The 50,299-nt window shown below is 61.6% G+C and carries 47 protein-coding genes and 2 tRNA genes; 13 read left to right on the plus strand and 36 right to left on the minus strand.

The features are described from left to right. Window positions 1-71: 71 nt before the first annotated feature. Window positions 72-464 (minus strand): DUF1090 domain-containing protein, encoded by a 393-nt coding sequence (locus tag AAHB08_RS16095; RefSeq protein WP_342059488.1) that lies wholly within the window; start codon window positions 462-464, stop codon window positions 72-74. A gap of 159 nt (window positions 465-623) precedes the next feature. Between AAHB08_RS16095 and AAHB08_RS16100 the strand changes: the two genes are divergently transcribed. Beyond that, window positions 624-977 (plus strand): DsrE/DsrF/TusD sulfur relay family protein, encoded by a 354-nt coding sequence (locus AAHB08_RS16100; RefSeq protein WP_265435509.1) that lies wholly within the window; start codon window positions 624-626, stop codon window positions 975-977. Between the two features lie 3 nt (window positions 978-980). On the opposite strand, the gene AAHB08_RS16105 is transcribed toward AAHB08_RS16100, so the two are convergent. The 16 genes from AAHB08_RS16105 to rlmE form a co-directional block, all read right to left on the minus strand. Next, the gene (locus AAHB08_RS16105; protein ID WP_265435510.1) at window positions 981-2,192 is read right to left on the minus strand and encodes an MDR family MFS transporter; all 1,212 of its coding nucleotides are present in this window, start codon (window positions 2,190-2,192) and stop codon (window positions 981-983) included. A 147-nt stretch (window positions 2,193-2,339) separates the two neighbouring features. Further along, window positions 2,340-4,481: a polyribonucleotide nucleotidyltransferase gene (pnp, locus tag AAHB08_RS16110; RefSeq protein ID WP_139437353.1), complete on the minus strand. Its 2,142-nt coding sequence runs from the start codon at window positions 4,479-4,481 to the stop codon at window positions 2,340-2,342. Between the two features lie 180 nt (window positions 4,482-4,661). Next, complete coding sequence (gene rpsO / locus AAHB08_RS16115; RefSeq protein WP_005317514.1) at window positions 4,662-4,931, minus strand: 30S ribosomal protein S15; 270 nt, start codon at window positions 4,929-4,931, stop codon at window positions 4,662-4,664. Window positions 4,932-5,091: 160 nt separating this feature from the next. After that, on the minus strand, window positions 5,092-6,051 hold the full coding sequence (gene truB, locus AAHB08_RS16120; protein ID WP_042648796.1) for a tRNA pseudouridine(55) synthase TruB: 960 nt from the start codon (window positions 6,049-6,051) through the stop codon (window positions 5,092-5,094). A gap of 1 nt (window position 6,052) precedes the next feature. After that, a complete protein-coding gene (gene rbfA / locus AAHB08_RS16125) occupies window positions 6,053-6,487 on the minus strand; it encodes a 30S ribosome-binding factor RbfA (RefSeq protein ID WP_005326642.1) in 435 nt (144 codons plus the stop codon). A gap of 55 nt (window positions 6,488-6,542) precedes the next feature. Continuing rightward, entirely contained in the window at window positions 6,543-9,236 is a 2,694-nt protein-coding gene (gene infB / locus AAHB08_RS16130; RefSeq protein ID WP_139437351.1) for a translation initiation factor IF-2, read from the minus strand. Window positions 9,237-9,256: 20 nt separating this feature from the next. Then, entirely contained in the window at window positions 9,257-10,759 is a 1,503-nt protein-coding gene (gene nusA, locus AAHB08_RS16135; RefSeq protein ID WP_042648795.1) for a transcription termination factor NusA, read from the minus strand. A gap of 14 nt (window positions 10,760-10,773) precedes the next feature. Then, complete coding sequence (rimP, locus tag AAHB08_RS16140) at window positions 10,774-11,232, minus strand: ribosome maturation factor RimP (protein ID WP_025326064.1); 459 nt, start codon at window positions 11,230-11,232, stop codon at window positions 10,774-10,776. A gap of 166 nt (window positions 11,233-11,398) precedes the next feature. Next, window positions 11,399-11,475, minus strand: a tRNA-Met gene (locus tag AAHB08_RS16145). 91 nt (window positions 11,476-11,566) lie between these two features. Beyond that, window positions 11,567-11,651: transfer RNA gene (locus AAHB08_RS16150), tRNA-Leu, on the minus strand. A 9-nt stretch (window positions 11,652-11,660) separates the two neighbouring features. Further along, a complete protein-coding gene (secG, locus tag AAHB08_RS16155; protein ID WP_025326063.1) occupies window positions 11,661-11,987 on the minus strand; it encodes a preprotein translocase subunit SecG in 327 nt (108 codons plus the stop codon). Then, window positions 11,988-12,752 (minus strand): triose-phosphate isomerase, encoded by a 765-nt coding sequence (tpiA, locus tag AAHB08_RS16160; RefSeq protein ID WP_342059489.1) that lies wholly within the window; start codon window positions 12,750-12,752, stop codon window positions 11,988-11,990. Window positions 12,753-12,883: 131 nt separating this feature from the next. Continuing rightward, window positions 12,884-14,218 carry a phosphoglucosamine mutase gene (gene glmM / locus AAHB08_RS16165; protein WP_106887617.1) on the minus strand — a complete coding sequence of 445 codons (1,335 nt, stop codon included), beginning with the start codon at window positions 14,216-14,218 and terminating at the stop codon, window positions 12,884-12,886. Between the two features lie 17 nt (window positions 14,219-14,235). Next, window positions 14,236-15,081 (minus strand): dihydropteroate synthase, encoded by an 846-nt coding sequence (folP, locus tag AAHB08_RS16170; RefSeq protein ID WP_342059490.1) that lies wholly within the window; start codon window positions 15,079-15,081, stop codon window positions 14,236-14,238. 84 nt (window positions 15,082-15,165) lie between these two features. Continuing rightward, on the minus strand, window positions 15,166-17,118 hold the full coding sequence (gene ftsH, locus AAHB08_RS16175) for an ATP-dependent zinc metalloprotease FtsH (RefSeq protein WP_202046530.1): 1,953 nt from the start codon (window positions 17,116-17,118) through the stop codon (window positions 15,166-15,168). Window positions 17,119-17,163: 45 nt separating this feature from the next. After that, on the minus strand, window positions 17,164-17,793 hold the full coding sequence (rlmE, locus tag AAHB08_RS16180; protein ID WP_025326058.1) for a 23S rRNA (uridine(2552)-2'-O)-methyltransferase RlmE: 630 nt from the start codon (window positions 17,791-17,793) through the stop codon (window positions 17,164-17,166). 97 nt (window positions 17,794-17,890) lie between these two features. Here rlmE and yhbY point away from each other — a divergent pair, with 97 nt between their 5' ends. Together yhbY and AAHB08_RS16190 are read left to right on the plus strand one after the other, a co-directional pair. After that, entirely contained in the window at window positions 17,891-18,187 is a 297-nt protein-coding gene (yhbY, locus tag AAHB08_RS16185) for a ribosome assembly RNA-binding protein YhbY (protein ID WP_342059491.1), read from the plus strand. Between the two features lie 105 nt (window positions 18,188-18,292). Further along, on the plus strand, window positions 18,293-18,886 hold the full coding sequence (locus AAHB08_RS16190; protein ID WP_342059492.1) for a PilZ domain-containing protein: 594 nt from the start codon (window positions 18,293-18,295) through the stop codon (window positions 18,884-18,886). A 49-nt stretch (window positions 18,887-18,935) separates the two neighbouring features. On the opposite strand, the gene greA is transcribed toward AAHB08_RS16190, so the two are convergent. The 3 genes from greA to pomA form a co-directional block, all read right to left on the minus strand. Next, window positions 18,936-19,412 carry a transcription elongation factor GreA gene (greA, locus tag AAHB08_RS16195; protein ID WP_139437343.1) on the minus strand — a complete coding sequence of 159 codons (477 nt, stop codon included), beginning with the start codon at window positions 19,410-19,412 and terminating at the stop codon, window positions 18,936-18,938. Window positions 19,413-19,557: 145 nt separating this feature from the next. Continuing rightward, on the minus strand, window positions 19,558-20,451 hold the full coding sequence (locus tag AAHB08_RS16200; RefSeq protein ID WP_342059493.1) for a flagellar motor protein MotB: 894 nt from the start codon (window positions 20,449-20,451) through the stop codon (window positions 19,558-19,560). Window positions 20,452-20,459: 8 nt separating this feature from the next. Then, window positions 20,460-21,218 (minus strand): flagellar motor protein PomA, encoded by a 759-nt coding sequence (pomA, locus tag AAHB08_RS16205; RefSeq protein ID WP_342059494.1) that lies wholly within the window; start codon window positions 21,216-21,218, stop codon window positions 20,460-20,462. A gap of 234 nt (window positions 21,219-21,452) precedes the next feature. Here pomA and xseB point away from each other — a divergent pair, with 234 nt between their 5' ends. From xseB to dxs, 3 genes are read left to right on the plus strand one after another with little or no spacing between them, the layout of a single operon-like run. Continuing rightward, on the plus strand, window positions 21,453-21,704 hold the full coding sequence (xseB, locus tag AAHB08_RS16210) for an exodeoxyribonuclease VII small subunit (protein WP_025326041.1): 252 nt from the start codon (window positions 21,453-21,455) through the stop codon (window positions 21,702-21,704). Further along, window positions 21,705-22,595 carry a (2E,6E)-farnesyl diphosphate synthase gene (gene ispA / locus AAHB08_RS16215; protein ID WP_202046532.1) on the plus strand — a complete coding sequence of 297 codons (891 nt, stop codon included), beginning with the start codon at window positions 21,705-21,707 and terminating at the stop codon, window positions 22,593-22,595. 21 nt (window positions 22,596-22,616) lie between these two features. Continuing rightward, the gene (dxs, locus tag AAHB08_RS16220; RefSeq protein WP_342059495.1) at window positions 22,617-24,482 is read left to right on the plus strand and encodes a 1-deoxy-D-xylulose-5-phosphate synthase; all 1,866 of its coding nucleotides are present in this window, start codon (window positions 22,617-22,619) and stop codon (window positions 24,480-24,482) included. A 227-nt stretch (window positions 24,483-24,709) separates the two neighbouring features. Here the strand turns inward: dxs and AAHB08_RS16225 are convergent, their stop codons facing one another. The 14 genes from AAHB08_RS16225 to glyA all read right to left on the minus strand — a co-directional run bounded on the left by AAHB08_RS16225 (window position 24,710) and on the right by glyA (window position 38,981). Further along, window positions 24,710-25,651, minus strand: coding sequence for an ABC transporter permease (locus AAHB08_RS16225; RefSeq protein ID WP_025326038.1), 942 nt, complete (start codon window positions 25,649-25,651; stop codon window positions 24,710-24,712). Window positions 25,652-25,654: 3 nt separating this feature from the next. Further along, entirely contained in the window at window positions 25,655-26,629 is a 975-nt protein-coding gene (locus tag AAHB08_RS16230) for an ABC transporter permease (RefSeq protein WP_202046534.1), read from the minus strand. 95 nt (window positions 26,630-26,724) lie between these two features. Continuing rightward, window positions 26,725-28,281, minus strand: coding sequence for an ABC transporter substrate-binding protein (locus tag AAHB08_RS16235; protein ID WP_106887629.1), 1,557 nt, complete (start codon window positions 28,279-28,281; stop codon window positions 26,725-26,727). Window positions 28,282-28,339: 58 nt separating this feature from the next. After that, window positions 28,340-30,064, minus strand: coding sequence for a dipeptide ABC transporter ATP-binding protein (locus tag AAHB08_RS16240; RefSeq protein WP_139437331.1), 1,725 nt, complete (start codon window positions 30,062-30,064; stop codon window positions 28,340-28,342). Between the two features lie 673 nt (window positions 30,065-30,737). Further along, window positions 30,738-31,226, minus strand: coding sequence for a phosphatidylglycerophosphatase A family protein (locus AAHB08_RS16245; RefSeq protein WP_342059496.1), 489 nt, complete (start codon window positions 31,224-31,226; stop codon window positions 30,738-30,740). After that, the gene (gene thiL, locus AAHB08_RS16250; RefSeq protein ID WP_342059497.1) at window positions 31,223-32,182 is read right to left on the minus strand and encodes a thiamine-phosphate kinase; all 960 of its coding nucleotides are present in this window, start codon (window positions 32,180-32,182) and stop codon (window positions 31,223-31,225) included. The genes AAHB08_RS16245 and thiL overlap by 4 nt, the downstream gene beginning before the upstream one ends. 57 nt (window positions 32,183-32,239) lie before the next feature. After that, a complete protein-coding gene (gene nusB / locus AAHB08_RS16255) occupies window positions 32,240-32,653 on the minus strand; it encodes a transcription antitermination factor NusB (protein ID WP_139437325.1) in 414 nt (137 codons plus the stop codon). A gap of 14 nt (window positions 32,654-32,667) precedes the next feature. Then, on the minus strand, window positions 32,668-33,138 hold the full coding sequence (gene ribH / locus AAHB08_RS16260; protein WP_139437323.1) for a 6,7-dimethyl-8-ribityllumazine synthase: 471 nt from the start codon (window positions 33,136-33,138) through the stop codon (window positions 32,668-32,670). Between the two features lie 210 nt (window positions 33,139-33,348). Continuing rightward, a complete protein-coding gene (gene ribBA / locus AAHB08_RS16265; RefSeq protein ID WP_342059498.1) occupies window positions 33,349-34,458 on the minus strand; it encodes a bifunctional 3,4-dihydroxy-2-butanone-4-phosphate synthase/GTP cyclohydrolase II in 1,110 nt (369 codons plus the stop codon). 142 nt (window positions 34,459-34,600) lie between these two features. Then, the gene (locus tag AAHB08_RS16270) at window positions 34,601-35,254 is read right to left on the minus strand and encodes a riboflavin synthase (RefSeq protein WP_342059499.1); all 654 of its coding nucleotides are present in this window, start codon (window positions 35,252-35,254) and stop codon (window positions 34,601-34,603) included. Window positions 35,255-35,309: 55 nt separating this feature from the next. After that, window positions 35,310-36,419, minus strand: coding sequence for a bifunctional diaminohydroxyphosphoribosylaminopyrimidine deaminase/5-amino-6-(5-phosphoribosylamino)uracil reductase RibD (ribD, locus tag AAHB08_RS16275; protein ID WP_342059500.1), 1,110 nt, complete (start codon window positions 36,417-36,419; stop codon window positions 35,310-35,312). 175 nt (window positions 36,420-36,594) lie between these two features. Beyond that, window positions 36,595-37,044 (minus strand): transcriptional regulator NrdR, encoded by a 450-nt coding sequence (gene nrdR / locus AAHB08_RS16280; RefSeq protein ID WP_025326027.1) that lies wholly within the window; start codon window positions 37,042-37,044, stop codon window positions 36,595-36,597. A 146-nt stretch (window positions 37,045-37,190) separates the two neighbouring features. After that, entirely contained in the window at window positions 37,191-37,619 is a 429-nt protein-coding gene (locus tag AAHB08_RS16285) for a hypothetical protein (protein ID WP_342059501.1), read from the minus strand. A gap of 108 nt (window positions 37,620-37,727) precedes the next feature. Further along, window positions 37,728-38,981, minus strand: coding sequence for a serine hydroxymethyltransferase (glyA, locus tag AAHB08_RS16290; RefSeq protein ID WP_342059502.1), 1,254 nt, complete (start codon window positions 38,979-38,981; stop codon window positions 37,728-37,730). Between the two features lie 430 nt (window positions 38,982-39,411). Here glyA and AAHB08_RS16295 point away from each other — a divergent pair, with 430 nt between their 5' ends. Then, complete coding sequence (locus AAHB08_RS16295) at window positions 39,412-39,738, plus strand: hypothetical protein (protein ID WP_139437313.1); 327 nt, start codon at window positions 39,412-39,414, stop codon at window positions 39,736-39,738. A 3-nt stretch (window positions 39,739-39,741) separates the two neighbouring features. Here AAHB08_RS16295 and torS read toward each other — a convergent pair whose 3' ends face one another. Continuing rightward, window positions 39,742-42,570 (minus strand): TMAO reductase system sensor histidine kinase/response regulator TorS, encoded by a 2,829-nt coding sequence (gene torS, locus AAHB08_RS16300; protein ID WP_342059503.1) that lies wholly within the window; start codon window positions 42,568-42,570, stop codon window positions 39,742-39,744. A gap of 70 nt (window positions 42,571-42,640) precedes the next feature. Here torS and torT point away from each other — a divergent pair, with 70 nt between their 5' ends. After that, window positions 42,641-43,693 carry a TMAO reductase system periplasmic protein TorT gene (gene torT / locus AAHB08_RS16305; protein ID WP_342059504.1) on the plus strand — a complete coding sequence of 351 codons (1,053 nt, stop codon included), beginning with the start codon at window positions 42,641-42,643 and terminating at the stop codon, window positions 43,691-43,693. A gap of 14 nt (window positions 43,694-43,707) precedes the next feature. Here the strand turns inward: torT and torR are convergent, their stop codons facing one another. Continuing rightward, window positions 43,708-44,421 (minus strand): two-component system response regulator TorR, encoded by a 714-nt coding sequence (gene torR / locus AAHB08_RS16310; protein WP_342059505.1) that lies wholly within the window; start codon window positions 44,419-44,421, stop codon window positions 43,708-43,710. Between the two features lie 151 nt (window positions 44,422-44,572). Between torR and torC the strand changes: the two genes are divergently transcribed. The 5 genes from torC to AAHB08_RS16335 all read left to right on the plus strand — a co-directional run. Further along, window positions 44,573-45,736: a pentaheme c-type cytochrome TorC gene (torC, locus tag AAHB08_RS16315; RefSeq protein ID WP_342059506.1), complete on the plus strand. Its 1,164-nt coding sequence runs from the start codon at window positions 44,573-44,575 to the stop codon at window positions 45,734-45,736. A 40-nt stretch (window positions 45,737-45,776) separates the two neighbouring features. Next, complete coding sequence (gene torA / locus AAHB08_RS16320; protein WP_342059507.1) at window positions 45,777-48,269, plus strand: trimethylamine-N-oxide reductase TorA; 2,493 nt, start codon at window positions 45,777-45,779, stop codon at window positions 48,267-48,269. Window positions 48,270-48,368: 99 nt separating this feature from the next. After that, window positions 48,369-49,037, plus strand: coding sequence for a molecular chaperone TorD (gene torD, locus AAHB08_RS16325; protein ID WP_139437301.1), 669 nt, complete (start codon window positions 48,369-48,371; stop codon window positions 49,035-49,037). A 7-nt stretch (window positions 49,038-49,044) separates the two neighbouring features. Further along, window positions 49,045-49,413 (plus strand): hypothetical protein, encoded by a 369-nt coding sequence (locus AAHB08_RS16330; protein WP_043129151.1) that lies wholly within the window; start codon window positions 49,045-49,047, stop codon window positions 49,411-49,413. A gap of 106 nt (window positions 49,414-49,519) precedes the next feature. Beyond that, window positions 49,520-50,299, plus strand: a 780-nt coding sequence (locus AAHB08_RS16335) for a diguanylate cyclase domain-containing protein (RefSeq protein WP_342059508.1), incomplete at its 3' end; no start/stop codon positions are given.

A 50,299-nucleotide genomic window follows, 5' to 3' on the forward strand; every position in this document is an offset into this window, starting at 1 on the left:
CTGACCAGCGGGTCATCCAGAAATAGAAAAAGCCGGGCATGCCCGGCTTTTTCTATTGCGCTACAGCCCACTCAGGGCTTGACCAGCGTCTGCAGCGCCTCAAGCTCGCGCTGGGCTTCCAGCAGCTCGGCCTGGGATGCCTCCAGCTTGGCCTGCTTCTTGGCGATCTTGTCCGGCTTGCCAGAGACCCGGGCGCTCTGCAGATCCGCCAGACGCTCCTCCACCTCTTGCTTCTGCTTGGCCACCTTTCGCTGCTGCTCCTCGAGGAGCCCGGCATCGGTGCAATGGGTCTCGATGTTGCGCAGGGCCTGCTCCAGGCCCGCCACCTGCTGCGCGTTATCGTGCGCCCGAGCGAAGCTCAACTGCTCGGTCACTGCCTGATGCCTGGCCTTGCAGCCGACGTTTTCACTGCCATAGGCCTGTCCGGCCAACAGCAATAATCCTATTCCGGCGATCTTCCACATAACGACCTCTTTGCTCTGTCATACTGGATGGCCGCCTATGAAACCTGACTCATACCCCGAGGTCAAGGCACAGGGAAAGGGCTACGACAGAGTTTGCACTGGGTCATGCCGCCGCCATGCCGGCGACGCTACAATGCCCCTTTCAACCCGGAGAGTCCCATGAAGCAACAGATCGTCATCATCGCCAACGGTGCCCCCTATGGCAGCGAAACCCTGTTCAATGCCCTGCGCCTGGGGATAGCCCTCAACGAGCAGGAAGACATCGACCTGAAACTCTTCCTGATGTCAGACGCGGTCAGCGCCGCCCTGGCGGGCCAATCCCCCGCCGAGGGTTACAACCTGCGCCAGATGCTGGAGATCCTGCTGGCACAGGGCACCCGGATCCGGCTGTGCAAGAGCTGCACGGACGCGCGGGGCATCACGGCCCTTCCCCTCATCGAGGGCATAGAGGTAGGCACCCTGCCCCTGCTGGCCCAGTGGACACTGGCGGCCGACAAGGTGCTGACCTTCTAGGGATCAGGGCTCGGCCCGGACCAGCGCAGGGCGTGAGGTCCGGGTACTCAGGCCATAGAGCATCAGGATCGCCAGGCAGAGCAGCGCCATGCAGCCATAGAGCCAGCTGCCCCCCCAGTTGGCCAGGATCCAGCCCCCCAGCAGGGCGCCGATGGCGATCCCGAGCCCGGACATGGAGGCCGCCCCGAAGTAGCTGCCCTTGAGGTGCTCCGGCGCCATCTGATCGACCAGCACATTGAGCAGCGGGAACAGGATGCACTCGCCGACGCTGAGCAGGATCACCGCCACTATCCAGTGCCACCAGATGGCGGTATCCCCAAGCGCGAACTGCAGCTGGGCGCTGAGGAAGAAGGCGACCCCGAGCTGCAGTCGGCGCTTGATAGACCAGTTGGCGGTCAGGTGCAGCAGCGGGAACTGCAGGATCACTATGGTCAGCGCATTGGTGCTCACCAGCCAGCCGATGAGGCGCTCCACCTCAGGGGTGCCCGCCCGGGTCAGGTACTGGATGAGCGGTGACTCGAACTGGGCATAGACCAGCATCAGCAACATGTTGGCCATCGTCAGCAGCAGGAAGCCCCTGTCCTGCCAGAGCACCCGCAGCACGGCGCGCATGCCCGGGCCGGCGGCATGGCTTGGCTGACAGGCGGCCAGTCGAAAACCGACGAAGAAGATGAAGCCGAGCAGCAGATAGCTGGCACTGAGCAGCAGGAAGGTCTCCTGCCGTGCGCTCAGGCCGTAGCTGACCCCGAGCAGGGGACCGATGGCCGCCCCCAGGTTGAGCAGAAAGTAACGCAGGTGCAGCGCCAGCTCGCGGGCCTTGGGCTCGGCCAGGCTGTCGGCCATCAGCGCCTTGCCAGGGGAATCGATGAGCCCGTAGGAGAGTCCGCTGCCGATCACCCCGAGAGCCAGCCAGATCACCTGATGGGAGAGGCCGAGCAGGGCGACGCTCAGGGCGGACACCAGGCAGCCGAACAGCAGTATGTTGCGCCGCCCCCACTTGTCCGACAGCCAGCCGCCATAGAAGCTGACCAGGGTGGAGAGAGCCGCCGTGGCCCCCAGGATGAGGCCGATCAGGGTCGCCGACAGCCCGTAGTCGCGATAGAGCAGGATGGAGAGAAAGGGCCAGACCATGAAGAAGGTGGTGCGCACCATGAAGGTGCCCAGGATGACGATCCAGACCAGAGGGGGAAACTGCCTGAGATAGGCCCATGACATGCTGCACTTCCTTTTGACAACGTGACGGCGAGTCGTCCCTTATAGCAATTGGCGCCAAAAGGAACAAGGCATCTTCTCTCTGGTCTCCACAGACAGACAGGCACAAAAAAGCCGACCCTGAGGTCGGCTCTTCACAGAACGGGTGCCTTATTCGGCAGCCGGCTCTTCGGCAACGGCCACGTCGGCAACCGGGGCGACGGCTTCGGTCGGTGCATTCGCTTCCTTGATGGAGAGACGCACGCGGCCTTGACGGTCCACTTCCAGTACCTTCACCTTCACCACGTCGCCGATCTTCAGGAAGTCGGCCACGTTCTGCACGCGGGCATCGGTGATCTGGGAGATGTGCACCAGACCGTCTTTACCCGGCAGTATGTTGACGAAGGCGCCGAAATCGGCCAGACGCACAACCTTGCCTTCATAGATGCGGTTCACTTCGATCTCGGCGGTGATAGCCTCGATGCGACGGATGGCTTCCATGGCGGCTTCGTTGGCAACGGCAGAGATGCGGACGGTGCCGTCATCATCCAACTCGATGTTGGTACCGGTCTCTTCGGTCAGGGCACGGATCACGGAACCGCCCTTGCCGATGACATCCTTGATCTTCTCAGGATTGATCTTGATGGTGTGGATGCGCGGGGCGAAATCGGAGATTTCGGCACGGGGAGCCTGGATGGCTTCGTCCATGACCTTCAGGATGTGCAGGCGAGCGCCACGAGCTTGCTTGAGGGCAATCTCCATGATCTCTTTGGTGATGCCTTCGATCTTGATGTCCATCTGCAGCGCGGTGATACCCTGGGTAGTACCGGCCACCTTGAAGTCCATGTCGCCCAGGTGATCTTCGTCACCCAGGATGTCGGACAGCACCACGAAACCTTCTTCTTCCTTCACCAGACCCATGGCGATACCGGCAACGGAGGCCTTGATCGGCACACCCGCGTCCATCAGCGCCAGGGAGGAACCACAGACGGAGGCCATGGAGGAGGAACCGTTGGATTCGGTGATTTCAGAGACCACGCGCACCACGTACGGGAACTCGGCGGCGCTCGGCATCACGGCAGCAACGCCGCGCTTGGCCAGACGACCGTGACCGATTTCACGACGCTTGGGGCTGCCCATCATGCCGGTCTCGCCGACGCAGTACGGCGGGAAGTTGTAGTGCAGCATGAAGCGGTCGGCACGGTGGCCAGACAGCTCGTCGATGTTCTGGGCGTCACGCTCGGTACCCAGGGTCGCAACCACGATGGCCTGAGTCTCGCCACGGGTGAACAGGGCGGAGCCGTGAGCGCGCGGCAGGATGCCGGTGCCGACGGACAGGGCGCGGATCATTTCCGGATCGCGACCATCGATGCGCGGCTCGCCACGGACCACACGGCCACGGACGATGCGGCTTTCCAGGCTGTGGAACTCTTCGCCGATCTTCTTGGCATCTTCTTCCACGCCGGAGGCGATGACCTGCTCGACCACGCGCGCCTTGATGGCACCGATGGCGGCGTAACGCACGGCCTTCTCGGTGATGCGGTAGGCTTCACCCAGTTCGGCGGTGGCCAGCTCGGCAACCTTGGCTTTCAGCGCTTCGTTGACGGCAGGCGGGGTCCAGTCCCAGGGCTGGGTACCCACGTCGGCGGCAAATTCGTTGATGGCGTTGATCACCACCTGCATCTGCTCGTGGCCATAGACCACGGCGCCCAGCATCACCTCTTCGGACAGGATGGCCGCTTCGGATTCCACCATCAGCACGGCGTTGGCGGTACCGGCAACCACCAGGTCCAGATCGCTCTGGGGCAGTTCGGTGGTGGTCGGGTTCAGCACGTACTGACCGTTCATGTAACCCACGCGGGCAGCAGCAATCGGGCCGCCGAACGGGATACCGGAGATAGCCAGGGCAGCAGAGGCACCGATCATGGCAACGATGTCGGGGGACACGGCCGGGTTCACGGACATGACGGTGGCAACCACCTGAACCTCATTGAGGAAGCCTTCCGGGAACAGCGGACGAATAGGACGGTCGATCAGGCGGGAGATGAGGGTCTCACCTTCGCTCGGACGGCCTTCACGACGGAAGAAACCACCCGGGATACGACCAGCAGCATAGGTACGCTCCTGGTAGTTGACGGTCAGCGGGAAGAAATCACGGCCGTGATCGGCCTCTTTCTTGCCGACGACGGTCACAAATACGCAGGTATCGTCCATGCTGACCATGACGGCCGCAGTGGCTTGACGGGCCATCACACCGGTTTCCAGGGTGACGGTGTGTTGACCGTACTGGAATGACTTTACAATAGGATTCACGTGAATTTCCTTTTTACAATTTGGCGCTTTAAATTCGCGTGCAAGTATACTTGATTCGCATCAAAAGGTAAGCGGTGGCACGCATTCTGTGAGGCAGGCAACGGTTTGCCGCGCGATAAAAATGATCCATAAAAAAGGGGAACCTCACGGTTCCCCTTTTTCGCGAAATCTGATGGTCGATTAACGACGCAGACCCAGCTTGGCGATCAGAGCAGCGTAACGCTGAACGTCTTTACGCTTCAGGTAGTCCAGCAGCTTGCGACGCTGGGAAACCATGCGCAGCAGACCGCGACGACCGTGGTGATCCTTGGCGTGCTCCTTGAAGTGACCTTGCAGATGGTTGATCTGGGCAGTCAGCAGGGCAACCTGCACTTCGGGGGAACCGGTGTCGTTGGCGCAACGAGCGTTGTCAGCAACGATGGAAGCTTTGATCTCAGCATTTAGAGACATGGTATTACTCCAGTAGAGTGTTTAAAGGTTCACAGCCAATCTCTAATTCAGCCGTGAAATGAGGGCGGTATCATAATCGCAGCCGCCCCTTTTCGCAACGATAAAGAGGAGCGAGCTGCACGCGCCCTGGCCGGTGAGCCAGGGCGATACCGCCAGAGGATCACTCCTCGTCGCGATCGTCGTGATAACGCACCAGCCGCTTGGGGGCGACCCGTCCTTCGTCGTCGATCTCGCCGACGCCGATGAACTCGCGCTCAGGACCCACCGTCATGCGGACCTGGCCGCTTTGCGGCGCACCCGCCACCTGCACGGCCTGGCCTTGGTTCACATAGGCGGCCACGGCCGTCAGCATGTTCACCTCGGGCAGGGACGCCACTGCGGTATCCATCGGCAGCAGCAGGGGATCCAGCTGCTCCCGCGGCGGAATGCTCTCGGCCTTGGCCTGCTCGAAGATGCACTCGAGCTGCTCCAGGGTCAGCATCCGATCATACGGATAGCTGGCCACCTGGGTGCGACGCAGTTGGGTGACGTGGGCGCCACAGCCCAGCACTTCGCCAAGATCGTCCACCAGAGAGCGGATGTAGGTGCCCTTGCTGCAGTGCACCTCGAGGCGCACCTCATCCCCTTCGAAACTCAGCAGTTTGAGCTCGAATACGGTGATGGGACGGGCTTCCCGCTCGATCTCGATGCCTTCACGGGCGTACTCGTAGAGCGGACGACCGTTGTGCTTGAGGGCGGAGTACATGGACGGCACCTGCATGATGGGGCCGCGGAACTGGTCCAGCGCCTCGATCAGGGTACCCACGGCCACGTTCACCGGACGGGTGGAGACCACCTCGCCGTCGGAGTCGCTGGTGTTGGTGCGCTCGCCCAGCTTGGCGGTCACCTCATAGCGCTTGTCCGCCTCCAGCAGATACTGGGAGAACTTGGTGGCCTCGCCCAGGCAGATCGGCAACATGCCGGTCGCCAGGGGATCCAGGGCGCCGGTGTGGCCGGCCTTGGCCGCGTTGTAGATCCGCTTGACCTTCTGCAACACATCGTTGGAAGTCAGACCGGTCGGCTTGTCCAGCAGCAGGATGCCGTGTACGTCACGGCCCTTGAAACGACGTCTTCGAGACATCTCAGGCTTTGTCCTCAGTAGTATCATCCGGTGCGGCTTCGTCTTCTTCACGACCGGCTTCGGTCATGCGACGCTTGTCTTCACGCACAGTGTTGGTCACCAGGTTGGAGAGGCGCATCCCCTCGACCAGGGTCTGGTCGTAGTAGAAACGCAGCTCCGGCACCACCCGCAGACGCATAGCGCTGCCAAGCAGGCTGCGAATGTAACCGGCCGCCTCGGTCAGGCCCTTGAGCCCTTCCGCGATGCGCTCGGCGTCATTCTCCAGCTGCAGGAAGGTGACGTAAATCTTGGCATAGTTGAGGTCCTTGGACACTTCCACGTCGGAGACGGTCACCATGCCGATGCGCGGGTCTTTCACCTCGCGCTGCAGGATCAGCGCGATTTCACGCTGGATCTGCTGCCCGACCCGACGGGTCCGGCTGAATTCTCTGGCCATATTCTATCCTGCGATAAAAGGGGGCCGCAGCCCCCTATTTGTTCTAACGCTCGGCTTACAGAGTCCGCTGAATTTCAATGGTCTCGTAAACTTCGATCTGGTCGCCTTCACGCACGTCGTTGTAGTTCTTGACCGCGATACCACACTCGTAACCGTTGCGGACCTCGTTGACGTCATCCTTGAAGCGACGCAGGGATTCCAGCTCGCCTTCATAGATAACCACGTTGTCACGCAGAACGCGAATACGGTTGGAACGCTTGACCACACCTTCGGTGACCATACAGCCGGCAACGGCGCCGAACTTCGGTGACTTGAAGACGCTACGGACTTCAGCCAGACCGATGATCTCCTGACGATACTCAGGGGCCAGCTTGCCGCTCATGGCTTGCTTCACTTCGTCGATCAGGTCATAGATGACGGAGTAGTAACGCAGATCCAGGCTCTCGGATTCGATGACCTTGCGCGCAGAAGCGTCGGCACGGACGTTGAAGCCCACCAGGATGGCGCTGGAAGCAGCCGCCAGGGTAGCGTCGGTTTCGGTGATACCACCGACCCCGGAACCCACGATCTTGACCTTGACTTCGTCGGTGGAGAGCTTGACCAGCGCATCGCAGATCGCTTCCACAGAACCCTGTACGTCGGCCTTGATCACCACGTTCACTTCGGACACTTCGCCCTCGGTCATGTTGGCGAACATGTTTTCCAGCTTGGCCTTCTGCTGGCGAGCCAGCTTGACTTCGCGGAACTTGCCCTGACGATAGAGTGCCACTTCACGGGCCTTCTTCTCGTCACGCACGACGGTGGCTTCGTCACCGGCAGAGGGAACACCGGACAGACCCAGGATTTCCACCGGCAGGGACGGACCCGCTTCCTTGATCTCGCGACCCAGTTCGTCACGCATGGCGCGAACACGGCCGTACTCGAGGCCACAGAGCACGATGTCACCCTGACGCAGGGTACCTTCTTGTACCAGTACGGTGGCAACCGGGCCACGACCCTTGTCCAGGAAGGATTCGATCACGACGCCGTTGGCCATGCCATCGACGACCGCTTTCAGCTCCAGCACTTCGGACTGGATCAGGATGGCTTCCAGCAGCTCGTCGATGCCTTCGCCGGATTTGGCGGAGACGTGGACGAACTGGCAATCGCCACCCCAGTCTTCGGACATGACGTTGTAACGGGCCAGCTCGGTCTTGACGCGATCCGGATCCGCTTCAGGCTTGTCGATCTTGTTGACCGCCACCACCAGGGGCACTTCTGCCGCCTTGGCGTGCTGGATGGCTTCGATGGTCTGCGGCATGACGCCGTCATCGGCAGCAACCACCAGAACCACGATGTCGGTCGCCTTGGCACCACGAGCACGCATGGAGGTAAACGCGGCGTGACCCGGGGTATCCAGGAAGGTGATCATGCCACTGTCGGTTTCGACGTGGTAGGCACCGATATGCTGGGTGATGCCACCGGCTTCGCCTGCGGCGACCTTGGCTTTACGGATGTAGTCCAGCAGCGAGGTCTTGCCGTGGTCGACGTGACCCATGATGGTCACGACCGGTGCACGCGGCTTGGCTTCGGAGGTCTCGTCACGATCGGACAGTACCGCCTCTTCCAGCTCGTTCTCGCGGCGCAGCACCACCTTGTGACCCATCTCCTCGGCGACCAGCTGAGCGGTCTCCTGATCGATCACCTGGTTGATGGTGGCCATGGCACCCATCTTCATCATCACCTTGATGACTTCGACGCCCTTGACGGCCATCTTGTTGGCCAGCTCGGCCACAGTGATGGTCTCGCCGATGACGACATCACGGTTCACCACGGCAGCCGGCTTGTTGAAGCCGTGCTTCATGGCGTTCGGCATGGCCATCTTGCCACGCTTGCCCTTGCGGGCGCGGGGGTTGCGGGAGTCACGGTCGTCTTCGCGGCGAGTGGCCTTTTTCGGGGCCTTGGCAGCGGCAGCCGTGCGACGGCTGGTCTCTTCCTTACGATCCAACTCATCTTCAGCCGCTTGCGCGTGCTTGTTGGTGGTCAGATGGTAATCGCTGCTCTCTTTGGCGCGAGCGGCCTCTTCCTCGGCCCAACGGGCCGCATTCTGTTCCGCCATGACACGAGCCTCTTCGGCTTTCTTCGCGGCGAGTTCTTCAGCTTTTTGCAAAGCTGTCTGTTCCTGTTGGCGCTTCAGTTCTTCTGCTTCGCGCTTGGCCATCTTTTCTGCCTCTTGCTGAGCTGTGCTAGCGGCTACTTTGGCGGGCTGTGGAGCCTGTCGAGCCTTTGATTGTGCCTCGATCCGCGCCTTTTCCTCAGCTTCACGACGAGCCTGCTCAGCCTCACGGCGAGCCTTCTCTTCAGCGTCGAGACGGGCCTTGTTTTCGGCCTCGTGACGAGCTTTTTCTTCTGCTTCCAAACGCGCTTTTTCCTCGGCTTCCGCCTGACGCTGTTCATCTTCCAGCGCCGAGCGTTTTACATAGGTGCGAGTCTTGCGCACTTCAACCTGCACTTCCTTGTTCTTGCCGCCAGTCCCTTGAACACTCAGGGTGCTCTTGGTCTTGCGCTGCAAAGTCATGCGGGCTGGTGCGGTGATCTCGTCACCTCCATGCTGTTTTTTCAAGTGAGCCAGCAGAGTCTGTTTCTCAGACTCGCTGACGAGGTCGTCGGCCTTGCTCTTGCTGATACCGGCATCGACAAACTGCTGGAGAAGACGATCAACCGGCGTGTCGATGTCAGTGGCAAGTTGTTTGACTGATACTTCTGCCATTCATTTTCCTCCGTTTGACCTTATTCAGACTGCTCTTCTCCGAACCAACAGATATTGCGAGCAGCCATAATCAGCTCACCGGCTTTCTCAGCGGTCAGCTCTTCAATGTCGGCAAGGTCGTCGATACCTTGCTCTGCCAAATCTTCCAGGGTGCCGACGCCGCGAGCGGCCAGGGCGTACGCCATGTCACGGCCAAGGCCGTTCAGATTGAGCAGTTCCTCGGAAGGCTCTACGCCGTCGAAGGATTCTTCTTTGGCCAGGGCCTTGGTGGTCAGGACATCCTTGGCACGCTTGCGCAGCTCTTCCACCATGTCTTCGTCCAGACCGTCGATGGCCAGCAGCTCATTGACGGGTACGAAGGCGATCTCTTCCAGAGTGGAGAAACCTTCTTCCATCAGCAGACCGGCGAAATCGTCGTCGATGTCCAGCGCTGTGGTGAACAGGGTCAGGATGCGGTCGTTCTCGGCCTGGTGCTTGGCACGCATGTCCTCGACGGTCATGACGTTCAGCTCCCAACCGGTCAGCTGGGAGGCCAGACGTACGTTCTGACCGTTGCGACCGATGGCCTGGGCCAGGTTGGCGGCTTCCACGGCGATGTCCATGGTGTGGTTGTCTTCATCGACGATGATGGAGGCCACATCGGCAGGCGCCATGGCATTGATCACGTATTGCGCAGGGTTGTCATCGTACAGCACGATGTCGGCACGCTCACCGCTCAGCTCGGCGGAGACCGCCTGAACACGGGCGCCGCGCATGCCGATACAGGCACCGATCGGGTCGATACGACGATCGTTGGTCTTGACCGCGATCTTGGCGCGGGAACCCGGATCACGGGCGGCGCCCATGATTTCGATCATCTCTTCGCCGATTTCCGGCACTTCGATGCGGAACAGCTCTTTCAGGAAGTCCGGGCTGGAGCGGCTGACGAACAGCTGGGAACCACGGGCTTCCGGGCGGACTGCATAGAGCAGGCCACGGATGCGGTCACCGGGACGGAAGGTCTCACGGGGCAGCATGTCGTCGCGGAAGATCACGGCCTCGGCATTGCTGCCCAGATCCAGGATGACGTTGTCGCGGTTGCTCTTCTTGACCACGCCGCTGATGATGGTGCCTTCCTTGTCCTTGAACTGGTCAACGACTTGGGAACGCTCGGCCTCGCGCACTTTCTGCACGATGACCTGCTTGGCGGTCTGGGTGGTGATGCGGTCGAAGGTGACAGAATCAATCTGGTCTTCAACATAGTCGCCGATCTGGATATCCGGCTGCTCGATCTGAGCGGCTTCGAGGGTGATTTCCCCGTACGGGTTCTCCATGGAAGCCTGATCGGCCACCACGACCCAACGGCGATAGGTGTCGTAGTCACCGGTCTTGCGATCGATCTCGACCCGAACTTCAATCTCGCCTTCGTATTTTTTCTTGGTCGCAGTCGCCAGCGCAGTCTCCAGAGCCTGGAAAATCTTCTCGCGGGGGACAGCCTTCTCGTTGGACACAGCGTCAACGACCAGCAAAATCTCTTTATTCATATCCGATAGCCTCGTTAACCAAAGTTCGGCACTATGTTCGCTTTTTGGATATTGGTGAAAGCCAACACCTCGTCCTTACCATCTACTGTCAGGGTGATCATGTCCCCCTGCACAGCTTTGATTACGCCTTTGAACTTGCGGCGGTTGTTTGTTGCCATCCGAAGCGAAACCGCCGCCTCCTGGCCAACGTATTTTTCGAACTGGGCAACCTTGAACAGCGGACGATCCAGGCCCGGGGAGGACACCTCGAGGTAATACTCCTCGGTGATGGGATCTTCGACGTCCATGATGGCGCCAACCTGGCGGCTCACCTCGGCACAGTCTTCCACCGTCACGCCTTGCTCCGAGTCGATGAAGACGCGCAAGGTCGAGTGCTTACCCGCACGGATAAACTCGACACCCCAAAGTTCAAAACCCAAGGCAACGACCGGAGCCTCGAGCAGATCGGTCAAACGTTGTTCCAACGTAGCCAAAGTCACCCTCCGAAAAACAAAAAAAGGGCATATAGCCCAGATAGAGATCGATTCAGAGTAAATCGCACATAACAAAAAGCCCCGATGTCAAATCGGGGCTTGGCGCTTTACCCTGATTGTCGCCTCGCAGCGACCGCCTTCCTGAGCGTAGGAAATGCGTGAAATTTGGTTGCGGGGGCCGGATTTGAACCGACGACCTTCGGGTTATGAGCCCGACGAGCTACCATGCTGCTCCACCCCGCGTCCGAAATCGTGCGAGATTATAGCCACTTCATTCTCATCACACAAGACTGACTGGCTATAACTTCCCGGTTACCCGGGTTCACTGCTTAATTGGTGCCGTGGGCGGGACTCGAACCCGCACACCCTAGAGCACTACCCCCTCAAGATAGCGTGTCTACCAATTCCACCACCACGGCAAAAACTCTTTACTCGGGAACGTCAGTGTCTTTCTTCACTGGCGCTTTGGTCTGCTCAACTTGCTGAGTCTGTTGCAGATTTTCCCATTCGCTACCCTGTTTTACCTTGTTGCTTGACATTGAGCCAAGCACCAGGCTGATCAAAAAGAACAGAGTGGCCAAAATTGCAGTTGTGCGGGTCAGGAAACTGCCTGAACCACCGGAGCCGAATACGGTATTCGATGCCCCTGCGCCGAAGGAGGCGCCCATATCAGCCCCTTTACCTTGCTGAATCATCACCAGACCGATCAGAGCCAGTGACACCAGCAGATAAACGACTAAAAGAATCTCGTACATTTAACTTGCACCCTTTGCCGCTTCAACAATTCCTAAAAACGCATCGCTGTCGAGGCTTGCTCCACCTATCAGTCCGCCATCAATATCGGGCTGTGCAAACAAATCTCTCGCGTTGGTCGGCGTCACGCTCCCACCATAGATGATTCTGACTTTCTCACCTATTACCGGAGTATCCTCCGCCAAGCGACCACGTATAAAGGAATGAACCTCTTGTGCCTGCTCGGGTGTGGCGCATTTACCTGTACCTACAGCCCAAATCGGCTCGTAGGCGATGATAGCATTATCGAAAGCCATCGCGCCATTTTTCTCTATGACGATATCCAGCTCTTCGGCGATCACCTCGAAGGTTCTTCTCGCCTGTCTCGCCGCACCTGACTCCCCCAGACAAAGGATGGGAATCAAACCTGCCGCTCTGACTGCCGCAAACTTCTCTGCGACGATAAAGCTGGTCTCACCAAAGATACGCCTGCGCTCGGAGTGACCGACCAGTACGTATCGGCACCCTGCCTCGACCAGCATCTCACACGAGACTTCACCCGTATAAGCGCCCTGTCTGTGCTGGCTCACATTCTGAGCCCCCAACCTTATCACCTTCTGCTCATCGAGCAGTCGTGCGGTAAAGTCGAGATGCACATGGGAAGTACAGAGAACAACATCTACATCATCACCAACACCCTTCAGGCATTGACTCGTAAACTGCTCTAACTGCGGCCTACTACCGTGTAACTTCCAGTTGGCGGCTACAAACGGCTTGCGATGTCCCATCGGCAACTCCCTTGCGAAAGCGGGGCTGATAATATCCAGAGGATGATCAGCTGACAAGTGCTATTTTCAAATTTTCGAATTGTTTGAACAAGATACAACCAGGGCGATTAAAAAATCGCCCTGGTTGCTCATTAAAACGCCGATTCGACCTGTTGGGCGATGCGTTGTGCCATGTCACGCACCTGTTGCTCATGCTCCCCTTCCACCATGACCCGGATCAGGGGTTCGGTGCCGGATTTGCGCAGCAGGACACGGCCACGGCCGCCCAGTTCCTGTTCCACCTTGGCCACTTCCTGCTGCACGGCTTCGGCCGCCAGCGGATCCTTGCCCTCGGCAAAACGTACGTTCACCAGTACCTGGGGGAACTTGCTCATGCCGGAGCGCAGCTTGGCCAGCGGCATCTCCGCAGAGCACACCGCCGTCAGCACCTGCAGGGCGGCGACTATGCCATCCCCTGTGGTGGTCTGATCCAGGCAGATGATGTGACCCGAGTTCTCGCCACCGATGCGCCAGCCCTTCTCGTTCATCATCTCGAGCACGTAGCGGTCACCCACCTTGGCACGGGCAAACGGAATACCGAGCGTCTGCAATGCCAGCTCCAGGCCCATGTTGGCCATCAGGGTACCGACCACGCCGCCCTTGAGGCGGCCGTTGCGCAGGGCATCGCGGGCGATGATGTAGAGGATCTCGTCCCCGTCGATGATGTAGCCAGTGCTGTCTACCATCACCAGGCGATCGCCGTCACCGTCGAAGGCAACACCGAGATCGGCCTTGCACTCCAGCACCTTGGCGGCCAGCGCCTCTGGTGCGGTGGAGCCTACCCCATCGTTGATGTTGAGGCCATCCGGGCTGCAACCGATGGCAATCACCTCGGCGCCCAGCTCGCGGAACACCGAGGGGGCTATGTGATAGGTGGCGCCATGGCCGCAATCTACCACCATCTTCACCCCTTCCAGGCTCAGATGGGTGGGGAAGGTGCTCTTGCAGAACTCAATGTAACGGCCGGCGGCATCGTCGATGCGCTGCGCCTTGCCAAGTTCGGCGGACTCCACGCACTTGAGCTCGTGATCCAGTTCGGCCTCGATGGCCAGCTCCACCTCATCAGGCAGCTTGGTGCCGTCGGCGGAGAAGAACTTGATGCCGTTGTCGTAATAGGGGTTGTGGGAGGCGCTGATGACGATGCCGGCCTCGGCACGGAAGGTGCGAGTCAGGTAAGCCACCGCCGGCGTCGGCATGGGGCCCATCAGTATGGCCTTGAGGCCCGCAGCGGAGAGGCCCGCTTCCAGCGCCGATTCCAGCATGTAGCCGGAGATCCGGGTGTCCTTGCCTATCAGCACCTTCTTGGTACCTTTCTTGGAGAGCACCTTGCCGGCGGCCCAGCCCAGCTTCATCACGAAATCCGGGGTGATCGGGTATTCACCCACCTTGCCGCGCACACCGTCTGTGCCGAAGTACTTTCTGGTCATTGTCTGTTCTCGTTATTTTATTTGGATACGAAATCTTGTCCCGTCATGGTCATCCAGCCTACACGCAGCGCGTCCATGGTGGCTCGCACGTCGTGCACCCGGATGATCCTGGCGCCATGTTGCAACCCGATCAGGGCGCAGGCCAGGCTGCCGGCCAGCCGCTCATCAACGGGGCGGCCAAGCAGATTGCCTATCATAGACTTTCGCGACATCCCCACCAAGAGCGGCAGACCGTAATCCAGCAACTTCTGCTGCCCGGCCAGCAACTGATAGTTGTGTGCTACCGTCTTGCCAAAGCCGTAACCCGGATCCAGCAGCAGGTGCCGGCGCGGGATCCCGGCATCCAGACAAGCGGCTATTCGCTCGTCGAAGAAGGCCCTCACCTCCCCCAACAAGTCCTCATAATGAGGTTCCGCCTGCATGGTTCTCGGCTGCCCCTGCATGTGCATCAGGCACACGGGCACGTCAGCCTCTGCCGCGGCAGCCAGGGCGCCGGGCTCGAGCAGGGCCCGCACGTCATTGATGAGGTGGCCCCCTGCCGCGCAGCCCGCCCTCATCACGGCAGCCTTGGAGGTGTCGAGGGAAATCATCACATCCAGCTCCTGCACCATCCGCTCGACCACGGGGATGACCCTGTCCAGCTCCTCCTGCTCGCTCACGTCGGGGGCGCCGGGGCGGGTCGACTCGCCGCCGATGTCGATGAGGGTGGCCCCCTCCTCCATCATCTGGCGGGCATGGGTCAGGGCCAGTTCAAGCTGCTTGAAGCGGCCACCATCGGAGAAGGAGTCCGGCGTCACGTTGAGGATCCCCATGACGTGGGGACGCTCCAGGGAGAGGCTGCGCCCCTTGCTGATTAGTTGCATCTTTACATCTACCTGTCACAAGAAAATCTGGATATCCGCACAAAGAAAAACCCCGGGCAAGCCCGGGGTTTGGATCATGAAAGCTTATTTGGCCGGCACATCGTTCGCCTTGTCGATATCATTGCGCGGTGCGCTGTTGTCATCGGCCTGCGCCTTGACCTCGGGCTCGCTGCTCACGCTGGCGCCCCCTTGCGGGGTGTCACCGTGTTCATCGTGCCAGTTGCTGGGAGCACGTACCTCACGACGAGCCATCAGATCGTCGATCTGCTTGGCATCTATGGTCTCGTACTTCATCAAGGCATCCTTCATGGTGTGCAGCACATCCATGTTGTCCTGCAGGATCTGCTTGGCACGAGCATAGTTGCGATCGATGACCTGCTTGACCTCGGCATCGATGACGCGCGCGGTGTCGTCGGACATGTGCTTGGCCTTGGCCATGCTGCGGCCAAGGAAGACTTCACCGTCTTCTTCGGCATAGAGCATGGGGCCCAGACGCTCGGACATACCCCACTGGGTCACCATCTTGCGGGCGATGTCGGTGGCACGCTCGATGTCGTTGGAGGCACCGGTCGATACCTTCTCGGCACCGTAGATCAGCTCTTCCGCCAGACGACCGCCGTACAGGCTGGAGATCATCGATTCCAGATGCTGCTTGGAGTGGCTCCAGCGATCCTGCTCCGGCAGGTACATGGTCACCCCAAGGGCACGGCCACGGGGAATGATGGAGACCTTATAGACGGGGTCATGATCCGGCACGACCCGACCGATGATGGCATGACCGGCTTCATGATAAGCCGTCATCTCCTTCTCGGACTCCTTCATCACCATGGAGCGACGTTCCGCCCCCATCATGATCTTGTCCTTGGCCTTCTCGAACTCGTTCATGGACACCACGCGGCGGCTCTCACGGGCGGAGAACAGGGCGGCCTCGTTGACCAGGTTGGCGAGATCGGCACCGGAGAAACCGGGCGTACCACGGGCAATCAGCGCCGGATTGACGTCATCCGCCAACGGAACCTTGCGCATGTGCACCTTCAGGATCTGCTCGCGACCGCGGACATCCGGCAGACCGACCACGACCTGACGGTCGAAACGACCCGGGCGCAGCAGAGCGGGATCCAGCACGTCTGGACGGTTGGTCGCGGCGATGACGATGACGCCTTCATTGCCTTCGAAACCATCCATCTCGACCAGCATCTGGTTCAGGGTCTGCTCACGCTCATCGTGGCCACCACCCAGACCGGCGCCACGCTGGCGACCGACCGCGTCGATTTCATCGATGAAGATGATGCAGGGGGAGGACTTCTTGGCCTGCTCGAACATGTCGCGCACCCGGGAGGCACCGACACCCACGAACATCTCGACGAAGTCGGAACCCGAGATGGTGAAGAAGGGCACCTTGGCTTCACCCGCAATGGCCTTGGCCAGCAGGGTCTTACCTGTACCGGGCGGGCCGACCAGCAGCACGCCGGTGGGGATCTTGCCGCCCAGTTTCTGGAACTTGGTCGGATCGCGCAGATAGTCGACCAGCTCTTTGACCTCTTCCTTTGCCTCGTCACAACCCGCCACGTCGACGAAGGTGGTCTTGATCTGATCTTCACTCATCAGGCGAGCCTTGCTCTTGCCGAACGACATGGCACCCTTGCCACCGCCGCCCTGCATCTGACGCATGAAGAAGACCCAGACACCGATCAGCAACAGCATCGGGAACCAGGAGATGAAGATGGACGTGATCAGAGACGGCTCTTCCGGCTTCTCACCCATCACCTTCACGTTGTGGTTGAGCATGTCGTTGAGCAGTTGGGGATCCGGCGCAGGGATGATGGTGGTGAAACGTTCACCGGTGCGCTTGACGCCATTAATGACCTTGCCATCCATCCGCACTTCACGGATCTGCTCTTGGGTCACTTCTTTCACGAAGCTGGAATAGTCCAGCTGGCGACTGGTGGTATCGCTGGGGCTGAAGCTATTGAACACCGACATCAGCACGACGGCGATGACCAGCCACAGGATTAGGTTTTTCGCCATGTCACTCAAATCAATGACCTCGCAGACTGACAGTTAACGATGAGGGTTAGGGTACTACAGTTTAAAACCGGTAGCCACAATGTAGACTTCTCGTGAACGGGCACGGGAGGAGTCTGGTTTACGAATCTTGACGACAGAGAAAAGTCTACGAATTTCATTGAGATAGGCGTCAAACCCCTCCCCCTGGAATACCTTGACCACGAAACTGCCATTACTGCGCAAGACCTGATTGCACATGTCCAGCGCCAGCTCGATCAGATACATGGAGCGAGCCTGATCCACCTGCTGGGTCCCGCTCATGTTGGGGGCCATGTCAGACATGACCACATCGACCTTGTCCGGGCCAACCCGGGCCAGCAAGGCGGCAAGCACAGTTTCCTCCCGAAAGTCCCCTTGCAGGAAATCAACACCGGCAATGGAATCCATCGGCAGAATATCGCAAGCAATCACTCGTCCCTTTTCACCCACCTGCTCGATGGCGAACTGGGACCAGCCACCGGGGGCCGCCCCCAGATCCACCACCGTCATGCCCGGCTTGAGCAGTTTGTCCTTGCCCTGGATCTCATCGATCTTGAACACGGCGCGGGAACGCAGTCCCAACTTCTGGGCTTTTTTGACGTAATGATCGTCAAAATGTTCTTTTAACCAGCGGGTTGAACTGGGGGAATGTTTTTTCTGGGTCATGATTGTCGACTTTAAAAAACCACAAGGGTTATTAGTATTAAGGGCTAAGTGGGGGTAGAATACGCCCCTTTCAACCCTGACTTATGAAGAAATTGCCATGATTCTCAACAATAAACAGAAACAGTACCTCAAGGGCCTCGCCCACAGCCTGAAGCCGATCGTCCTGCTGGGACAACACGGCCTGACCGAAGGGGTGCTGGCCGAGATCGATCTGGCGCTGAACCATCACGAGCTGATCAAGGTTAAGGTGTCGTCTGAAGATCGTGAGATGAAACAGCTGGTGATGGAAGCCATCGTCCGTGAGACAGGCGCCATCAAGGTACAGAGCATGGGCCATGTACTGACCATCTATCGTCAGGCCACAGAACCCAAGATCCAGTTGCCCCGCAAGTAACAGGAAAGAGCGTTCGCTCTTTCCTTCATTTCCCTTCTTCCCAAGTCGCTTGCCAAAATAGTCGTCAGGCCCTTAACCTGCGATGAATACTTGCGGACACCCACTATGGACAAGCATCAGATTCTCACCGACGAGGAGCTGGCCATGCTGCAGGACTTGGGAGACGCCGAGGACATGGCCGCCGGCCAGTTCCTGCGAGGCAACCTGAGTCTTCCCCTACAGAGCCTGTTGCAACGGGCCAGCCCCCTGACGATCGAGGCCCGCATCACCGGCCACCAACTGCGTTTTCCGCTGCATTGTACCCTGGCGGCGGAAGGCCACACCGAGCTGCGCATCGCCGCCCCCACCATCACTGAGCTGGGCTCCCCTCACCTGCGCGCCTGGCGACTCGATGAGAAAGCCGTCCTTCATACCAGCGATGCCGAGTATGAGGTGCACAGCCTCTCCCTCGGTGGTCTCATCGTGGCCGGTTTGCCACCGACGCTGGCCAAGGGCGACCGGCTGCACGGTACCCTCGGCATAGAGGGATTGCCCCCCCTGGCACTGAGCGGCACCCTGATAAGGCATGTCCAGTCCCACCACAAGCACCATGACTGGGCCTTGAAATTCCAGCTGGACAAGGGAGACCAGGAGCAACTGCGGGACTGGCTCTTCCAGCGTCATCAGGACGCCTTCGTCCAGACCTATCAGGGGGACTAAATGCAACAGGGGAGCCGGGGCTCCCCTGTCTGTCTCTGTCAGAACTCAATCAGAGATAGGCGACTTCCAGGATCTCGTACTCAACGTCGCCACCCGGCGTCTTGACGATGGCCACGTCGTCCACTTCCTTGCCGATCAGGGCACGGGCAATGGGCGAGTTCACGGAGATCATGTTCTGCTTGATGTCCGCCTCGTCGTCACCCACGATGCGGTACACCACTTCCTCTTCCGTCTCGCTTTTCAGCAGGGTCACGGTCGCACCGAAGATGACGCGGCCATTGTTGGCAATCTTGGTGATATCGATCACCTGGGCATTGGAGAGCTTGCTCTCAATCTCCTGAATTCGGCCTTCACAGAAACCTTGCTGCTCGCGAGCGGCATGGTACTCGGCGTTTTCTTTCAGATCACCATGTTCACGGGCATCAGCAATCGCTTCGATAATCTGGGGACGCAGCTCGCTCTTCAGATAGTCGAGCTCTTGACGCAGCTTTTCAGCGCCGCGAACAGTCATCGGAGTATGATTCATAGTCGAAACCTGGGTTGCTTTATAAAGAGAAGCTGCGGCAATCAAAGAGAGCCGCAGCTATCGGTTCGGATGAGGCATCTTAATATGAAGCCGTCACAAAATCCATGTCAGCCCCTGCGAGCGGGATCGCGCTTCCTGGCGAAAGCTACTTGGGATCCGCCACCCCGATAGGGGCAGATACCGTCGGTTTGCCCTGCATGATGGCGATCTCCACCCGCCGGTTCATGCGCCGGTTCTCCGGGCTGTTGTTTGGCACCAGCGGCTGGGAGTCCGCCATGCCCTGCACCACCAGGCGGTTGCCGTCAAAGCCGGGCACCTTGATCATCTGATGGGCCACCGCCACCGCCCGCTGGGACGAAAGCTCCCAGTTGGACTGGAACAGCTCGTCTTCGGTGGCGACGTCATCGGTATGACCGGAGACGGTGATCTCCCCCGGCACATCCTTGAGCAGGGTCGCGACTTTACGGATCACCGGCCAGAACTGGGGCTGCAGGAAGGCGGAGCCCGCCGGGAACGCCGCCTTCTCGCGGATGCGAATGATGATCTGCTGGCCCAGCGCCTCTATCTCGATGGCACCGTCCTGGATCTGGGCCTGCATCTGCTCGGCCAGCGCCTTGGCCAGTTCGTTGGACTGCTCCTGCGCCTTCTGGGCCTGCTGGACAGTGTCGCCACCGCTCTGCTGACCCTCGGTCTTGTCATGCCCCCCCGCCTGATCCGCATCCCCGGGCTGAAAATCCAGCTCGGTCTGGGTCATGTCTATGGTCTGCTGCATGATGGTGTCGATGGGCGTCGGTTCAGGCCTGCCGGGGCGAAACTCCTGGGCGATGACCGAGGTCCCCTTGGGAATATCCTTCACCTCCAGGATGTTCTGCACCCCGAACGCCTTCTCCATGGAGCCGGCGATCTGCTTGAACTTCTGCACATCCATCTCCGCAAAAGAGAGCAGAAGCACGAAGAAGCACATCAACAGGGACATGAGATCGGCGAAGGTACCCATGTAGCCCGGCAGGCCGGGCGGCGGACACTTGCACTTTGCCATGGGGCCTCCTAGTCGAGTCCGTTGTTGCGTTTGGACTGGTTGAGGTAGTTCTGCAGCATGGCCTGGATCACGCGAGGGTTCTGGCCATCCTGAATGCCCATGATGGCGTCGAGGATCAGGGTGCGGCTCAGTTGCTCCTCGCCGCTGCGCAGCTCCAGCTTGTCGGCGATGGGGATGGCAATCATGTTGGCCTCGATCGCCCCGTACAGCGTGGTCAGCAAGGCCACCGCCATGGCCGGGCCGATGGACTTGGGATCACTCATGTTCGCCAGCATGGCCACCAGCCCCACTAGCGTACCTATCATCCCCATGGCGGGACCGAGGTCGCCCAGGGAGCGAAACACCTTGACGGCGATGACGTGGCGCTCCGAGGTCAGCTCTATGTCTTTTTCCATCACGGCGCGCACCACGTCGGCGTCATGGCCGTCCACCAGCATGTCGATGCCCTTCTTCATGAAGGGATTGGGGATCTCCGCCGCCTCCAGCGCCAGAAAGCCTCCCTTGCGGGCCGCGTCCGCCAGCTCCACTGCCTTGGCAATCAGATCGTCGAGCTTGTCGCCCTTGTACATGAAGGCCTTGCCCGCAACCTTGAACGCCATCAGGAACTGGCTGAGGTTGAACTTCATCATGCAGATGAAGAGGGAACCCAGTATGGTGATATAGACCGAGGGCATATCCACATACATGCTCATGGGGCCACCCAGCAGCATGCCGTACACCACCACCCCGAATCCCAGCACTATGCCTATCAGACTGCCTAAATCCACATCCCTACTCCTGTCACCGAACTTGCCATCTATTTATATTTTGTTGAATTTTCTGCTATTGCGCCCCTGGCAGCAAGCCCGGCACACCTCAATAACCCATCGGCAGTACATGGATGCCAGCCCCTTTCTATCGGCCGCGGTCAGGATAGTTTGAGGACGGCACACTTTTCTGCCTCCCCCCTGTGCCCGGTCGATGTTAAGATGAGCCGTTTTTTTCAATCCCCGAGGATGGACATGGCCAGTAAAAAAATCGACCGTCTGAGTTTTGATGCCACCCTGGAAGAGCTGGAAACCATAGTGCATCAACTCGAACAGGGGTCGCTCCCCCTCGAGGAGGCACTCAAACAATTCGAACAGGGCATCCATCTGGTGCGTGCCGGCCAGCAGAAGCTGGAGCAGGCCGAGCAGAAGATCCAGATCCTCCTGACCCAGGCCGACGGCAGCGAGCAGGCGGTCCCCTTTCGATCAGAGCAAGGAGAGGAGTGAGTGACCCTGGACGATTTCTCCCGCCTGCACCGGCGCCGCATCGACGACTGTCTCTCGGCACAGCTTGAGGCTCTGCCCGCCATGGCGCCGCGCCTGCGGGATGCGATGAAATACGGCCTGCTGCTCGGCGGCAAACGGGTACGACCCTTCCTGGTCTACGCCGTGGGCGAGATGCTGGGGGTGCCAAGCGAGCGGCTCGACGGCCCTGCCGCCGCGGTGGAGTGCATTCACGCCTACTCCCTGCTGCACGACGATCTGCCCGCCATGGACAACGACGATTTGCGCCGCGGCCAACCGACAGTCCACAAGGCGTTCGATGAAGGCACCGCCATCCTGGCCGGTGATGCCCTGCAGACCCTGGCCTTCTCCATCCTGGCGGATCATCCTCTCCCCGACGAGCTGCTGGCCAACCGGGTACGGATGCTGAGTGCCCTGGCCCGTGCCTCCGGTTATCTCGGCATGTGCGGCGGTCAGGCGCTGGATCTGGAGGCCGAAGGCCGCCGGATCAGCCTCGCCGAGCTGGAGCAGGTGCACCGCCACAAGACGGGCGCGCTCATCGAGTGCGCCGTCACCCTGGGGGCCCTGTGCAAGGCCGACGTGGAACCCGCCACCCTGGCCGCGCTGCAAACCTATGCCGCCGCCATCGGGCTCGCCTTCCAGGTGCAGGATGACATCCTCGACATCACGGGCGACACCGCCACCCTGGGCAAGCCGCAAGGCTCGGATCTGGCGCAGGAGAAGAGCACCTATCCGGCCCTGCTCGGTCTCGACCCTGCCCGTGAGCTGGCTCGCGAACTGCATGACAAGGCCTTAACAGCCCTGCAATCCTTGCCCTACAATACCGACATTCTGGAAGCGTTTGCCGATTACATCATCGAGCGAACCCACTAAACGCTGGATAACAGTAACAATATGAGCGTTGATATTAGCGATTTCCCCAACCTGGCCCTCGCGGATACGCCGGTCGAGTTGCGATCCCTGCCCAAAGAGCGGCTGCCCATTCTGTGCGAAGAGCTGCGCGAGTATCTGCTGCGCTCGGTGAGCCGCTCCAGTGGCCACTTCGCCTCCGGCCTCGGCACAGTCGAGCTGACGGTGGCGCTGCACTACGTCTACAACACCCCCTTCGATCGATTGGTGTGGGACGTGGGCCATCAGGCTTATCCCCACAAGATCCTGACCGGTCGGCGCGAGCGCATTCACACCATTCGCCAGAAAGATGGCCTGCACCCCTTCCCCTGGCGGGAAGAGAGCGAGTATGACGTGCTCAGCGTGGGCCACTCCAGCACCTCCATTGGTGCAGCCCTCGGCATGGCGGTTGCCGCCGAGAGCGAGGGGCTGGGCCGCAAGGTGGTGGCCGTCATAGGTGACGGCGCCATCACGGCGGGCATGGCCTTCGAGGCCCTCAACCACGCCGGCGATGTCCACAAGGACATGCTGGTGGTGCTCAATGACAACGAGATGTCCATCTCCGAAAATGTCGGGGCGCTCAACAACCACCTGGCCAGGCTGATGTCCGGCAAGCTCTACACCACCATCCGCGAAGGCGGCAAGAAGGTGCTGGCGGGGCTGCCGCCGGTCAAGGAGCTGGCCAAGCGGGCCGAAGAGCACCTCAAGGGCATGGTGGTACCCGGCACCCTGTTCGAGGAGTTCGGCTTCAACTACATAGGCCCCATCGACGGCCACGACATCCACGCTCTGGTCGAGACCCTGCGCAACATGCGCAACCTCAAGGGTCCCCAGCTGCTGCACGTCAAGACCAAGAAGGGCAAGGGCTACGAGCCCGCCGAAAAAGACCCTATCGGCTATCACGCCGTCCCCAAGTTCAACCCGGACGAGTGTGCCCTGCCCAAGAGCGCCGGCGGCAAGCCGACCTTCTCCGCCATCTTCGGCCAGTGGCTGTGCGACATGGCGGCGAAAGACGAGAAACTGGTCGGCATCACCCCCGCCATGCGCGAGGGCTCCGGCCTGGTCAAGTTCAGCCAGCAGTACCCGGATCGCTACTTCGACGTGGCCATCGCCGAACAGCATGCGGTCACCTTCGCCGCCGGCCTTGCCATCGCCGACAAGAAACCCGTGGTCGCCATCTATTCGAGCTTCCTGCAACGGGCCTATGACCAGCTGATCCACGACGTGGCGCTGCAGAACCTGCCGGTGCTGTTCGCCATCGACCGCGCCGGTCTGGTGGGGGCCGATGGCCCCACCCATCAGGGGGCGTTCGACATCAGCTTCCTGCGCACAGTGCCGAACATGGTGGTGATGACGCCGTCCGACGAGAACGAGTGCCGCCAGATGCTCTACACCGGCTATCAGTGCAACCAGCCCGCTGCGGTGCGCTACCCCCGTGGCAGCGGCTGCGGCAGCGAGATCATGAGCGAGATGCAGGCACTTGAACTCGGCAAGGGCCGGATTGTTCGCCAGGGCAAGGGCACCGCCATACTGGCGTTCGGCACCCTGCTGCATCAAGCCTGGGCCGCCGCCGAGGCGCTGGACGCCACCCTGGTGGACATGCGCTTCGTCAAGCCCATGGACGAGGCCCTGGTGCTCTCCCTTGCCGCCTCCCACGATCAGTTTGTCACTCTCGAGGACAACGCCATCATGGGCGGGGCCGGCTCTGCGGTGAACGAGCTGTTGATGCATGCCAAGCAGTGCAAGCCTGTGCTCAATCTGGGGCTGCCGGATCGCTTCGTGGAGCAAGGCACCCAGGAGGAGATCTATGCCCAGCTGGGGCTGGATGGCGCAGGTATCCAGGCCAGCATAGAGACCTGGCTGCTGGCCTGATCAGGCACGTTGACGAGCAAATAAAGAAGGGCGCCTGATGGCGCCCTTCTTGTTATCCATTATTTCAAACCTGTGCACACACTGTCGCGAGAAGGGCGTCAGCAAGGTTACAAGCCGCTCAGGAACCGGAGCGTATAGATATACGTGAGCACTCCTTGATTCCACATAAGCGAGCAGCACATGAGCCTTGATCACGCCCTCGCAGTAAGTGTGAGGACTGGTTTTTATCAGCCCTTGTAGATCTTGGGGTTGAACACATCCCGCAGCCAGTCACCCAGCAGGTTGATGACCAGCACCAGCACCACCAGGCAGATACCCGGGAAGGCGGTGATCCACCAGGAGCCGGAGAAGATGTAGTTGAAGCCCACGCTGATGAGCGACCCCAGCGACGGCTGATCCACCGGCATGCCCAGCCCCAGGAAGGAGAGTGCCGCCTCGCTCATGATGGCGTTCGCCACCTGCACCGTGGAGATGACCAGGATGGGCGACAGGCAGTTCGGCAGTATGTGGCGGAACATGATGCGCGGGGCACGGAACCCCATCACCTGGGCCGCTTCCACGTACTCCTTCTTCTTCTCCGCCAGCACGGAGGCGCGCACCGTCCGGGCGTACTGGGGCCACTCGGCGATGCCGATGATCACCACCAGCATCAGGATGGCGAACTTCGAGTAGAACTCGGAGCCAAAGGTCGCCTGGAAGATGGCGGAGATGATGATGGCCACCATCATGGTGGAGAACGACAGCTGCACGTCGGCAAAGCGCATCAGCAGGTTGTCGATGCGACCACCGAAGTAACCGGCGATCAGGCCGATGACGATGCCGAGCACCAGCTGCAGGCCGACGGCGAACAGGCCTATGGTCAGCGAGATACGGGCGCCATAGAGGATGGTGCTCCAGATGTCCCGTCCCTGGTTGTCGGTACCGAGCCAGAAGCGCGCCTCGCCCCCTTCCAGCCAGGAGGGTGGCAGCTCCGCATCCATCAGATCGAAGCTGGTCTGGTCATAGACGTTGTGCGGTGCCAGCCAGGGCGCCAGCAGCGCCGCCAGTACGAACACCACAAACACCGCAAAGCTGAACATGGCTACCTTGTCCCGCAGGAAGTAGTAGACGATGTCAGAGTTCTTGAATCGCGCCCAACGGCTTGGGCTTGCAGTTACAGCGTTAGTCATCTGTTACCCCTTGGCGGTCAGGTTGACGGTCGGGTTGATGAACCCGTAGAGCAGGTCGACCAGGGTATTGGTCACCACGAAGATAAGGCCCACGAAGATGACGTAAGCGGTGATCAGCGGGGTATCGACCCGGTGGATCGCCTCGAGGAACAGGAAGCCCGTCCCCGGCCACTGGAACACGCTCTCGGTCAGTATGGTGTAGGCCACCATGGTGCCGATCTGCACGCCGCCGACTGTGATAACCGGCAGCATGGTGTTCTTCAGGGCGTGCTGGTAGTAGACCTTGTTGTTGTCCAGCCCCTTGGCACGGGCGAACTTCACGTACTCGGAGGAGAGCTGCTCCAGCATCTCGGAGCGTACCAGCCGGATGAACAGCGGCAGCATGATGGAGGAGAGGGACACCGCAGGCAGGATCAGGTGCAGTATGCCGTCCCAGGTAAAGAAGCCCGACTCCCAGCCCAGCAGGTTGTAGGTCTCGCCACGGCCATAGGCCGGCAGCCAGCCGAGCTGGATGGAGAAGAGGTACATCAGCATGATGGCGGTCAGGAAGACCGGGATCGAGATGCCGATGCTGCTCACCGCCATGATGAGCTTGGTCAGGAAACTGCGCGGTCTTATCGCCGAATAAACCCCCAGCGGAATGGAGACCACGACGATGATGAGCGCAGCGGCAAACACCAGCTCAAGGGTAGCCACCAGCTTGTCGAGGATCACCTCGAGGGCCGGTCGCTTGAAGAAATAGGAGGTGCCCAGATCCCCTTGCACCGCGTTCTGCAGGAAGCGGCTGTATTTCACCAAAAAGGGATCGTTGAGGCCCATTTTGTCGCGCAGCTCCTGGCGCACGGACTCGGAGACGGATTGTCCCACCAGCTCGCGCAGCGGATCCCCCAGGTTGTCCTGGATGGAGAAGGCGACCAGGCTGATGACGAACATCACTATCACGGCCTGATAGAACCGTTTCAGCAGGAATGTAAACATGCTTGTCCTTCTACGTGGCCTGTGTCTTGGCACAGGCTTCTGTTAATGGCGGGGCACCCATGGGCGCCCCGCCAGGTCCTTCCTTAGCGCTTCACTTACTTGTTGACCACCAGGTCACCCAGGTAAGGGAAGTTCATCACGTTGACCACAGGCTTGATGTCGACGTTCTTCTTGGCACCGTAGGCCAGGTCTTCCCAGTGCAAGGGCACATAGGCAGCGTCGTCGATCAGCATGGCTTCCACCTTCTGCAGGATGGCGGCACGCTTGGCCGGGTCGGTTTCGGTGTTCGCTTCCATCACCATCTTGTCAGCCTCTGCGTTGGCATAACCGCCGCAGTTGTACTGACCCATGCCGGTCTTGGCATCCTTGGTGAAGGTCAGGAACTCGAAGAAGTTCGCACTGTCTTCGGTGTCGGAGTGCCAGCCGATCAACTGCATGTCGGAGGCGCACTTGTCAAACTCGGGCCAGTACTGGGCCACCGGCATGGTCTTCAGATCCACCTTGATGTTGATCTTGGACAGCATGGCGGAGACGGCCTGGGCGATCTTGACGTCGTTGACGTAGCGGGCAGCCGGGGAGATGAAGGTCATCTTGAAGCCCTTCTCGTAACCGGCTTCCTTCATCAGCTCCTTGGCCTTGGCCAGATCATACTGGGGCTTGAGCGCCTCGTTGTAACCGGCATAGCCTTTCGGGCTCAGCTGGCCGGCCGGGGTACCGAAGCCCTTGTTGATCTTGTCGACTATGCCCACCTGGTTGATGGCGTAGTTGATCGCCTGACGCACGCGCTTGTCTTTGAGCGCCGGGTTGGTGTTCTGGTTCAGCTCGATGATGATGGCGCGGGTACCGGACAGGGTCACCAGCTGGGAATCCTTGCCGTTCTTCACGCGCTCCAGATCGTTCGGGGCAACCGGGTAGATCATGTCCACGTCACCACCCAGCAGGGCGGCTACGCGGGTCGCGTCTTCCTTGATCGGCACCACGGTCAGGTTCTGGACGTTGCCCTTGGAGGCCTTGTCCCAGTAGTTGGCATTGCGGGCATACTCCAGCTTCACGCCCTGCTCGCGGAACTTGACGCTGAACGGACCGGTACCGGAAACATGGGTAGAGGCATAGGAGTCGCCGTTCTTGACGATGGCGGCCTTGTCCTTGCCGGCTTCATCCTTGCCGCTGTAGAACTTGGAGTCCATCGGGAAGATGTAGGTGACGGTCTGCAGCACCAGCGGGAACGGCTTGGCGGTGACGAGATCCACGGTGAAGTCATCCACCTTCTTGGCTTCGGCGATGGGGTCGAAAATAGCCTTGAAGTCCGGGGAGGCCTTCAGACGGTTGACGGTCCATACCACGTCATCGGCGGTGAAGTCGTTGCCGGAGTGGAACTTGACACCCTTGCGCAGGTGGAAGCGGACGGTCTTGTCGTCGATGCGCTCATACTTCTCGGCCAGACGCGGCTCGAACTGCAGATCCTGGGTGTAACGCATCAGGGGATCGAACACCAGGTGAGACATCTCCAGGGTCTGACCGGAGAGCTGCTCCTGCGGGTCCAGCGAGGTGGCGTCAGAGGCGACGGCAACCTTGATGTCGGCGGCAGAAACGTTGAACGCGAGACCAGCGGCGAACAGCGCCATGGCGATCTTGGATAATCCTTTCTTCATGTCTTTCTCCATGCTTTTGGCTTTTTATTGACAGACAAACCGGCGAACCGGTGCTTTCCTAGCTTGCGATTTCCAGCCCCTCGCGGGACATTCCCTTAAATTCCGGCATGAGGGAGATCAGCTTGCGGCTGTACTCATGCTCGGCATTGGTAAACAGTTTTTCGGTCTCCGCGACCTCCACCAGGTGGCCGTGCTGCATCACGCCGATGCGGTCGCACATCTGGCGGATGACCGGCAGATCGTGGCTGATGAACAGCATGGTCAGCCCAAGCTCCTGCTGCAAATCCTTGAGCAGGTTGAGGATCTGGGCCTGTACCGAGACATCCAGCGCCGAGGTGGGCTCGTCGCAGATGAGGAAGCGCGGCCGGGTCGCCAGGGCGCGGGCGATGGAGATACGCTGGCGCTGACCACCGGAGAACTCGTGGGGATACTTGACCCCGGCCCCGCGGCCGAGGCCGACGTGATCCAGCAGATCGCTCACTATGCCCTCAATCTGGCTCTCGCTGGTCGCCAGTTTGTGGAAGCGGATCGGCTCGGCGATGATGTCACGCACCTTCATGCGCGGGTTCATCGAGGAGTAAGGGTTCTGGAACACCATCTGCATCTGGCGGCGCAGCGGGCGGCGCTCATGCTCCCCTTTCAGGGCGGTGAGATCGATCCCCTCGAAGAAGATCTTGCCGGTATCGGGCGGATAGAGGCCGGTGATGGCGCGGGCTATGGTGGATTTGCCGGAACCCGACTCCCCCACCAGACCGAAGGTCTCACCTTCGAAGATCTCGAAGCTGATGTTGTTGCAGGCGCGCACGTACTGGCGGCGGCTCGGGAAGATGGAATCCTTGGTGACGAACTTCAGATCCACGTTCTCCACCCGCAGCAGGGCCCCTTCATAGGCGCGCTCGTCCTGACTCTGGCCGAGCCAGTGGGTCTTGAGATCGATGCTGAGATCCGGCGCACCGGCATCCTCTATGTAGGAGACCAGGGGGAAGCGCACCAGCTTCACATCGGAACGGGGCACCGCCGAGATGAGGCTGCGGGTATAGGGGTGGCTGGGACGACCCAGCACCTGTTCTGTGGTGCCGAACTCCACCAGATCCCCGCGGTACATGACAGCCACCTTGTCGGTGACGTTGGATACCACGCCCATGTCGTGGGTCACCAGCATGCAGCCCACCTGACGCTCCTTGCAGAGGTTGCGGATGAGCTGGAGGATCTGATCCTGAATGGAGACGTCCAGCGCCGTGGTCGGCTCATCGGCGATGATGAGCTCGGGATCCCCAGACAGCGCGATGGCGATGACCACCCGCTGGCGCATGCCACCGGAGAACTGGTGCGGGTACTGCTTGATGCGCACTTCCGGCTGCGGGATCCCGACCGCCCCCATCAGCTCGAGGGCCTTGGCAAAGGCGGCCTCGCGATTGAGATCGGTATTGGCCAGTATGGTCTCCACCAGCTGCTGTTCAACGGTGAACAGCGGATTGAGGGAGGTCATGGGATCCTGGAAGATGAAGCCGATACGGGAGCCACGGATTGCCCGCATCTCGTTCTGGCTCTTGCCGGAGATGAGTTCGCCGTTGAGGTAGATATCGCCACGGGCGATGCGACCGGGCGGGCTCAACAGATCGATGACGGCATTGCCTATGGTGGACTTGCCGGCACCTGATTCACCGACCACTCCGACGATCTCGCCTTTTTCCACGGAAAAAGAGAGATCCTTGACCGCGGCCAGCACCCCATAGCGGGAGGGGTACTCGATCCGCAAGTTTTTCACTTCGAGCAAGGACATGGTTACCTCTGCGGGGGACATCCGTCCCAAATAATTCGTCCGTAAATCAGCCGCAGATGCTGGTTGTGCCTTGGTACTTAATGTTGAGAGCTTCTCTTGTGCAGTAAACGCTCAATCCATGAGGCAGCCAAACCAGCGATCCGGGCGGGTTTTTTGCATTTTTTTGGAATAACCCGCGAGTAAGTTAGTCGGTTTGCCCGCGGGTGTAAATGATCCAGTTATACAATTTCGCAATACTTTGCGCAGATAACGCACTAGCCATTGGCGCAAAATGTCGATAAATATCACATTAACAGAGATTGTGATGGCAATGCGAGAGATTAGCTTATTTAAATTTCAACAAAGATGTAACAAGCAATCGAATCCACTATTCAATGCTGAGTTCGCAGCTTCGAATGAGTAGTGAATATTTATGTGAAATGATTTTTTAACGGCAGCATATCTGGATGAAGGAAAACTAAGCAGAGATAAATAGGGTCAACTCAGAATGATCTGCCAGAGCCCAATTCGCCATCACCGGACAAGGCGGGGGGATTGCATACAAAAAGGCGCAGTCCCATCAAGGAACTGCGCCTGACGCTTAATTGTATGGAAAGAGCGGGCAGACAGACGATGAAACTGCGCGGCAGCGAGGGCCAGGCCCGCCATGACGGCCGTGATCGCCGACTCCGCCTTACCAGCGAGCCAGCAACTGCATGCAGAGCAAAGCGAACAGGCCGGCGATGAGATCATCCAGCATGATGCCGAGCCCGCCGTGAATACGACGATCGAACCAGGAGATGGGCCAGGGCTTGAGCACGTCGAACAGCCGGAACAACACGAAGCCGGCCAGCACCCACTCCCAGCCGGCGGGGGCCGCTATCATGGTGACGCCGAACCCTATCACCTCGTCCCAGACGATGGCGCCGTGATCCGGCATGCCGATGGCATCGGTGGCCGCCTGGCAGATGCGGATGCCCGCCACGAACCCCACCGCCAGCAGGGCGATGAACCAGGGGGTCGGCAGACCGCTCACCAGCAGGTAGAGCGGAATGGCCACCAGGGTCCCCATGGTCCCCGGCGCCCTGGGGGAGAGACCGGCACCAAAGCCCAGCGCCAGCAAGTGGAGCGGGTTCTTCAGGCTCAGGCCTGTCAGCTCAGGCCTTATCTTGAAAAAGCTCATGCGAAGTGATCCCAGCCCTTGAGATGCAGCTCGACCGGCTGCTCACCCTGCACATAGTCGATGCCGGGGTCGCCGGCCTGGATGCGGCCGATGCGGGTGAATCTGACGCCACAGTTGGCCAGCGCCGTGTCCAGGGCACCATGATGCTCTTGTGGCACGGTGAAGCAGAGCTCGTAGTCATCCCCACCGGCCAGCGCCAGCTGCCAGGCATCCCGTGCGGGCACGGCGTCCTGCAACACGGGCGAGAGGGGCAGCAGATCGAGATCGATCTGGGCCCGCACGCCGGACGCCTTGAGGATATGGCCGAGATCGGAAGCCAGGCCGTCGGAGAGATCCAGCGCGCTGCTTGCCAGCCCGCGCAGCGCCTGACCGGCCAGGATGCGGGGATGGGGATGATCGAGCCTGGGCAGCACGGCCGCTAGCTGGTTCTCGTTGAGGGTGCGCTTGCCCAGCAGATGGGAGAGGGCCAGGGCCGCATCCCCCAGGGTGCCGGTAACATAGATGCCGTCCCCTACCCTGGCGCCGCTGCGCATCAGGGCACGACCGGCCGGCACGGATCCCTTCACCGAGACGGTGATGGAGAGTGGCCCGCGGGTCATGTCCCCCCCCACCAGGGCCACATTGTAATATTCGGCAAGCTCGAGGAACCCTTCCGCAAAGCCCGCAACCCAGGCCTCGTTGACGGCGGGCAGGGTCAGCGCCAGGGAGACCCAGCGTGGCTCTGCCCCCATGGCGGCGAGATCGGAGAGGTTGACCGCCAGCGCCTTGTAGCCCAGATCCACCGGATCCATGTCCGGGAAGAAGTGCACGCCGCTCACCAGGGTATCCGTGCTCACCGCCAGCAGGGTATCGGCGGGCAGGGTCAGCAGGGCACAGTCATCCCCTGGGCCCATCACCACGTCCTTGCGGGCGTGGGGGACCTTGAAGTACTTCTCAATCAGCTCAAATTCACCCATACAGTAAAAAGCCAGCGGTTAGGCTGGCTCCTCTCTTAATGCTGATGGACGTCAGGATCAACGCTTGGTCAGCGTCTTGATCACCTTGTCCAGTACACCGTTGACAAACTTGTGGCTGTCATCGGCGGCGAAGGCTTTGGCCAGCTCGATCGCTTCGTTGATCACCACGCGCGGCGGCACATCATCACGACGGGTCAGCTCGTAGGTCGCCAGACGCAGGATCGCCTTGTCCACCATGTCCACTTCTTCCAGCGGACGGGAGAGGAAAGGCGAGAACACCTTGTCCAGCTCGTTGCAGTGGACCGCTACCCCGAACAGCAGATCGCGGAAATAGCTCAGGTCCACACCCTTGGTGTCCTGATCGATCTTGAACTGCTCTTCGATGTCGCCCACGTTGGCCTGGGTCATCTGCCACTGGTAGATGGCCTGGGTGGCGCAATGGCGGGCCTTACGGCGCTCGGACGGTTTCAATGTACTTCTCCTCGTTACACGTCCAGCTGTTTCAGGACGTTGATCATTTCGAGCGCGCTCAGTGCAGCCTCTGCACCCTTGTTACCCGCCTTGGTACCGGCGCGCTCGATGGCTTGTTCAATGTTTTCAGTGGTCAGTACGCCGAAGGCGACGGGAATTTCATACTCCATCATCACCTGGGCCAGCCCCTTGCCGTTCTCGCTCGCCACCAGTTCGAAGTGATAGGTGCCACCACGGATGACGGTACCGAGCGCGACTATGGCGTCGTATTGACCGCTCTTGGCCAGCTTCTTGGCTGCCAGGGGAATTTCGACGGCACCCGGCACGCGCACCAGGGTGAGATTGCTGTCCTGGACCTGGCCTTGACGCTTCAGTACGTCTACCGCACCGTTCACCAGGCTGTCATTGATGAAGCTGTTGAAACGGGCAACGACAATAGCAACACGCGCCTCGGGAGCGGCGATATTCCCTTCGATAATCTTCATTGGAAATCCTGTCTCTGTGCAATCAATAGGGGCCGGGGCCAAAAGTGCACGCATTCTAGCACAACAGAGCCGCGACAAAAAACCATGGCCGCAACGAGTGGCCAGGATAGTCATTCAACCCGTCAGGGGCTTGCTCGCCGACGTACTCCACCACCTCAAGGCCGAAGCCGCTGGCGAGCATGGTATGTCGTCAAGCGAGCACCAGGGCGCTTACTCGCCGACGTACTCCACCACCTCGAGGCCGAAGCCGCCGAGGGCATGGTATTTCTTCGGAGAGCTTAAAAGACGCATCTTGCCCACGCCCAGTGCCTTGAGGATCTGGGAGCCCACGCCGACCCGGCGCGAGGTGCCCTGCCACTTGGCCCCTTCCGGTGCCAGTCCCTTGTCGGCGGCTTCAAAGCCCTTGACCCGGGCCAGCAGCTCGGCGCCCTGGGCTTCCGCCCCCAGGATCACCAGCACACCGCCCTCGGCGGCGATGCGGGCCATGGATTTGGGCAGCGGCCAGTTGCGGGCGCTGTGGCGATCCGTCAGCAGCAGATCGCTCAGCACGTCGTGCAGATGGACCCGTACCAGGGTCGGCTGGTCGGCTTTCACCTCGCCTTTCTTGAGGGCGAAGTGCACCTGGTTGTCTATGGTGTCGCGGAAGGTGACGAGATCAAACTCCCCGAACTCGGTGGGCAGCTTGCACTCGGCCACCTTCTCCACCGTGGTCTCGTGCTGGTTGCGGTACTCGATAAGATCCGCGATGGTGCCCAGCTTGATGCCGTGCTGCTCGGCGAAGATCTCAAGATCGGGACGGCGCGCCATGGTGCCATCCTCGTTGAGGATCTCGACGATGACGGAGGCCGCCTCGTAACCGGCCAGACGGGCCAGATCGCAACCGGCTTCGGTGTGGCCGGCACGGGTCAGCACGCCGCCATCCTGCGCCATCAGCGGGAAGATGTGGCCAGGCTGCACCAGATCGGCGGCCTTGGCGTTCGGTGCGACGGCGGCCTGGACGGTCACGGCGCGATCGGCGGCGGAGATGCCCGTGGTCACCCCTTCGGCCGCTTCTATGGTCACGGTGAAGGCGGTGGAGAACTGGGCGTTGTTCCTGTCCACCATCAGCGGCAGCGCCAGCTGCTTGCAGCGATCCCGGGTCAGGGTCAGGCAGATGAGGCCCCTGCCGTAACGGGCCATGAAGTTGATATCCTCCGGACGGACACAGGAGGCGGCCATGATGAGGTCCCCTTCGTTCTCCCTGTCTTCGTCATCCATCAGGATCACCATTTTGCCCGCCTTGATATCGGCAATGATTTCCTGGGTTGTGCTCAGCGCCATGGGCTACTCCATCAACATGCTTGGGGAATTGAGCCTGCCGGCTCGGCTTGATACTGCATCATTGTGTGCTAGATGGGGGCACGGGGCCCCATTTCAATCGGAGCGGGATCACAGAACCGTGTTTTGCCCGCTCCCCTGCCTGTCAGATAAACCCGGATCGGGCCAGGGTCTCCAGGGTCAGGCTGGAGCCGCCCTGCTCCTGCGCCCTGCCCTGCATCAGCCGCTCCAGATAGCGGGCGATCTGATCCACCTCCAGGTTCACCCTGTGGCCCGGTTTCCAGCGGGCTATGGTGGTCTCCTGGGCGGTGTGGGGCACTATGGTCAGGCGAAAGAGATCCCCCTGCACGGCGTTGACCGTCAGGCTGATGCCATCCACCGCAATCGACCCCTTCTCGGCGATGTAGCGAGAGAGTTCCTTTGGCGCCTCGATCCAGTACTCGATGGCGCGGCCGCTGCTGGACTTGCTCTTCACCTCGCCGATGCCATCCACGTGGCCGGAGACCAGGTGGCCGCCGAGGCGGGAGCTCGGCATCAGCGCCTTCTCGAGGTTCACCGGATCCCCTACCTTGGCCTCGGCAAAGCCGGTGCGAGAGAGCGTCTCAAGGGAGACGTCGGCGGTGTAGCTGTTGTCCCCCAGGGCCACCACGGTCAGGCAGACGCCGTTGGTGGCGATGGAGTCGCCCAGCTTGACGTCGCCAAAGTCCAGGGTCGGCGCGTGGACGGTGAGGGCCATGTCATCCCCTTGGCGGCGCAGGGCGGCCAGGGTGCCCATGGCTTCGATAATTCCGGTAAACATGCAGATCACCTTGCTGATGACGGGGGCAGTGACTGCCCCCTTGAACATTGATAAATCAGGCTATTTTCGCTGTGATGCGAATATCCTGCCCCACCAGACGCACATCCTTGACAGTGAGCTTGGGGGCCTGGAACAGCCGGGTCAACTCCGGCAGGTGGAACAGGCCGCGCCCCTCATCCCCCAACAGCTTGGGAGCCTGATAGAGCACCAGTTCGTCCACCAGCCCCTTGGCCAGCAGGGCGCCGCACAGCCTGGGACCCGCCTCCACCAGCACAGAGTTGATGTTCTGCTTGGCCAGCAGCATGAAGAGGCTCACCAGATCCAGCTTGCCATCCAGCAGGGGCAGGGTCAGCTGCTGCACCCAGGCAGGCCAGTCCCCGTCGACCTTGTGACGGGCCAGCAGCACAGGGCTCTCGCTCTGGAACAGGGGCAAGTCCGGGGTCAGCCGGTTCTGGGAATCGACGATGACCCGCAACGGCTGGCGCAGGGCCTCCCTGAGATAAACGGCCTTGACCGAGGCCGGCAGCTCGTCCCAGCGCACGTTGAGGGAGGCGCCGTCGGCCAGCACCGTCTCGGCGCTGGAGAGCACCGCATCGTGGCGGGCACGCAGCCGCTGCACGTCCCGGCGCGCCTCCGGGGAGGTGATCCACTGGCTCTCGCCGCTCGCCATGGCGGTGCGACCGTCGAGGCTGGCGCCGAGCTTGACCGTCACCTGCGGGAAGGCGGTGCGCATCCGCTTGAAGAAACCGGGGTTCAGGGCCTCGGCCTCGGCGCTGAGCAGGCCGAAGTCGGTCTTGATGCCCGCCTCGGAGAGCATGCGCAGGCCGCGTCCCCCCACCTGGGGATTGGGATCCACCATGGCGGCGACCACCCGGGTCACCCCGGCCTTGATCAGCGCCTCGGCACAAGGAGGGGTGCGACCGTGGTGGGAGCAGGGCTCCAGGGTCACATAGGCGGTGGCGCCGCGAGCCTCTTCCCCGGCGGCATGCAGGGCATAGACCTCGGCATGGGGTTCACCGGCACGCTGGTGCCAGCCCTCCCCCACCACCACGCCGGCCTTCACCAGCACGGCGCCCACACAGGGATTGGGGGCCGTGGTGTAACGGCCGCGACGGGCCAGCTCGAGGGCCCGGCTCATCCATTGGTAATCGTCTTGACTAAACATCTGGGCTCCCGTTCAACGCGAGAAAATAGGGGTGCTAACGCAATCCGTGGGTGGCTGGCTTATTTCTCCAGCTTGGCGATCTCTTCGCCGCTTCTTGTTACAAACTAGGCGGATGTCCTCGAGTCCTGAGGTAGAGAGGGGCGAAGCGGATATTGCTTTGCTCACCCGACCCTCTTCACTTCTCCAGCTTGGCGATCTCTTCACCGAATTCGCGGATGTCCTCGAAGCTGCGATAGACGGAGGCGAAGCGGATATAGGCCACCTTGTCCAGGCTCTTGAGCTCATCCATCACCAGGTTGCCCACCAGCTGGGACGCGACTTCGCGCTCGCCGGTGGCACGCAGCCGGGACTTGATGTGATTGACCCCCTTTTCGATGGCCTCCATGCTCACCGGCCGCTTCTCCAGGGCCCGCAGTATGCCGGCCCGCAGCTTGTCTTCATTGAAGGGCTCGCGGGAGCCGTTGGACTTGATGACACGGGGCATCACCAGCTCGGCCATCTCGAAGGTGGTGAAGCGCTCGTGGCAGAGCAGGCATTCACGACGGCGGCGCACCTGATGGCCTTCTGCCACCAGACGGGAATCGATCACCTTGGTATCAACCGCACTACAGAAAGGGCAATGCATCGGACCTCCGGCGTTAACGGAAAAGGCACCTGCCCCGCGGGGTCAGGATCTTGGCCGGCCAGTGTAGCACGGCCATCCAAAGCCGGTAAAAGCCCAGAAAAAACAATGCCACCCACAGGTGGCATTGGGGCTGAAATGGCGCCGGTTCAGTCGTCGTAGGGCAACAGATCCGGATCGCAATCCACATAGTCGGGGGCCGGATCTTGCTCGAATTGCACCGCATCGATATGGGTATGGCCCTGCATCAGCGCCTTGCTCACCCTGTGCATGCCATCCATGACCCGGCCCGCACTGTCCAGAATGATGGGATAGGCGAGGTCGACGGCCAGCATCAGCTGACAGTGCTCGACCACGCTGCGCACCGTGGGCCGGATGTTCCCATGCCCGTACCAGTGCTCGCTATCGAGCTCCGCGATCTGCGAGAGCGGCACCGCTTGCACCGGCAGCCCGTGGCTCAGCCGCACCAGACGGCGCACATCCCATGCCAGCAGGCCCTCGGGGCTATCGCGAAAATGGTACTGGGCACGGATGGCAGAGATGAGTTCCTCATCACTGAGCGCGGTCTGATTTGGCATGGTGCCTCCTCTGTCGGTCGAATGAGTACAGCCCTATGGCAAGGCCGGAGCAGAAACAACAATGCCACCCTGGGGTGGCATTGTTTTTATACCAGAGTCTCTGGCGTATCAGGCATAAACCGGGAAACGACGGCAGATATCCAGTACCTGCTCGCGCACTGTGGCCAGCACGGCATCGTTGTCATGGTTGTCCAGCACGTCGCAGATCCAGTTGGTCAGCTGGATGGACTCGGCTTCCTTGAAACCACGGCGGGTGATGGCCGGGGTACCGATCCGCACACCTGAGGTGACGAACGGAGAGCGCGGGTCATTCGGCACCGAGTTCTTGTTGACGGTGATGTTGGCCTTGCCCAGTGCGGCGTCGGCGTCCTTACCGGTCAGCTCGCGGCCGATGAGGTCAACCAGCATGAGGTGGTTGTCGGTACCGCCGGAGACGATCTTGTAACCGCGCTCCATGAAGGTGGCGGCCATGGCCTTGGCGTTCTTGACGACCTGGGCCTGATAGGTCTTGAACTCGGGCTCCAGCGCTTCCTTGAAGGCCACGGCCTTGCCGGCGATGACGTGCATCAGCGGGCCGCCCTGACCACCCGGGAAGACGGCGGAGTTCAGCTTCTTGTACAGATCTTCGTCGTCGGCGGCGGAGAGGATCAGACCACCGCGCGGACCGGCCAGGGTCTTGTGGGTGGTGGAGGTGACCACGTGGGCGTGGGGCACCGGGTTCGGGTAGACGCCAGCGGCAATCAGACCGGCCACGTGGGCCATGTCGACGAACAGGTAAGCACCGATCTTGTCGGCGATTTCACGCATGCGGGCCCAGTCGACGATGCCGGAGTAGGCGGAGAAGCCACCTATCATCATCTTCGGCTTGTGCTCGACCGCCAGGCGCTCCATCTCGTCATAGTCGATCTTGCCGGACTCATCAATGCCGTAGGGGATGATGTTGTACAGCTTGCCGGAGAAGTTCACCGGGGAGCCGTGGGTCAGGTGACCACCGTGGGCCAGGTTCATGCCCAGCACGGTGTCGCCCGGCTGCAGCAGGGCCATGTAAACGGCGCTGTTGGCCTGGGAGCCGGAGTGCGGCTGCACGTTGGCATAGGTGGCACCAAACAGTTCCTTGGCGCGCTCGATGGCCAGGGTTTCGACCACGTCGACGTACTCGCAACCGCCGTAGTAACGCTTGGCCGGGTAGCCTTCGGCGTACTTGTTGGTCAACTGGGAGCCCTGGGCTTCCATGACGCGGGGGCTGGTGTAGTTCTCAGACGCGATCAGCTCGATATGTTCTTCCTGACGACGGGTTTCGTCTGTGATGGCCTGCCACAGCTCTGGATCATAGCCGGCGATGGTCATGTCACGTTTCAACATCCGTTTATCTCCTGAAAATCGTTTGCGCGATAGGTGAAGTGGGCCCGCGCATTGTAACGTGAGCTGGATCAAAGAGACAGTCCAACCACCCAAAAACTTGTTTATAAAATGTAAAATACGTCGCAATTTTCGAAGCCGGACGCCCCTCTTTCCCCTTGCCTCTCGCAGGGCCGGCGCCCCTTCCGTCGGCTCGGCCCCTCCCGGGGCGCCCGGCAATCCTGTCTGACCCGCCCCCTGAATCCTCCCCTATGGAGGGCAAAAACCAGAGCCAGATCATGGATATAGCATTTACTAACAGATAACATCTTTAGACGGCACAGGGGCTGCGAAGCCTGGCGAGCGGCCATCGGCTGGCAACGGCAGGGCCCTTTGGCGCACAGGGTCGCACCAGAGCCCTGCATTTGCCTCTCTCACCACAAGGGGGAATTCCATGGATCATCTGATGCTGTTCGTGATTGTCGCCGTCTTTGCCATCTTCTATTGGGTCTATTACACCGGCAGTCGCAAGGGCGCCTGCACCACCCGCTGGGAGACGCTGCCCACCCGGGCGCAGTATCTGGCGGCCCACCCCGAGGCCGTCGATGGCGATATCATCTTCTGTATCCATTGCGGCCACCATCAGCAGCTCGAGGTGGGGGTGGTGCACCAGGCCGACTACCGGCGCCAGCACATCTGCCCCCGCTGCAAGCAGGCGCTCTACAGAGACGAGGAGCAGGAAGGGAGCGGCGGATCAGTCGTCGGCAGCAGACCAGGCTGAGGCTCATGCCGGGGCCGACGGCTGCCTCTCCTGCCACGCCTTGAGCGTCGCCACCGCCGCATCAAACTGCCCGGCCAGCCCCGCCGGATCGGCGTCCCCCGCCTCCAGGGCGGCGCACTGCGCGGCAAAGTCATCCAGCCCGAGCGCCAGGGCGCTGCCCTTGAGCTTGTGGGCCATCCCCTTGCGCTCTTCCCCCTCGCACCGCACCAGTGCAGCCACCAGGGCCGCCCCCTGGGATTCAAACAATCCGATGAGCTGATTGATGCGCTGACTGCCGAGCAAGGCCAGATCGGCGTCCAGCACGGGGTTGGCGGCCTGGGGGACGGGCGGGCTGACGGTGCCCTCCCTCGCGTCCGGCAGCGCCTGCGTTGTCTCTATCTGGAACTGACGGTCGATGGCACTGGCCAGCGCCGCCAGACGCACCGGTTTGCCGACAAAGTCCGCAAAGCCCGCCTCCAGACAGAGACGGATATCCTCGGGGTACATCTGGGCCGAGATGGCGATGGCGGGCAGGGGGCACTCGTGCACCTCCTCGCTGATGGCGGCCAGATCTTCGCGCAGGGTCAGGCCATCCATGTCCGGCAGATTGATGTCGAGCAGCGCCAGATCGAAACCCCGCTCCGTCACCTGCGCCAGCGCCGAGCGCCCGTCTTCCGCCAGGGTGACGCAATGGCCCAGGCGCGTCAGCATGCCCTGCGCCACCAGCCGGTTGATCTCGTTGTCCTCCACCAGCAGGATCTCGCGAGGCTGGCCGAGGTGCAGCGGCTGGGCCGCGGTCGGCAGCTGGGCGGCCGAGCGTTGCAGGGGCAGGCTGAAGCTGAAGCGGCAACCCTCCCCGGGCCGGCTGGCGAGGCACAGCTCCCCCCCCATGGCGGCCACCAGCCTGCGGCTGATGGCAAGCCCCAGCCCGGTGCCCCCCTGGTGCCCCATGTCCCGCTTGCGCTGGCGGAACGCCTCGAACACCGCCTCCTGCTCCTGTTCAGGAATGCCGGGGCCGGTATCGCTCACCACGAACAGGATGCAGGGCTCGGCGCAGGGGCCGCCGCATGGGAGGGGGCTCACCTCGAGGCAGATCCGGCCCCTGGCGGTGAACTTGACCGCGTTGCCCAAAAGGTTCGCGAGCACCTGGCGCAGCTTGCCCAGATCCCCTTCCACCACGGGAGGCAGGGTGGGGGCGTACTCCAGCACCAGGGCCACCCCTCTGGCCTCTGCCCTGGGCCGGAACAGGGCGCTCAGCTCATCGACCAGCTGATGCAGCGGGAAGGGTTCCCGGCGCGCCTCCACGTGGCCCGCCTCGATCTTGGAGTAGTCGAGGATGTCGTTGAGGATCTCCAGCAGGGATTCGCCGCTGTGCTCTATGGCGGCGAGATAGCGCCGCTGGGTCTCGCTGAGATGGGTGTCCTCCAGCAGGGTCAGGCCCCCCAGAATGCCGTTCATGGGGGTGCGGATCTCGTGGCTCATGGTGGCGAGGAAGACCGACTTGGCCCGATTGGCCTGTTCCGCCTCGGCGCGGGCCAGGCGCTGCTTCTCCACCTCTTCGTTGAGGCGCAGGTTGGCATGGCTGAGCTGCTCCGTCCGCTCCACCACTCGCGACTCCAGCTCCCGCTGATAGCGGCCCAGCTCGACCGCATTGTCACGAAACACCTGCAGGGCCCGTCCCAGCTCCGCCAGCTCGTCACGGCCCGCACTGGCGATCGGGTCAAGGGGGGCCAGATCCCCCCGCGCCAGCCGGCTCATCCCCGCCACCGCGTGTTGCAGCGGCCAGACGATGCGGCCGTAGACCATGCGCCACATCAGCAGCATCAGCAGCACCAGGGTGAGCAGGCCAATGCCCATCAGGGCCTGCTCCAGCAGCCTGAGACGCTGGCTCAGTGCCTGCTGACTCTGCCCCAGGGAGTCGCGGGCACGGTTGACCAGGTCACCCACCTGCTGGTTGAGGCTGCTCATCAAGGCCTCATTGGCGCTGGCCAGCACCCGCAGCGCCTCCCCCTTGCCGAGCCAGTCGCTGCGCAGTTGCACCAGCTGGTCGCTCTGCGCCAGCACGGCGAGGGCCTGCTCCACCCCCTGGCGACGGGCCGGATCCGTCACCGCCCCGGCCCTCAGCTGCAATATCGCCAGCTCCCGCTGTCCATCCCGCAACAGTGCCTGCAAGCGCTCCTGCCGCTCGCCGCGCCAGATCTCCTCGATGCGCTGCTGCTGCATCAGGGTTCTGTGACGCAGCTCGGTCATCTGCTCCAGCCAGTCGAGATCCTGCTCCAGCAAGCGGTCTATCGCCGCGGCGGCGGCGCGCCCCTGCAAGGGGTAGAGGGAGCCGAGCCCTGCCACCATCACGGTCTCGGCATTCTCCATCTGGCTGCGGGCAAGCTCCGCCACCTCACCGGCCGCGGCCACCAGGCGGGCGCGCAGGTCGTTGCCTTGCGCCATCAGGGTCAGGCGCTTCCCCACCAGCCAGCCCTGCTGCCCCAGATTGCCTATGATGCTCTGGCTCAGGGGATGGAGCTGCTCCTGCACCTGCCTGTCCCCCTCACCGCCGAGCTGCGCCAGCAGGCGCTGCATCTGCTGCCCCTGCAGGGTGAGCAAGCGTCCCTGATGCTCACGCTCCGCCTCGCTGGTCGCCGTGGCCAGCAGATGGGAGGCGCTCTGGATCTCGCCGCTCAGGCGCGCCAGGGTACGGGCCCGCTCCTGATCGGCCAGGGTCTGCTGCACCCCCTGCTCCAGCTGGCGCAGGTGGGTGAGCCCAATCCACCCGAGCAGGGAGGCGCTCAGGGTCAGCAGCGCCATCAGGGAGAAGGCCAGCAGCAGCCTGCCCCCCAGGCCGGAAAAGATTCTCACGCTCGGCACCTTGGTTGTGGTCGGCTTTGACCGGATAATGTGGGCCCACACTTTAACAAAACCCCGGCTCATGCGAAGCGTCTATCTCTCCCTGTTGCTCATGCTGCTCCCTGGCCCCCTCCTCGCCTTCGAGGTGGATCACTGGCCAGGTGGCGCCTTCAGCGGCCAGCCCGTGCGCCTCCAGTGGCCAGGGCCAGCGCCTCTTCAATCTCCCCTGACCCTGTGCGCCCTCTATCCCCATCTGCGGGACGCCTACTGGCTGTCGGTCAATCAGGGCATGGTGGAAGAGGCGACACGGCTAGGGGTCAGCTTGCGGATCCACGAGGCGGGGGGCTACGGTGCCCTGGCCGAGCAGCGCCAGCAGTTGCAGCAGTGCGTGAGGGAGGGGAGCGACGCCATCCTGCTTGGCGCCGTGAGTTATGAAGGGCTGAGGGAGGCAATCACCGCCAGCCCGCTGCCGGTATTCGGCCTGGTCAACGATCTGCCCGCCGGCCTGGTGCGGGCCAAGGTGGGGGTCTCCTGGTATCAGATGGGCTGGCAGATGGGGCACTGGCTGGCACTGCGTCACCCGGCGGGCAGCAAACCCGTCTCGGTTGCCCTGTTCCCGGGCCCCAAGAGCAGCGGTGGCAACAACGTGGTCGAGCCCGGTTTTGCCGATGCCATCCGGGGGAGCGCCATCAGGCTGGTGACCACGGCACGCGGCGACAACAGCCGCGAGATCCAGCGCACCCTGGTGCAGCAGACCCTGGCCCGCCACCCGGACCTCGACTATCTGGTGGGGGGCGCCATCGCCGCCGAAGTGGCGGTCAACGAGCTGGCCCAGCGCCGGCTCGACCACCCCAGAGTGCTCGGTACCTACTTCAGTCACGGGGTGCAGCGCGGCCTGCTGCGGGGCAAGATGCTGGCGGCCAACAGCGATCAGATGCGGCTGCAGGGCCGCCTCGCCGTGGCCCAGGCCGTCTGCCTGCTACAGCATCCCGAAGCGGACGAGCAGCAGTGCCCCCGGGTGATGGGCCCCCCTATTCTGACCCTGGATGGGCCCCTGGCCGACACCGGCGACTCCCTCTCCGAGGGGGCTTTTCGCCCCGTCTACCGGGTCGGTGCCGCCCCAGCCGACCAATAGCCAAGGCAGCTGACTCAGGGAGCCAGCTCACCGGCAAACAGATAGCCCTCCCCATGCACGGTGACAAAGAGCTGGGGATCCCGGGGATCCAGCTCCATCTTGCCCCGCAGCCGCCGGATCAGCACGTCTATGGTGCGATCGCTCGGGCCATCGCCGCGATGGCTGATGAGGGTCAGGATCCGCTCCCGGCTGAGCACCCGCCCGGGGTGGGCGACGAAGGCCACCAGCACCTCGTATTCGGCCTTGGTCAGGCGCACCGGCACTCCGTCCTTGCTGAGCTGGCGGCGGGGAATGTCGAAACGCCAGGGGCCAAAGCGTACCGCATCGTCAACGACCACAGGCTCGCTCGGCGCGGCGACCGCCAGCGAGATCCGCCACAGCAGGTTCTTGACCCGCACCAGCAACTCCCGCAGCTCGAACGGCTTGGTGACATAGTCATCGGCCCCCATCTCGAGGCCGACTATCCGGTCCACCGCATCGCTGCGGCCAGTGACCAGAATGATCCCCACCGTGCTGCGCGCCCTCAGCTCACGGGTCAGCAGCAGACCATCTTCCCCCGGCAGGTTGATGTCCAGCATCACCAGATCGACCGTCTGATCCGCCAGCACGGCGCGCATCTCCTGGCCGTTTTCCACCGCCGTCACCCGATAGCCCTCCCGCTCGAAATATCCGGTCAGCTTCTCGCGGGTCACCGCATCATCTTCAACAACCAGAATGTGGTAGCTCATGGGCAGGGTTCACGAAGGTCGACAAGGGAGGATTATTCTATTCACATTTTGTCATAAATACCCCTATTTCGTTAATTTACCGCGGCAACCCTGTTCACAGCCTCTCCCTATCATGGCCCTCATCAAAAAGTCATGATGATGAGAGACAGCTATGAAAAAACTGTGGCACTTCCTGCGCACACCCAGCCGCCGCTGGTCGGTGCTGGCGCTGGTTCTGGCCGGCGTCGGGGTCACCCTGGCCGGCAGCGTCGGCCTGCATTACGGCTTCGAGAAGACCAGCAGCCTCGAGTTCTGCATCTCCTGCCACTCCATGAAGGACACCGTCTATCCGGAGTACAAGGAGTCCATCCACTTCAAGAACGCCTCCGGCGTCCAGGCCATCTGTACCGACTGCCACCAGCCGAAGGATTTCGTCGGCAAGGTGGCCCGCAAGATGGAGGCGGCCAACGACCTCTATCAGGAGTACATAGGCCACAGCATCGACACCCAGGAGAAGTTCGAGGACAGGCGCCTGCATCTGGCCGAGAAGGTGTGGGCGCGGATGAGCAGCCAGAACTCCAAGACCTGCAAGTCCTGCCACAGCTACGACAACATGGATCACGCCAAGCAGTCCCCGGCCGCCGCACTGGCCATGAAGGATGCCGCGGCGAAGAACATGAACTGCATCGAGTGCCACAAGGGCATAGCCCACGAACTGCCCAACATGGCGGGGGGCTTCCGTGCCACCTACGCCACGCTGGCAAGCGAAGCGCAAGAGGCGCCAGCCGCCGAGACCCTCTACACCCTGGGTGAAAAAGATCTCTATGCCAGCGAACAGAGCACCGACCCGGTCGGCAAACTGCTACCCGCCTCCCGCATCGAGGTCGTGGCCCGCAGCGGCGATCGCCTCAAGGTGACCATCGAAGGGTGGCGCGAGCGCGACGGCAAGGGCCGGGTGCTGAGCGAATACATGGGCAAGCGGGTCTTCGTCGCCACCATCCGTGACGAGCTGAAAGCGAGCGAGAAGGTGCTTAAGCAGGAGACCGACAGCGCCACCCATATCCAGTGGGAGCAGGTACAGGTGCAGGCCTGGGTCGATGGCAAGGGGCTCGAACCCTCCCTCAAACCCATCTGGGATTACGCCGGCGAGATGTACAAGTCCACCTGCAACTCCTGCCACGGCGCGCCGGATCCCGCTCACTTCACCGCCAACGGCTGGATCTCGGGGCTCAAGGCGATGTCCGCCTACTACCGCCTGAGCAAGGAAGAGGAGCGCACCCTGCTCAAATACCTGCAAAACCATGCCGCCGATACCGGTGGTCAGGGCAGCCACTAATTCCGGATTCGAGTTCCGGATCCGAGAGAGGAATAACAAGATGATCAACATTTCCCGTCGTGGTTTTCTGGGTGGCTTGCTGGCCAGCGGTGCCTCTGCCCTGATCGGCCCCTCCCTGCTCGGTCGCGCCGTGATGGCCGCCGAGTCCGGCGAAAAACTGGTGCAATCCGGCTCCCACTGGGGCGCCTTCCGTGCCCGGGTAGTGGACGGCCGCTGGGTCGAGACCCTGCCGTTCGAGCATGACAAGCACCCCACCGAGATGCTCAAGGCCCTGAGTGAGGTGGTCTACAACCCCTCCCGCATCCGCTACCCCATGGTGCGGCTGGACTGGCTGCGCAAGGGCCACCAGTCCGACACCAGCGAACGTGGCCAGAACCGCTTCGTGCGGGTCACCTGGTCACAGGCGCTGGACTTCTTCTATCACGAGCTGGAGCGGGTGCAGAAGACCCATGGCCCGAGCGCCCTCTACGCCGGTCACTCCGGCTGGCAGTCGGTGGGCAAGCTGCACTCCGCCGGCGCCATGCTGGGGCGCGCCATGAACCTGCACGGCACCTATCTGGCCAAGGCCGGCGACTACTCCACCGGCGCCGCCCAGGTGATCCTGCCCCACGTGGCAGGCGCCATGGAGGTGTACGAGCAGCAGACCTCCTGGCCACTGGTGCTGGAGCACAGCAAAACCATAGTCATCTGGGGTTCAGATCCCATCAAGAACCTGCAGGTGGGCTGGCTGGTGCCGGATCACAGCGTCTACGACTATTGGGCGCAGCTCAAAGAGAAGGTGGCCAAGGGCGAGATCCGGGTGATCAGCATCGATCCGGTCAAATCCAAGACCCAGAAGTACCTCAACTGCGATCAGGTGACCCTGAATCCGCAGACCGACGTGCCGCTGATGCTGGGCATCGCCCACACCCTCTACAGCGAGAAGCGCCACGACGAGGCGTTCCTCAAGAACTACACCACCGGTTTTGACAAGTTCCTGCCCTATCTGCTGGGCACCAGCGACGGTCAGGTGAAGGATGCCGAGTGGGCCGCCGCCATCTGCGGCGTACCAGCCGAGACCATCCGCGAGCTGGCCCGCGCCATGAGCAGCGGCCGTACCCAGCTCATCGGCGGCTGGTGCGTGCAGCGTATGCACCACGGCGAGCAGTACGCCTGGATGCTGGTGGTACTGGCCTCGATGATTGGTCAGATCGGCCTGCCGGGGGGCGGCTACGGCTTTGGCTGGCACTACAACGGAGCGGGCACCATCACCTCAAGCGGCCCCATCATGTCCGGTTTCAGCTCGGTCATTCCCGGGGTCAAGCCGCGCCATGACGGCGACTGGAAGGGCTACTCCAAATTCATTCCGGTGGCCCGTTTCGTCGACTGCATCCTCAATCCGGGCAAACAGATCGCCTTCAACGGCCAGACCATCACCTACCCCCACATGAAGATGGCGGTGTTCTGCGGCAACAACCCCTTCCACCACCAGCAGGATCGCAACAAGATGGTCGCGGCCTGGCGCAAGCTGGAAACCGTGGTCAGCATCGATCACCAGTGGACTGCCAGCTGCCGCTTCGCCGATATCGTGCTGCCCGCTACCACTACCTATGAGCGGGATGACATCGAGCAGTGGGGCTCCCACTCCAACGCCGGCATTCTGGCCATGTACAAGGTGGTGGAGCCGCTGTTCGAGGCGCGCGATGACTACGATATCTTCGCCGATCTCTGCCGTCGCTTCGGTCGCGAGGCCGAGTTCACCGGTGGCAAGAGCAAGCTGGAGTGGATCCAGAGCATCTATGACGACGCCCGCCTGCAGGGTCGCGGCATCGGCATCCGGCTGCCTCGCTTCAGCCAGTTCTGGCACGGGGAAGGCTTCGTCACCTTCCCGGCGGGTCAGCCCTGGGTGCGCCACGCCTCGTTCCGTCAGGAGCCGGATCTGGAACCGCTCGGCACCCCGTCCGGCCTCATCGAGATCTACTCCAAGACCATCGCCGACTACGGCTATGGGGATTGCCCGGGCCACCCGGTCTGGATCGAGCCCTACGAGCGCTCCCACGGCGGACCGGGCAGCAAACAGTACCCGCTGCACCTGCAATCCTGTCACCCGGACAAGCGGCTGCACAGCCAGCTTTGCTCCTCCGACAACTACCGCGCCACTTACACGGTGCAGGGGCGCGAGCCCGTCTACATGAATCCGCAGGATGCCAAAGCGCGCGGCCTCAAGGATGGCGATCTGGTGCGGGTGTTCAACGGTCGCGGTCAGGTGCTGGCCGGTCTGGTGGTGAGCGATGACTACGCCCCCGGGGTGGTGCGCATTCAGGAAGGTGCCTGGTATGGTCCGCAGGAGGGCGGCAAGGTGGGTACGCTCTGTACCTATGGTGACCCCAACGTGCTGACCGCCGACATCGGTTCCTCCAGCCTGGCGCAGGCCACCACGGCCCACACGGCCCTGGTGGAGATCGAGAAGTTCCGCGGGCAGGCGCCTGCCGTCACCGCCTTCGGCGCGCCCGAGTCGGCAAAGGGCATAGACCCCATGTTCCCGGCGCTCTGACCCTTGGGGGACGAAAGCGCCCCCTTGAGTTTCCTTTATTTTTAAAGTCGTTAGAATCGGGAGCCATCAAGGCTCCCGATTGCCATCCACGGAGGAAAAATGCAGGAATTTATGGCTACCAGCGAACGCCGGGCCCAACTCTACTGGTGGTTCTCCACCCTGTTTGCCGCCGAACTCAGTGATGAGCAGATCGCCGAATATGACACCTATGACGTGCGAAGCTTCCTGAAAAGCCTCTCCACTCTGGATCCCATGCGCGAGGCCGTGACCGAGCTCAACGACGCCATCGCCCGCCTGCTGGTGCGCACCGATCGCCAGCTGGAACTGGCCGCCGACTTCGCCGGCCTCTTCCTGGTGGATCCCAAGCAGGGGGCCCTGCCCTACGAGTCCCTCTACCGGGGCGATGCCAAGCTGATGATGCAGGCCCCCATGGCCGAGATGCAGGCCCGCCTCGATCGCCTCGGCATCAATGTCAGCGACAAGTACAAGGAGCCCGCCGATCACCTGGCCATCGAGCTGGATCTGATGGGCAACCTCATCATTCGCGCCGCCGAGGCGACCACCGCCGCCGAGCGGGCGCAATGGCTGCAGGAGCAGGAAGCGCTCTTGCACCACCATCTGCTGGGCTGGTTCGACAAGTTCGAGACCGCCTGTCGCGCCGCCGACCAGTTTGGCTTCTACGGCGCCAGTGCCCGTCTGCTGGGGGTCTTCCTCACCATGGATGCCAACTACCTCAGCCTGGTCAAGCCGGCGCAGTCCGCCGACTAAGCCTCGCATGAAGACAGCCCTGCTTCTGATTGCATGCTGGCTGCTGGCCCTGATCCCGCTGGATCAGGGCCTGACCCCCCTCGCCGTCCTGCTGTTCCACCCGGACAGGGAACTGTACGGCGCCGCCCAGCTGACCGGCTTTGGCGGCATTCTGCTCACCCTCTACCTTGCCAATCTCGGCGTGGAAGTGGTGCTGCGCCGCCGCTTCCAGATAGCGGGCATGCTGACCCTGCTGGTGGCCTGGATAGGCTTCATCAACAGCAGCGGCAGCGAGTCACATTTCCTGCTGCTCTACCTGCTGGCCCTGCCGTTCCACCTGCTAGGCTGGCTGGTACTGGTGCGCGGCATTCAGGCATTCGGCCGCCAGAAAGGCTGACATCCCCTTGATTTGACATCATTACCAGACTTTCTCTTCCTCTTTAAACTTCCTGCCATACTGACACAGTCATCTAAATGACAATGAAATCAATTCAGGAGCCTCCATGGAAAAAGTGCTACCCGAATCGGTTCAGACACTGCATTTGTCAGGCCCGTTATCCCTTCATGAATGGCAACAACTGTTCGAGCTGGCACCCTTTGGGATAGGGGTCTTCGATCGTGACTTCAGGTGCCGTGGCGTCAACGGTATCTTCACCGAGCTGAGCGGTCTGACGCAGGGAGATCACCTCGGCAAGACGCTGTTTGACATCACCCCGGCCCAGGCGCCCATGCTGCTCCCCCGGCTCAAGCAATTGCTCGATGGCGCCCCCCGGGCCGAGCTGGATCTCGGCTGTATCCATGTCTCCCGCCCCGGCGGGCCGAGGCGCTGGCAGATGAGCTGCAGCCCCCTGATGGACGCGACAGGGCTCTTCAATGGCATCTTCCTCATCGCCCGCGACCTCACCCAGGATCCCCGCGCCTATCTGGGCCTGACCCGCTTCACCGGGGAGATCCAGGAGACCAGCAGCCTGCATGCACAGCGGCTCTACCAGGCGGAGGCCAGGCTCCACCACCTTTCCTATCACGACCCCCTCACCGACCTTGGCAATCGCAGCCTGTTGCAGGAGCGGCTCGCACTGGAGATGGAGACGGCCAGGCTCAACCGGCAGCCCCTCGCCCTGCTGTTCATCGATCTCGACGGCTTCAAGCTGATCAACGACAACCTGGGGCATAGCGCTGGGGATCTGCTGCTCAAGCTGCTGGCGGAGCGCATCCGTCACAGCCTGCGCCCGGGGGATCTCGCCACCCGGCTCGGCGCAGACGAATTTCTGGTGCTGCTGCCC

This window comes from Aeromonas sp. OTU364 (assembly GCF_038440395.1).
Classification (GTDB): Bacteria; Pseudomonadota; Gammaproteobacteria; order Enterobacterales; family Aeromonadaceae; genus Aeromonas.

What these genes read in the sequence shown, in the direction of transcription:
- AAHB08_RS16095 (WP_342059488.1), bottom strand. Translation starts at nt 464, where the DNA reads ATGTGGAAGATCGCCGGAATAGGATTATTGCTGTTGGCCGGACAGGCC.
- AAHB08_RS16100 (WP_265435509.1), top strand. Translation starts at nt 624, where the DNA reads ATGAAGCAACAGATCGTCATCATCGCCAACGGTGCCCCCTATGGCAGC.
- AAHB08_RS16105 (WP_265435510.1), bottom strand. Translation starts at nt 2,192, where the DNA reads ATGTCATGGGCCTATCTCAGGCAGTTTCCCCCTCTGGTCTGGATCGTC.
- rpsO (WP_005317514.1), bottom strand. Translation starts at nt 4,931, where the DNA reads ATGTCTCTAAATGCTGAGATCAAAGCTTCCATCGTTGCTGACAACGCT.
- truB (WP_042648796.1), bottom strand. Translation starts at nt 6,051, where the DNA reads ATGTCTCGAAGACGTCGTTTCAAGGGCCGTGACGTACACGGCATCCTG.
- rbfA (WP_005326642.1), bottom strand. Translation starts at nt 6,487, where the DNA reads ATGGCCAGAGAATTCAGCCGGACCCGTCGGGTCGGGCAGCAGATCCAG.
- infB (WP_139437351.1), bottom strand. Translation starts at nt 9,236, where the DNA reads ATGGCAGAAGTATCAGTCAAACAACTTGCCACTGACATCGACACGCCG.
- nusA (WP_042648795.1), bottom strand. Translation starts at nt 10,759, where the DNA reads ATGAATAAAGAGATTTTGCTGGTCGTTGACGCTGTGTCCAACGAGAAG.
- secG (WP_025326063.1), bottom strand. Translation starts at nt 11,987, where the DNA reads ATGTACGAGATTCTTTTAGTCGTTTATCTGCTGGTGTCACTGGCTCTG.
- tpiA (WP_342059489.1), bottom strand. Translation starts at nt 12,752, where the DNA reads ATGGGACATCGCAAGCCGTTTGTAGCCGCCAACTGGAAGTTACACGGT.
- glmM (WP_106887617.1), bottom strand. Translation starts at nt 14,218, where the DNA reads ATGACCAGAAAGTACTTCGGCACAGACGGTGTGCGCGGCAAGGTGGGT.
- folP (WP_342059490.1), bottom strand. Translation starts at nt 15,081, where the DNA reads ATGCAACTAATCAGCAAGGGGCGCAGCCTCTCCCTGGAGCGTCCCCAC.
- rlmE (WP_025326058.1), bottom strand. Translation starts at nt 17,793, where the DNA reads ATGACCCAGAAAAAACATTCCCCCAGTTCAACCCGCTGGTTAAAAGAA.
- yhbY (WP_342059491.1), top strand. Translation starts at nt 17,891, where the DNA reads ATGATTCTCAACAATAAACAGAAACAGTACCTCAAGGGCCTCGCCCAC.
- AAHB08_RS16190 (WP_342059492.1), top strand. Translation starts at nt 18,293, where the DNA reads ATGGACAAGCATCAGATTCTCACCGACGAGGAGCTGGCCATGCTGCAG.
- greA (WP_139437343.1), bottom strand. Translation starts at nt 19,412, where the DNA reads ATGAATCATACTCCGATGACTGTTCGCGGCGCTGAAAAGCTGCGTCAA.
- AAHB08_RS16200 (WP_342059493.1), bottom strand. Translation starts at nt 20,451, where the DNA reads ATGGCAAAGTGCAAGTGTCCGCCGCCCGGCCTGCCGGGCTACATGGGT.
- xseB (WP_025326041.1), top strand. Translation starts at nt 21,453, where the DNA reads ATGGCCAGTAAAAAAATCGACCGTCTGAGTTTTGATGCCACCCTGGAA.
- dxs (WP_342059495.1), top strand. Translation starts at nt 22,617, where the DNA reads ATGAGCGTTGATATTAGCGATTTCCCCAACCTGGCCCTCGCGGATACG.
- AAHB08_RS16225 (WP_025326038.1), bottom strand. Translation starts at nt 25,651, where the DNA reads ATGACTAACGCTGTAACTGCAAGCCCAAGCCGTTGGGCGCGATTCAAG.
- AAHB08_RS16230 (WP_202046534.1), bottom strand. Translation starts at nt 26,629, where the DNA reads ATGTTTACATTCCTGCTGAAACGGTTCTATCAGGCCGTGATAGTGATG.
- AAHB08_RS16235 (WP_106887629.1), bottom strand. Translation starts at nt 28,281, where the DNA reads ATGAAGAAAGGATTATCCAAGATCGCCATGGCGCTGTTCGCCGCTGGT.
- AAHB08_RS16240 (WP_139437331.1), bottom strand. Translation starts at nt 30,064, where the DNA reads ATGTCCTTGCTCGAAGTGAAAAACTTGCGGATCGAGTACCCCTCCCGC.
- AAHB08_RS16245 (WP_342059496.1), bottom strand. Translation starts at nt 31,226, where the DNA reads ATGAGCTTTTTCAAGATAAGGCCTGAGCTGACAGGCCTGAGCCTGAAG.
- thiL (WP_342059497.1), bottom strand. Translation starts at nt 32,182, where the DNA reads ATGGGTGAATTTGAGCTGATTGAGAAGTACTTCAAGGTCCCCCACGCC.
- ribH (WP_139437323.1), bottom strand. Translation starts at nt 33,138, where the DNA reads ATGAAGATTATCGAAGGGAATATCGCCGCTCCCGAGGCGCGTGTTGCT.
- ribBA (WP_342059498.1), bottom strand. Translation starts at nt 34,458, where the DNA reads ATGGCGCTGAGCACAACCCAGGAAATCATTGCCGATATCAAGGCGGGC.
- AAHB08_RS16270 (WP_342059499.1), bottom strand. Translation starts at nt 35,254, where the DNA reads ATGTTTACCGGAATTATCGAAGCCATGGGCACCCTGGCCGCCCTGCGC.
- ribD (WP_342059500.1), bottom strand. Translation starts at nt 36,419, where the DNA reads ATGTTTAGTCAAGACGATTACCAATGGATGAGCCGGGCCCTCGAGCTG.
- nrdR (WP_025326027.1), bottom strand. Translation starts at nt 37,044, where the DNA reads ATGCATTGCCCTTTCTGTAGTGCGGTTGATACCAAGGTGATCGATTCC.
- AAHB08_RS16285 (WP_342059501.1), bottom strand. Translation starts at nt 37,619, where the DNA reads ATGCCAAATCAGACCGCGCTCAGTGATGAGGAACTCATCTCTGCCATC.
- glyA (WP_342059502.1), bottom strand. Translation starts at nt 38,981, where the DNA reads ATGTTGAAACGTGACATGACCATCGCCGGCTATGATCCAGAGCTGTGG.
- AAHB08_RS16295 (WP_139437313.1), top strand. Translation starts at nt 39,412, where the DNA reads ATGGATCATCTGATGCTGTTCGTGATTGTCGCCGTCTTTGCCATCTTC.
- torT (WP_342059504.1), top strand. Translation starts at nt 42,641, where the DNA reads ATGCGAAGCGTCTATCTCTCCCTGTTGCTCATGCTGCTCCCTGGCCCC.
- torR (WP_342059505.1), bottom strand. Translation starts at nt 44,421, where the DNA reads ATGAGCTACCACATTCTGGTTGTTGAAGATGATGCGGTGACCCGCGAG.
- torC (WP_342059506.1), top strand. Translation starts at nt 44,573, where the DNA reads ATGAAAAAACTGTGGCACTTCCTGCGCACACCCAGCCGCCGCTGGTCG.
- torA (WP_342059507.1), top strand. Translation starts at nt 45,777, where the DNA reads ATGATCAACATTTCCCGTCGTGGTTTTCTGGGTGGCTTGCTGGCCAGC.
- torD (WP_139437301.1), top strand. Translation starts at nt 48,369, where the DNA reads ATGCAGGAATTTATGGCTACCAGCGAACGCCGGGCCCAACTCTACTGG.
- AAHB08_RS16330 (WP_043129151.1), top strand. Translation starts at nt 49,045, where the DNA reads ATGAAGACAGCCCTGCTTCTGATTGCATGCTGGCTGCTGGCCCTGATC.